General features: G+C 57.0%; 53 protein-coding genes and 1 pseudogene (2 of these 54 only partly in view). 42 read left to right on the top strand and 12 right to left on the bottom strand.

What is annotated here, in order from left to right:
* Positions 1–428, top strand: partial view of a sugar porter family MFS transporter gene (locus ACZ3HG_RS07270; RefSeq protein ID WP_465332484.1) — the 3' portion only. The gene continues 1021 nt to the left of window position 1, outside the view; the window shows 428 of its 1449 coding nt (coding positions 1022–1449); its start codon lies beyond the left edge, outside the window; its stop codon occupies positions 426–428.
* A 48-nt stretch (positions 429–476) separates the two neighbouring features.
* Here ACZ3HG_RS07270 and flk read toward each other — a convergent pair whose 3' ends face one another.
* Both flk and ACZ3HG_RS07260 read right to left on the bottom strand, forming a co-directional pair.
* Positions 477–1535: a flagella biosynthesis regulator Flk gene (gene flk / locus ACZ3HG_RS07265; RefSeq protein ID WP_191933029.1), complete on the bottom strand. Its 1059-nt coding sequence runs from the start codon at positions 1533–1535 to the stop codon at positions 477–479.
* A 126-nt stretch (positions 1536–1661) separates the two neighbouring features.
* Positions 1662–2537 carry a DMT family transporter gene (locus tag ACZ3HG_RS07260; protein ID WP_191933028.1) on the bottom strand — a complete coding sequence of 292 codons (876 nt, stop codon included), beginning with the start codon at positions 2535–2537 and terminating at the stop codon, positions 1662–1664.
* Positions 2538–2636: 99 nt separating this feature from the next.
* On the opposite strand from ACZ3HG_RS07260, the gene ACZ3HG_RS07255 reads away from it, so the two are divergent.
* Complete coding sequence (locus tag ACZ3HG_RS07255; RefSeq protein WP_465332481.1) at positions 2637–3419, top strand: AraC family transcriptional regulator; 783 nt, start codon at positions 2637–2639, stop codon at positions 3417–3419.
* 51 nt (positions 3420–3470) lie between these two features.
* On the opposite strand, the gene ACZ3HG_RS07250 is transcribed toward ACZ3HG_RS07255, so the two are convergent.
* From ACZ3HG_RS07250 to ACZ3HG_RS07240, 3 genes are read right to left on the bottom strand one after another with little or no spacing between them, the layout of a single operon-like run.
* Positions 3471–4982 (bottom strand): tripartite tricarboxylate transporter permease, encoded by a 1512-nt coding sequence (locus tag ACZ3HG_RS07250; RefSeq protein ID WP_465332479.1) that lies wholly within the window; start codon positions 4980–4982, stop codon positions 3471–3473.
* 11 nt (positions 4983–4993) lie between these two features.
* Positions 4994–5425: a tripartite tricarboxylate transporter TctB family protein gene (locus ACZ3HG_RS07245; protein ID WP_191933026.1), complete on the bottom strand. Its 432-nt coding sequence runs from the start codon at positions 5423–5425 to the stop codon at positions 4994–4996.
* An 11-nt stretch (positions 5426–5436) separates the two neighbouring features.
* Positions 5437–6417: a Bug family tripartite tricarboxylate transporter substrate binding protein gene (locus ACZ3HG_RS07240; RefSeq protein ID WP_191933025.1), complete on the bottom strand. Its 981-nt coding sequence runs from the start codon at positions 6415–6417 to the stop codon at positions 5437–5439.
* Positions 6418–6537: 120 nt separating this feature from the next.
* Between ACZ3HG_RS07240 and tctD the strand changes: the two genes are divergently transcribed.
* The 16 genes from tctD (at position 6538) to hisP (ending at position 21958) form a co-directional block, all read left to right on the top strand.
* Positions 6538–7203 carry a transcriptional regulator TctD gene (gene tctD / locus ACZ3HG_RS07235; protein ID WP_191933024.1) on the top strand — a complete coding sequence of 222 codons (666 nt, stop codon included), beginning with the start codon at positions 6538–6540 and terminating at the stop codon, positions 7201–7203.
* Complete coding sequence (locus tag ACZ3HG_RS07230) at positions 7200–8591, top strand: sensor histidine kinase (RefSeq protein WP_191933023.1); 1392 nt, start codon at positions 7200–7202, stop codon at positions 8589–8591. Before tctD ends, ACZ3HG_RS07230 begins: the two co-directional genes overlap by 4 nt.
* Positions 8592–8656: 65 nt before the next feature.
* Complete coding sequence (pdxB, locus tag ACZ3HG_RS07225) at positions 8657–9784, top strand: 4-phosphoerythronate dehydrogenase PdxB (RefSeq protein WP_465332476.1); 1128 nt, start codon at positions 8657–8659, stop codon at positions 9782–9784.
* Between the two features lie 71 nt (positions 9785–9855).
* Complete coding sequence (locus ACZ3HG_RS07220) at positions 9856–10866, top strand: aspartate-semialdehyde dehydrogenase (protein ID WP_062742981.1); 1011 nt, start codon at positions 9856–9858, stop codon at positions 10864–10866.
* The gene (gene truA, locus ACZ3HG_RS07215) at positions 10866–11681 is read left to right on the top strand and encodes a tRNA pseudouridine(38-40) synthase TruA (RefSeq protein WP_191933021.1); all 816 of its coding nucleotides are present in this window, start codon (positions 10866–10868) and stop codon (positions 11679–11681) included. Before ACZ3HG_RS07220 ends, truA begins: the two co-directional genes overlap by 1 nt.
* Before the next feature lie 30 nt (positions 11682–11711).
* Positions 11712–12374, top strand: coding sequence for a DedA family protein (locus tag ACZ3HG_RS07210; protein WP_191933020.1), 663 nt, complete (start codon positions 11712–11714; stop codon positions 12372–12374).
* A 170-nt stretch (positions 12375–12544) separates the two neighbouring features.
* A complete protein-coding gene (gene accD, locus ACZ3HG_RS07205) occupies positions 12545–13462 on the top strand; it encodes an acetyl-CoA carboxylase, carboxyltransferase subunit beta (RefSeq protein WP_191933019.1) in 918 nt (305 codons plus the stop codon).
* A gap of 65 nt (positions 13463–13527) precedes the next feature.
* Positions 13528–14790 carry a bifunctional tetrahydrofolate synthase/dihydrofolate synthase gene (gene folC / locus ACZ3HG_RS07200; RefSeq protein ID WP_191936644.1) on the top strand — a complete coding sequence of 421 codons (1263 nt, stop codon included), beginning with the start codon at positions 13528–13530 and terminating at the stop codon, positions 14788–14790.
* A complete protein-coding gene (gene dedD, locus ACZ3HG_RS07195) occupies positions 14780–15526 on the top strand; it encodes a cell division protein DedD (protein WP_191933017.1) in 747 nt (248 codons plus the stop codon). Before folC ends, dedD begins: the two co-directional genes overlap by 11 nt.
* Positions 15527–15856: 330 nt before the next feature.
* A complete protein-coding gene (gene cvpA, locus ACZ3HG_RS07190; RefSeq protein ID WP_062742975.1) occupies positions 15857–16342 on the top strand; it encodes a colicin V production protein in 486 nt (161 codons plus the stop codon).
* A gap of 36 nt (positions 16343–16378) precedes the next feature.
* Positions 16379–17896, top strand: coding sequence for an amidophosphoribosyltransferase (purF, locus tag ACZ3HG_RS07185; RefSeq protein ID WP_062742974.1), 1518 nt, complete (start codon positions 16379–16381; stop codon positions 17894–17896).
* A 167-nt stretch (positions 17897–18063) separates the two neighbouring features.
* Positions 18064–18633 carry a UbiX family flavin prenyltransferase gene (locus ACZ3HG_RS07180; RefSeq protein WP_062742973.1) on the top strand — a complete coding sequence of 190 codons (570 nt, stop codon included), beginning with the start codon at positions 18064–18066 and terminating at the stop codon, positions 18631–18633.
* Positions 18634–18908: 275 nt separating this feature from the next.
* On the top strand, positions 18909–19691 hold the full coding sequence (gene argT, locus ACZ3HG_RS07175) for a lysine/arginine/ornithine ABC transporter substrate-binding protein ArgT (protein WP_191936642.1): 783 nt from the start codon (positions 18909–18911) through the stop codon (positions 19689–19691).
* A gap of 83 nt (positions 19692–19774) precedes the next feature.
* Complete coding sequence (locus ACZ3HG_RS07170) at positions 19775–20461, top strand: histidine ABC transporter permease HisQ (RefSeq protein WP_191933138.1); 687 nt, start codon at positions 19775–19777, stop codon at positions 20459–20461.
* Positions 20458–21174, top strand: coding sequence for an ABC transporter permease (locus ACZ3HG_RS07165; protein WP_062742970.1), 717 nt, complete (start codon positions 20458–20460; stop codon positions 21172–21174). The genes ACZ3HG_RS07170 and ACZ3HG_RS07165 overlap by 4 nt, the downstream gene beginning before the upstream one ends.
* A gap of 10 nt (positions 21175–21184) precedes the next feature.
* The gene (hisP, locus tag ACZ3HG_RS07160; RefSeq protein WP_191933016.1) at positions 21185–21958 is read left to right on the top strand and encodes a histidine ABC transporter ATP-binding protein HisP; all 774 of its coding nucleotides are present in this window, start codon (positions 21185–21187) and stop codon (positions 21956–21958) included.
* An 87-nt stretch (positions 21959–22045) separates the two neighbouring features.
* Here hisP and ACZ3HG_RS07155 read toward each other — a convergent pair whose 3' ends face one another.
* Complete coding sequence (locus tag ACZ3HG_RS07155) at positions 22046–22942, bottom strand: TIGR01777 family oxidoreductase (protein ID WP_191933015.1); 897 nt, start codon at positions 22940–22942, stop codon at positions 22046–22048.
* 202 nt (positions 22943–23144) lie between these two features.
* Here ACZ3HG_RS07155 and yfcF point away from each other — a divergent pair, with 202 nt between their 5' ends.
* Both yfcF and yfcD read left to right on the top strand, forming a co-directional pair.
* Positions 23145–23792, top strand: coding sequence for a glutathione transferase (yfcF, locus tag ACZ3HG_RS07150; protein ID WP_191933014.1), 648 nt, complete (start codon positions 23145–23147; stop codon positions 23790–23792).
* Positions 23793–23911: 119 nt separating this feature from the next.
* Complete coding sequence (yfcD, locus tag ACZ3HG_RS07145) at positions 23912–24436, top strand: NUDIX hydrolase YfcD (protein WP_465332469.1); 525 nt, start codon at positions 23912–23914, stop codon at positions 24434–24436.
* 77 nt (positions 24437–24513) lie between these two features.
* Here yfcD and ACZ3HG_RS07140 read toward each other — a convergent pair whose 3' ends face one another.
* From ACZ3HG_RS07140 to ackA, 3 genes are all read right to left on the bottom strand, one after another.
* Positions 24514–25776 (bottom strand): 4-aminobutyrate--2-oxoglutarate transaminase, encoded by a 1263-nt coding sequence (locus ACZ3HG_RS07140; protein WP_191933012.1) that lies wholly within the window; start codon positions 25774–25776, stop codon positions 24514–24516.
* 230 nt (positions 25777–26006) lie between these two features.
* Positions 26007–28151, bottom strand: a complete 2145-nt coding sequence (pta, locus tag ACZ3HG_RS07135) for a phosphate acetyltransferase (protein WP_118663694.1) — start codon at positions 28149–28151, stop codon at positions 26007–26009.
* 154 nt (positions 28152–28305) lie between these two features.
* A complete protein-coding gene (gene ackA / locus ACZ3HG_RS07130; protein WP_191933011.1) occupies positions 28306–29508 on the bottom strand; it encodes an acetate kinase in 1203 nt (400 codons plus the stop codon).
* A 354-nt stretch (positions 29509–29862) separates the two neighbouring features.
* Here ackA and yfbV point away from each other — a divergent pair, with 354 nt between their 5' ends.
* From yfbV to ACZ3HG_RS07115, 3 genes are all read left to right on the top strand, one after another.
* Positions 29863–30315, top strand: a complete 453-nt coding sequence (yfbV, locus tag ACZ3HG_RS07125; RefSeq protein ID WP_062742962.1) for a terminus macrodomain insulation protein YfbV — start codon at positions 29863–29865, stop codon at positions 30313–30315.
* Positions 30316–30437: 122 nt separating this feature from the next.
* Positions 30438–30932, top strand: coding sequence for a YfbU family protein (locus ACZ3HG_RS07120; RefSeq protein WP_191933010.1), 495 nt, complete (start codon positions 30438–30440; stop codon positions 30930–30932).
* 13 nt (positions 30933–30945) lie between these two features.
* Positions 30946–31605, top strand: coding sequence for a sugar phosphatase (locus tag ACZ3HG_RS07115; protein WP_191933009.1), 660 nt, complete (start codon positions 30946–30948; stop codon positions 31603–31605).
* Positions 31606–31712: 107 nt separating this feature from the next.
* On the opposite strand, the gene yfbR is transcribed toward ACZ3HG_RS07115, so the two are convergent.
* Together yfbR and ACZ3HG_RS07105 are read right to left on the bottom strand one after the other, a co-directional pair.
* Positions 31713–32309 (bottom strand): 5'-deoxynucleotidase, encoded by a 597-nt coding sequence (yfbR, locus tag ACZ3HG_RS07110; RefSeq protein WP_191933008.1) that lies wholly within the window; start codon positions 32307–32309, stop codon positions 31713–31715.
* Between the two features lie 60 nt (positions 32310–32369).
* Positions 32370–33587 (bottom strand): pyridoxal phosphate-dependent aminotransferase, encoded by a 1218-nt coding sequence (locus tag ACZ3HG_RS07105; protein ID WP_062742958.1) that lies wholly within the window; start codon positions 33585–33587, stop codon positions 32370–32372.
* Positions 33588–34615: 1028 nt separating this feature from the next.
* On the opposite strand from ACZ3HG_RS07105, the gene lrhA reads away from it, so the two are divergent.
* From lrhA to ACZ3HG_RS07030, 15 genes and pseudogenes are all read left to right on the top strand, one after another.
* Positions 34616–35542 (top strand): transcriptional regulator LrhA, encoded by a 927-nt coding sequence (gene lrhA, locus ACZ3HG_RS07100; RefSeq protein WP_191933007.1) that lies wholly within the window; start codon positions 34616–34618, stop codon positions 35540–35542.
* Positions 35543–36210: 668 nt separating this feature from the next.
* Positions 36211–36648, top strand: a complete 438-nt coding sequence (nuoA, locus tag ACZ3HG_RS07095; RefSeq protein WP_004158614.1) for an NADH-quinone oxidoreductase subunit NuoA — start codon at positions 36211–36213, stop codon at positions 36646–36648.
* 17 nt (positions 36649–36665) lie between these two features.
* Complete coding sequence (locus ACZ3HG_RS07090) at positions 36666–37340, top strand: NuoB/complex I 20 kDa subunit family protein (RefSeq protein ID WP_048915449.1); 675 nt, start codon at positions 36666–36668, stop codon at positions 37338–37340.
* A gap of 104 nt (positions 37341–37444) precedes the next feature.
* Positions 37445–39258: pseudogene (gene nuoC, locus ACZ3HG_RS07085) on the top strand (NADH-quinone oxidoreductase subunit C/D).
* A gap of 2 nt (positions 39259–39260) precedes the next feature.
* Complete coding sequence (gene nuoE, locus ACZ3HG_RS07080) at positions 39261–39776, top strand: NADH-quinone oxidoreductase subunit NuoE (RefSeq protein ID WP_062742953.1); 516 nt, start codon at positions 39261–39263, stop codon at positions 39774–39776.
* Positions 39773–41113: an NADH-quinone oxidoreductase subunit NuoF gene (gene nuoF / locus ACZ3HG_RS07075; protein ID WP_191933006.1), complete on the top strand. Its 1341-nt coding sequence runs from the start codon at positions 39773–39775 to the stop codon at positions 41111–41113. The genes nuoE and nuoF overlap by 4 nt, the downstream gene beginning before the upstream one ends.
* Positions 41114–41163: 50 nt before the next feature.
* Positions 41164–43890, top strand: a complete 2727-nt coding sequence (gene nuoG / locus ACZ3HG_RS07070) for an NADH-quinone oxidoreductase subunit NuoG (RefSeq protein ID WP_191933005.1) — start codon at positions 41164–41166, stop codon at positions 43888–43890.
* Positions 43887–44864, top strand: a complete 978-nt coding sequence (nuoH, locus tag ACZ3HG_RS07065) for an NADH-quinone oxidoreductase subunit NuoH (protein WP_062742950.1) — start codon at positions 43887–43889, stop codon at positions 44862–44864. The genes nuoG and nuoH overlap by 4 nt, the downstream gene beginning before the upstream one ends.
* Before the next feature lie 12 nt (positions 44865–44876).
* A complete protein-coding gene (nuoI, locus tag ACZ3HG_RS07060) occupies positions 44877–45419 on the top strand; it encodes an NADH-quinone oxidoreductase subunit NuoI (RefSeq protein ID WP_048915455.1) in 543 nt (180 codons plus the stop codon).
* Positions 45420–45429: 10 nt separating this feature from the next.
* Complete coding sequence (gene nuoJ, locus ACZ3HG_RS07055) at positions 45430–45984, top strand: NADH-quinone oxidoreductase subunit J (protein ID WP_062742949.1); 555 nt, start codon at positions 45430–45432, stop codon at positions 45982–45984.
* Entirely contained in the window at positions 45981–46283 is a 303-nt protein-coding gene (gene nuoK / locus ACZ3HG_RS07050; RefSeq protein WP_048915457.1) for an NADH-quinone oxidoreductase subunit NuoK, read from the top strand. The genes nuoJ and nuoK overlap by 4 nt, the downstream gene beginning before the upstream one ends.
* Positions 46280–48118, top strand: a complete 1839-nt coding sequence (gene nuoL / locus ACZ3HG_RS07045; RefSeq protein ID WP_191936640.1) for an NADH-quinone oxidoreductase subunit L — start codon at positions 46280–46282, stop codon at positions 48116–48118. The genes nuoK and nuoL overlap by 4 nt, the downstream gene beginning before the upstream one ends.
* Before the next feature lie 71 nt (positions 48119–48189).
* On the top strand, positions 48190–49710 hold the full coding sequence (gene nuoM, locus ACZ3HG_RS07040) for an NADH-quinone oxidoreductase subunit M (protein WP_191933003.1): 1521 nt from the start codon (positions 48190–48192) through the stop codon (positions 49708–49710).
* Positions 49711–49716: 6 nt separating this feature from the next.
* Positions 49717–51174: an NADH-quinone oxidoreductase subunit NuoN gene (gene nuoN, locus ACZ3HG_RS07035; protein WP_062742946.1), complete on the top strand. Its 1458-nt coding sequence runs from the start codon at positions 49717–49719 to the stop codon at positions 51172–51174.
* A gap of 77 nt (positions 51175–51251) precedes the next feature.
* Positions 51252–51713, top strand: a complete 462-nt coding sequence (locus ACZ3HG_RS07030) for a GNAT family N-acetyltransferase (RefSeq protein ID WP_191933002.1) — start codon at positions 51252–51254, stop codon at positions 51711–51713.
* A 66-nt stretch (positions 51714–51779) separates the two neighbouring features.
* Here ACZ3HG_RS07030 and ACZ3HG_RS07025 read toward each other — a convergent pair whose 3' ends face one another.
* Positions 51780–53438 (bottom strand): glucan biosynthesis protein D, encoded by a 1659-nt coding sequence (locus tag ACZ3HG_RS07025; RefSeq protein ID WP_191936639.1) that lies wholly within the window; start codon positions 53436–53438, stop codon positions 51780–51782.
* 333 nt (positions 53439–53771) lie between these two features.
* On the opposite strand from ACZ3HG_RS07025, the gene elaB reads away from it, so the two are divergent.
* The 4 genes from elaB to menH form a co-directional block, all read left to right on the top strand.
* Positions 53772–54083, top strand: coding sequence for a stress response protein ElaB (elaB, locus tag ACZ3HG_RS07020; protein ID WP_062742943.1), 312 nt, complete (start codon positions 53772–53774; stop codon positions 54081–54083).
* A 135-nt stretch (positions 54084–54218) separates the two neighbouring features.
* The gene (locus tag ACZ3HG_RS07015; RefSeq protein WP_465332454.1) at positions 54219–55475 is read left to right on the top strand and encodes an isochorismate synthase; all 1257 of its coding nucleotides are present in this window, start codon (positions 54219–54221) and stop codon (positions 55473–55475) included.
* A gap of 85 nt (positions 55476–55560) precedes the next feature.
* Complete coding sequence (gene menD / locus ACZ3HG_RS07010; protein ID WP_191933137.1) at positions 55561–57228, top strand: 2-succinyl-5-enolpyruvyl-6-hydroxy-3-cyclohexene-1-carboxylic-acid synthase; 1668 nt, start codon at positions 55561–55563, stop codon at positions 57226–57228.
* On the top strand, positions 57225–57671 hold the 5' portion of the coding sequence (gene menH / locus ACZ3HG_RS07005; protein WP_191932999.1) for a 2-succinyl-6-hydroxy-2,4-cyclohexadiene-1-carboxylate synthase. Its footprint extends 321 nt past the window's final position; the window shows 447 of its 768 coding nt (coding positions 1–447); its start codon is at positions 57225–57227; the stop codon falls past the right edge of the window. Before menD ends, menH begins: the two co-directional genes overlap by 4 nt.

The raw sequence follows: 57671 nt of genomic DNA, 5'->3' as shown, positions 1-57671 counted from the left end.
GGCTGTTTTTTGTGATTGCTGCTCAGGTGTTGCTGGGGCTGGTGATGACGCTGGTCCCGGTCGGATTAACCCAGAGCTATCTGGCGCTGGGGCTGATCCTGCTGTTTCTGTTCTTTATGCAGATGTGTATCTCGCCGGTGTACTGGCTGCTGATGTCAGAATTGTTCCCCATGCAGCTTCGCGGCGCACTCACCGGCACTGCGGTGTCCATGCAGTGGATCTTCAATGCAGTGGTGGCCTTCGGCTTCCCACCGCTGATGGCTTTTGCCGGCAGTAAGGTCTTCTTTATTTTCGCCATTATTAATATCGGCTCGCTGGCCTTCGTGGCCTTTATGCTGCCAGAAACGCGGGGGAAAAGTCTGGAGGAGATCGAACAGCACATGCGCGACAAATTTGGCGAAAACAAGGTTAGCGAAGCAACGGCGTAAAACAGGCCGGCGCAGAGGATAGCCTCTGCGCCGGCAATAACGTCAGAATTAAAACAGCATCCAGAGGAACAGCACCAGCAGGAGCAGCACGGCAAAGGCGGTAAATACCGGACGGTTGGCCAGCGGCTGCAGAACGGGCGGCAGCGCCCCCCACAGCGGGACGGTGACCGGGCGCGGATTCAGTTCGCTGTCGGCCAGCGGTTGCTCCTGCTGGCGTTCGGCGCGGCGGCTGAACAGCTGGTTAAGCAGGTCCTGAGTCTGGGTGGGAGTCAGCAGGGTCTGCGGCGTGGCGTTAAAACGCTGCTGGCTGTAGTCTTCCAGCATTCGCTGTTCTCCCGCATCCGGCGGCTGTTTCAGCGTGGTTGTCAGCAGATGGAGCGTCGGTGCGGCGTGCTGGCTCAGGGTCTGGCTGGTCTGTAAATACTGGTTCATCAGCGGGAAAAAGCGCGAGGGGATCGGGTCGCCGCCGTGCAGGTTGACCACTTTCAGCAGCGAGGCCCACAGTTTGACCGGTTGTTCTCCGGTGGCTGCCGCCAGGCGTGAAATTTGCTGGTTCAGCGTCTGATGTTCCGCAGGCAGCAGGGAGCGGTCGGTGACGCGGTTCTGCTGCGGCTGGGGGATGGCCATCTGACCATTCTGCAGCATCGTCAGTACCTGACGCATCTGGTCAGGATTCAGGGAGCTGAGTACAGTGTGGCCAAACTGCTGACGAATAAAATCACTCACCGCCTGGCGGTTATTGCCGGTCGGCAGCAGGTCGGTCAGCTGTTGCAGCAGCTGGCGCGTGGCGTGCGTGTTCTGCACCTGTGACAGGCGGGTATTCAGAAACTGTTCCGCAGGCGGAAAATGACGCGCCTGCAGCCCGGCGTCGTTTTTTACCCCCACTTCATGGCGCAGACCTGCCCACAGTTCGGGCGATTTCAGCGAACTGAGCGACATAATTTTGACGATCAGGCGTTCCAGCGTGGTGCGCTGGGCAGGCGTTAGCGGCTGTTCGCCGGCTGCTGCGGTCCCCGCAGGGCTACCCGGGCGTACACTGCCGGGAGGGGCATCGATCGTCGGGCGATCGCCGGGTAACGGCGCACCGGGGCCGCTTATAGGTTGCATGGCGAAGTCCTTCAGTCAAAGTCAACGTCCGGGGGGCGCCGGAGCAGAATAGTTATTCGCTATGATAACAACCCCGCCCGGTGATAGGTAGAGCCGACGGCGCAATCGCGGCCCTTTATGCGATATTTATTGCCGCGAGAGGGGAATACGCAGTCGCTGGGCGAGGATCACCCCTGCCAGCGTGATCCCTCCGCCAATAAAGTGGTAGCTGTGCAGCGATTCATGCAGAAAGGTGACAGCAATAATCGCGGTGAAAATGGGCACCAGGTTCATAAAGATACTGGCGGTGCTGGCCCCCATCCTCATGACGCCCTGGATCCACAGGAAGGGGGCGATCACCGACGCCGGGATGGCAGCAAACAGGACTAATGGAATATTCTGCGCATTCAGTGACACGTCCGGTGCCATCAAAAAGTTAGGTGTCAGCAACAGCACCCCGAAGAAGATCTGCACCCACAGGCTCTGCCAGTTGGGTAGCGGAATGGCCCAGCGCTTAGTCAGTACGCCGTACAGGGCATAAGAAGCCGAAGCGGCAAACATCATCATCTCCCCTTTACCGAGGCCGTGGGACAGCAGCTGCGCCGGATGCCCGGCACTGACCAGCCAGACCAGGCCGCAGAACGAGAGCAGGCTGCCCAGCAGGATGCCGACCGTCGGGGCCAGCCGCATCACCACCACACTTAACAGCACGGTCAGCAACGGGATCAGCGCGTTCAGAATGCCCATAAACAGGGCGCTGACGCTGTGCGCCGCATAGTAGGCCAGGCTCTGGTACAGCACCATGCCGAGCAGGCCCAGCACCAGCAGTTTCCACCATGACCGGGCGATCTGCTGGCGGTGACGCCAGACGCCGGGCAGGGCAAAGGGGGTCAGCACCAGCAGCGCCAGCAGCCAGCGGTAAAAGGAGATCGCCGCCGGATCGATCGCGGCAGCCGACATTTTGCTGACAATGGCGTTAACCGACCAGATCAGCACCGCCAGCAGGGGAAACATAAAACTCATCACTTTTCTCTTTATTAATCCGTTAGCGGAGTAGTGTAAGCTTGTCACATTTAATACAGATAACGATAATAAGACAAAAGTACCATGGAACCGGACAAGATGATCCAGCAACTCACCTATAGCGCCCCGGCGGATGCAGAACAGCTCAGGCTTTTCTTCCGCTACGAGCAGGCCAATGCCCGCACGGAGTACCTTCCTCACCGGCATCGCTGGGGGCAGGTGATCTTTGTCAAATGCAATGTGCTGGAGATGCAGGTGGAAGGGGAGCGTCTGCTGACCCCGCCGAATCTGCCTATCTGGGTGCCGCCGGGCCAGCAGCACGCCAGCTACAACCATAAGCAGGCACACTTTCGCACGCTGAATATTGCGGCAGAAGCCTGTGCCGGATTACCTGACCGCGCCTGTCTGCTGCGCGTCAGCCCGGTGGTTCATGCGATTATTGAAGAGTGTGCCCGGCAGCAGCTGCTGGTGCCGCAGACAGAGCAGGACCAGCGTTTGTGCGAGGTGCTGCTCGACCAGCTACGGACGGCGGAAAGTCAGCAAAGTTATCTGCCCTCCACGCCGGATAAGATGCTGTCGCCGGTGCTGCTGGCGCTGGAACAGAACCCGGGGGATAACACCACGCTGGCGCAGTGGGCAAAACGCGTCTACACCACCGAGCGTACGCTGTCCCGGCGCTGTCAGTCGCAGCTGGGGATGTCGTTTAGCGAGTGGCGGCAGCGCCTGCGGTTTCTGCATGCCATTTCCCTGCTGGAACAGGGAAAAAGCGTGCAGGACGTGGCGCTGGATCTGGGCTACAGTTCGGCTTCAGCGCTGATTGTGATGTTTCAGCAGCAGTCGGGCACCACGCCGGAGCGCTACCGTCACCGCAGCGCGGGATGAGCATAAAAAAGGGCGGCCCTGAAGGGCCGCCCTGTGCGGTTATTCACCCGGTTATAACAGATCGCTACGCGCCTGCAGACGCTGACGTCGCCAGCGTTTCCAGACGGGGGGCACAACCAGAACGCCGACGGCCAGTACCAGCAGCAGCTTACAGATCAGGCTTTCCCAGAGGATCGGCAGATTGCCATTACTGATGGACAGCGCCCGACGGAGGTTCTGCTCCAGCATCCCCCCGAGCACAAATCCCAGGATCAGCGGCGACATGGGGAAATCCATTTTGCGCAGGATATAGCCGAATATCCCCAGTCCCACCATCAGCAGCAGATCGAAGGTGGTGCTGTGGACGGCATAGACGCCCACCGCCGAGATCGCGGCAATGGCCGGGACCAGGAACCACAGCGGGATGGTCAGCATGCGGGCAAAGATATTGATCATCGGGATGTTCATGATCAGCAGCATCACGTTGCCGATCAGCAGTGCGGCAATCAGCCCCCAGACGATATCCGGCTGTTCGGTAAACATGGCCGGTCCGGGAGTGATGTTATACAGCGTCAGCGCACCGACCATGACCGCCGTGGTACCGGACCCCGGAATACCCAGCGTCAGCATCGGAATAAAGGAGCCGCAGGCCGAAGCATTGTTGGCGGCCTCTGGCGCGGCCACTCCGCGAATATCCCCTTTGCCGAAGGTCTCACCACCGGCGATTTTTTTCTCACTCATATAGGCGATGGCGCTGGCAATGGTCGCACCGGCACCCGGCAGTACGCCCACAAAGAAGCCGATCAGCGAGGAGCGCAGGGTGGCCCCTGTACACTGTGCGGCCTCTTTCATATTGAACAGCATCCGGCCGCTGGCGCGCACCACTTTCTGCCCGCCGCTGGTGGATTCCAGCATCAGCAGGATCTCACTGACCGAGAACAGGCCAATGACCACCACCACGAATTGAATGCCGTCGGAGAGATGTACGCTGTCAAAGGTGAAGCGGTAAACCCCGGTGTTGGCATCTACCCCCACCGTGGCCATGCTCAGGCCAATCAGCGCAGAGAGGAAGGATTTCAAAGGGTTCTGGCTCATCATGCTGCCAAGGCAGGCTATGGCGAACACCATCAGCGCAAAGTACTCCGCCGGACCAAAGGCCAGCGACCAGTTGGCGAGGATCGGCGCGAACAGAATGATCCCGACAATGGCAATGGTTGAACCGATAAAAGAGCTGACCGCGGAGATGGACAGCGCCACGCCGGCCCGTCCCTGCTGCGCCATCGGATACCCATCCAGCGCCGTCATGATGGCTCCGGCATCCCCCGGCACGTTGAGCAGGATCGAGGAGATGCGGCCGCCGTACTCGCAACCGATGTAGACCGTAGCCAGCAGGATCAGGGCGGACTCTGCCGGCAGGTGCAGCGCAAAGGCCAGCGGCATCAGAATGGCCACGCCGTTGATCGGGCCCAGCCCGGGCAGCAGGCCGACGATGGTACCGATAAAGCAGCCGATTAAGGCGATCAGCAGGTTTTCCGGCGTCATGGCGACGGCAAATCCCTGCATCAGAAAGGACCAGGTATCCATTTTATTCTCCGTTAGCTCAACCAGGTGCCGAGCGGTAAGGTCACTTCAAGCAGGCGATCGAAGGCGTAGAACAGCGTGATGCCCATCACCACGCCCGATAACGCGGCTGCCCACCAGGTGGCACCGAACAGCAGCCCGATGGCGAAGGTCAGTAACGTCGTTGACAGCGGGAATCCGAGGCTTTCAAACAGCGCCCCATACAGTCCGAGGCTGACCATCAGCAGCAGCAGGCGCTTCAGGGTGCCCCGGGCAGGCCAGTGGATCGCGTCGGGTTTACGCAGGAGAAGACAGAAAGCGCATAGCGCCATCAGCCCGAGAATAATCATCGGGAAAGGACGCGGCCCCACGGGCTCGTAGCTGTATTCGCTCTGGATGCCCCAGGCGATCACCAGGCCGCCGATACACAGCAGCAGCCAGACGCTGGCAAAAATACGATCGCTCATGGTCGCCTCCCTTATTTCGCCAGGCCGAAGGATTTGGCCTTCTCGCGATAGTCAGCCACCTGCTGCTTCACGTAACTGTCCAGCTCTTTACCGAACAGATTGAATTCAAACAGGCCGCGCAAATCGCGCTGATGTTTAAATTCGTCGGTCTGGGACATTTTTCTGAAGGCATCCTCCCACCACTGGTATTCGGCATCGGTCACTTTCGGCCCGAGGTAGAAGCCGCGAATGATTGGCCAGACCACATTCACTCCCTGCTCTTTGGCGGTGGGCACGTCGGCCAGCACGCCCGGCAGGCGTTTATCGGCCATCACCGCCAGCACGCGCAGCTTACCCGCCTGTAAGTGGGGCACCATTTCACTGATATCGCCGGAGACCACCTGGATATGGTTGCCTAACAGTGCGGTGACTGGCTCGCCGCCGCCTTCAAAGGCGACATAGCGCATCTTACGTGGGTCAATACCAGCATCGCGGGCCAGCAGGGCGGTTTTCATCCAGTCCTGGCTGCCGATAGACGCCCCCGCGCCGATTACCACTTTGTTCGGATCGTCCTTCATGGCTTTCAGCAGGTCCCCGAGATTTTTGTACGGTGAATCACTGCGTACCGCCACCATGCCGTAGTCCGTGCCTACCGCCGCCAGCCACTTCACGTCGTCGACGGAATAACGGCCAAATTTCCCCTGGGACAGATTCAGCAGCGAACCACCGGAGAAGGCCACGACCGTGCCGGGTTCGGCTGGCCGCTGCGCCACAATGGCGTTATAGGCCACGGCTCCAACGCCGCCGGGCATGTAGGTGACGCGCATTGGCGTTTTAATCTGCTGGGTGCCCTGCAGCGTAACCTGCAACAGCTTACAGGTCAGATCGAAACCGCCGCCAGGCTTCGCCGGAGCGATGCACTCAGTGCGGGAAGGGGCCTCAGCGGCAAAGACGGTCGGGGTGGTCAGCATCAGCAGGGCGCTGGCTAAAGTGGTGCGGATCATTATTTTCATCACTGCTCCCTTCTTATCATTCAGTTTGTGAGCCCTCCCAAAAAATGGGGTTGTTAAATTGTTAACTTAGTAACCTTTCATTTACCTTTCAGCCAACGGAAAAAGATAACAGGGTGTGATATGCGTCTCTTACTGGTGGAAGATACGGCGGAACTGGCCTGCTGGCTGCAGAAGGCTCTGACCCAGGCGGGCTTTGCTGTGGACTGGATGGCGGATGGCGTCGCCGCCGATCATCTGCTGCAAACCGAGCACTATGAACTGGTGCTGTTAGATATTTCGCTGCCACGGCTGAACGGCCTGGAGCTGCTGGGCCGCCTGCGCAAGCGCGGGCAGACCATGCCCGTCCTGCTGCTGACGGCGCGCAATGAGCTGACGGATCGGGTACGCGGCCTGAATCAGGGGGCAGACGATTATCTGAGTAAGCCGTTTGAACTGGAGGAGCTGGAGGCGCGCATCCGCGCGCTGTTGCGCCGTAGCCAGGGGCAGGTCCGGGAGGCACAGACCTTCGGGGAACTGGTGTTTCACAATGAAGGGTATTTTGAACTGCAACACCGGCCGCTGGCGCTGACGCCGCGTGAAAGCAGCGTGCTGATCACGCTGATGCAGCGACGCGGCAGGCCGGTATCGCGGCAGCAGCTTTACGAGCAGACCTTTACCCTGGCGGATGAGGCCAGCCTGGAGAGTATTGAGCTTTACGTTCACCGCGTGCGGAAAAAGCTGTCGGGCAGTAATGTCTCGATTGTGACGCTGCGCGGGCTGGGATACAGCCTTGAGCATCATGTATGAAACTGGCTTCCCTGCGCGCACATCTGCTGCTCTGGCTGGGTCTGCCTCTGCTGACCCTCTGGGCGCTGTCGGTTTATACTCATTACGCCAGCGCCTTACAGGCGGCCAATCAGGCTTACGACCGTTCGCTGCTGGCATCGGCCCGCACCGTGGCCGAGCGCATCCGCGTGCATCAGGGGCATCTGGAAGTGGACGTGCCCTGGGTGGTGCTCGACAGTTTTGAGCGCAATATGAACGACCAGCTGTACTATCAGGTGATCTCACCTGAGGGCAAAACCCTCTCCGGCTATGACGATCTGCCGCCCTTGCCAAAAAATACCCCACTGTCGCGTAATTATCCGGCACTGGTCCATTTTTACTATGCCGACTACAACGGGCTGCCTATCCGGGTCGCTGCCCTGTGGCAGCCGGTGAATGAAGAGAATGTGCAGGGAATGGCGCAGGTGCTGGTGGCGGAAACGCTGACCTCGCGCCGGGACTTTGCCAGTGGGCTGCTGTATAACGCCATTTTGAGTCAGGGGGCGCTGGTGCTCATCACTCTGCTGCTGGCGAGCTGGGTGCTGCACAAGGTTCTGCGCCCGCTGCGTCGCCTGTCCGGGGTCATGCTGCTCCGTGACCCGGGCGATCTGACCCCCCTCCCGGCGGTGCTGCCCTGGTCGGAAATCCAGCCACTGATGGTGGCAGTCAACCGTTATATTGAGCGACTGAGGGCGATGGTGGCGCGACAGCAGCGTTTCAGCGCCGACGCCTCACATCAGTTAAGAACGCCGCTGACGATCCTGAAAACCCAGGTCAGCGTCGCGCTGAACAGCCAGAACCCCGCCGTCTGGCAGGAGAGTTTGCAGGGGATGCGCCACACCCTGGACGACACGATTATGCTCACCGACCGGTTACTGCAGCTGTCGCGCATTAAAGCCATGCAGCAGAATCAGCCGATGGCCACTCTCGACCTGGCGGAGCTGGTGCGCGAAGCCTGCCTGCTGCGCTATCCGCAGGCGCGCAGCAGGCAGATTGATCTTGGCTACGAAGGGGACGAGCACTGCCAGGTGCGCGGGGATGTGCTGTTACTGACGGAGCTCTGCGCTAACCTGCTGGATAATGCCATCAAATATACCCCGGAAGGCGGCATGATCACCGCCAGCGTTATTCAGGGCGTGCTGCATATTGAGGACAGCGGGCCGGGGATCGCGGAGTCGGAGCGCCAGCAGGTGCTGCAACCCTTTTACCGGCTGGAACACGGCAGCCAGGTGGCGGGAACCGGACTGGGGCTGGCCCTGGTAAAAGATATCGCCCGCTGGCACGGTAGCCAGGCGCGGCTGTCACAGAGTCCCACCCTCGGCGGTCTGCAGGTCGGGATTGCTTTCACCCCGGTTCCTTCCGTGCGCTGAGGATGCCCCTGTTCGTCGCTTTGTGGCAGAATATACCCCCTCACCGAACCAACTGGAAACCGACTGTGAAAATCCTCGTTGATGAAAATATGCCCTACGCCCGTGAACTGTTCAGCCGTACCGGCGACGTGGTGGCCGTGCCGGGGCGTCCGATCCCCCAGGCGGCCCTGGACGATGCCGACGGGCTGATGGTGCGATCGGTCACTAAAGTGAATGCGGAGTTGCTTAACGGCAAGCCGGTGAAATTTGTCGGCACCGCCACGGCAGGGACGGATCATATTGACGAGGCCTGGCTGAACCAGCAGGGTATCGCCTTTTCGGCGGCCCCCGGCTGCAATGCCATTGCCGTTGTCGAGTATGTTTTCTCCTCACTGCTGCTGCTGGCTGAACGAGACGGTTTCCTGTTAACCGACCGTACGGTGGGCATCGTCGGTGTGGGCAACGTCGGTAGCCGCCTGCAGGCGCGGCTTGAGGCACTGGGGATCCGCACGCTGCTGTGCGATCCGCCGCGTGCCGATCGCGGTGACGCGGGGACGTTCCTGCCGCTGGCAGAGCTGGTCGCGGAAGCGGATATTCTCACCTTCCACACCCCGCTGTTTAAGCAGGGCCCTTACCAGACCTGGCATATGGCCGATGAGAAGCTGCTGCGGGCGCTGAAGCCGGGTTCCATTCTGATCAACGCCTGCCGTGGCCCGGTAGTAGATAATGCCGCACTGCTGACGGTACTGGGCCAGCGTGACGATCTCAGCGTGGTGCTGGACGTCTGGGAGCCGGAGCCGGACCTGTCGCTGCCGCTGCTGAAAAAGGTTGATATCGCCACCGCCCATATCGCCGGGTACACCCTGGAAGGAAAAGCACGCGGCACCACGCAGGTGTTTGAGGCCTGGACACAGTTTATTGGTCAGCCACAGCAGGTGGCGCTGGAGACGCTGCTGCCCGCCCCGGAATTCGGCCGTATCACGCTGCGCGGTGAACTGGATCAGGCAACGCTGAAACGTCTGGTGCATCTGGTGTATGATGTGCGCCGCGATGATGCGCCGCTGCGGCATGTGGCGGCAATCCCGGGTGAATTTGACCGGCTGCGCAAGCATTATCAGGAGCGGCGCGAATGGTCTTCGCTGCGGGTTGAATGTGATAACGCCGACACCGTCGCGTTGCTGAACAGGCTGGGCTTTAACGCCACCGGCCTTTAAGTATTTTCCTAATTTTCAGGCGGTTATGCGACCGCCTTCTATTTTTGTGTCATTGTCTGGAGTAAACCAACATGTCTGACGGCTGGAATATCGCAATCTTAGGTGCGACAGGCGCAGTAGGGGGAGCTTTACTGGAATTGCTGGCGGAACGCCAGTTCCCGGTTGGTGAGCTGTATGCGCTGTCAAGTGAGCGCAGCGCGGGCGAAGTCCTGCGCTATGAAGGTAAGTCGGTTCGCGTGACCGATGCCAGCGAATTCGACTGGTCACAGGTTCAACTGGCGTTCTTTGTCGCGGGCCGCGAAGCCTCGGCGCGCTATGCCGATGAGGCCGCGAACTCAGGTTGCCTGGTGATAGACAGCAGCGATCTGTTTGCGCTGGAACCGGATGTGCCGCTGGTGGTACCGGAGGTGAACCCGCAGGTACTGGCAGATTACCGTAACCGCAACATTATCAGCGTGGCCGATGCCCTGACCAGCCAGCTGCTGTGCGCTATTAAACCGCTGATCGACCAGGCGGGCCTGGGGCGTTTGCAGGTCACCAACCTGCTGGCGGCCTCTTCGCACGGTAAAGCGGCGGTGGACTCCCTGGCGGGTGAGAGTGCCCGGCTGCTGAACGGCCTGCCCGCCGAAGAGGGCTACTTTGGCCGTCAGCTGGCCTTCAACGTCCTGCCGCTGCTGGCGGATAAAGAGGGCAGCGTGGCGCAGGAGCGCCTGCTGGTAGAGCAGGTCCGCAAAGTGCTGCAGGACGAAGGGTTGCCGATTGCGGTCAGCACCATTCAGGCCCCGGTGTTCTACGGCAATGCGCAGATTGTTTACATTGAAAACCTGCGCCCGCTCTCTGCTGAAGAAGCGCGTGATGCGCTGGGTCAGGTGGATGATATCAACCTGACGGCAGAAGATGACTTCCCGACGCAGGTGGGGGATGCCTCCGGCAGTTCGCATCTCAGCATCGGCAGCGTGCGCAACGATTACGGCATTCCTGAGCTGTTACAGTTCTGGTCAGTGGCCGACAACGTGCGGTTTGGCGGGGCACTGATGGCGGTCAAAACCGCTGAGAAGCTGGTGCAGGAGTATTTTTACTGATGTCCGACATCGCCGTGCCACAGCCGACCATGAAACTGGCGCTGGGCATTGAATATGACGGGAGCCGTTATTACGGCTGGCAGCGGCAGCAGGAAGTCCGCAGCGTGCAGGAAAAACTGGAAAAGGCGCTGACGAAAGTGGCTAACCATCCGGTAGAAGTGCTCTGTGCCGGGCGGACTGATGCCGGCGTTCACGGTACGGGGCAGGTGGTGCATTTTGAAACCACTTCGCAGCGTAAGGACGCCGCCTGGACGATGGGTGTCAATACCAACCTGCCCGGCGACATCGCCGTGCGCTGGGTGAAAGCGGTGCCGGATGATTTCCACGCCCGCTTCAGCGCTACCGCCCGCCGCTACCGTTATGTGATTTATAACCAGCGGCTGCGTCCGGCGATCCTGGCCGGTGGCGTCACCCATTTTTATCATCCGCTGGACGTGGATAAGATGCAGCGCGCCGCGCAGTGTCTGCTGGGCGAGAACGATTTTACCTCGTTTCGCGCCGTGCAGTGTCAGTCGCGGACGCCGATGCGCAACGTGATGCATGTCAATGTCACCCGCCACGGCGCGTACGTGGTGGTGGACATTAAAGCGAATGCATTTGTGCATCATATGGTGCGCAATATCGTGGGCAGTCTGATGGAAGTGGGCTGCGGGAATCAGCCAGAAGGCTGGATCGCAGAGCTGCTGGCGGCAAAAGACCGCAAGCTGGCGGCGGCAACCGGGCGTGCAGAAGGTCTGTATCTGGTGGCCGTCGACTATCCTGCTCGTTATGAGTTACCTCGTCCACCGATGGGACCGCTGTTCCTCGGGGATTAACCCTGGCCTGGAGTATCAAAGGAAGCCCGTATGGAATTGATTCGTTTTGTTGTCGACTTCATTTTACATATCGACGTCCATCTCGCGGAACTGGTGGCCCAGTATGGTATCTGGGTCTATGCCATTCTGTTTTTGATCCTGTTCTGCGAAACTGGCCTGGTGGTGACCCCCTTCCTGCCGGGCGATTCTCTGCTGTTTGTGGCGGGGGCGCTGGCAGCACTGCCGGGGAACGACCTGAATGTACACACCATGGTGGCTCTGATGGTGGTGGCGGCCATCCTTGGCGATGCGGTGAACTACACGATCGGGCGGCTGTTTGGCGATAAGCTGTTCAGCAACCCTGACTCGAAAATTTTCCGCCGCAGCTATCTGGATAAAACCCATGCGTTTTACGCGCGTCATGGCGGCAAAACGATTATTCTGGCGCGTTTCGTGCCGATTGTGCGTACGTTCGCGCCGTTTGTGGCGGGAATGGGTAAGATGTCCTATCGTCATTTTGCCTTTTACAACGTCACGGGCGGTGTTCTGTGGGTGCTGTTGTTTACCTATGCCGGTTATCTGTTTGGGAATTTTCCGGTGGTACAGGAAAACCTTAAGCTGTTGATTGTCGCGATTATCCTGCTCTCTGTGATGCCAGGGGTAATTGAAGTGGTGCGACATCGCCGGGCGGCACGCCAGCAGAAACAGGAATGAAAAAACGCTCAGGCCAGCCCCCTCCGACCAGATTTTTATCCACAGTGACGGGCGGTTATGGTTTAATGAGCGATAAATTATGGTTTGCGCTACTGCATCAGGCGGCAGCGTAGAAAAGAAAAACTGGCGTCCCCCAGCAGGGGTGCCAGGTTCAAACAGAAAGGTCATCAATGAGCTGGATTGAACGAATTCTCAATAAGAGCACCATCACCCCCTCGCGCAAAGCAAGTATTCCTGAAGGGGTGTGGACGAAATGTGATAGCTGCGGGCAGGTTCTCTACCGCGCCGAGCTGGAACGTAATCTGGAAGTCTGTCCGAAGTGCGACCACCATATGCGTATGCATGGTCGCGATCGTCTGCACAGTGTGCTTGACGAAGGCTCAATGGTTGAGCTGGGCAGCGAACTGGAACCCAAAGATGTGCTCAAGTTCCGGGATTCTAAAAAATACAAAGATCGTCTGGTCGCGGCTCAGAAAGAGACTAACGAAACCGACGCGCTGATCGTGATGAAAGGGACCCTGCACGGGATGCCGGTCGTGGCGGCCGCGTTTGAGTTCTCCTTTATGGGCGGCTCGATGGGTTCCGTGGTGGGCGCACGCTTTGTACGTGCGGTAGAGCAGGCGCTGGAAGATAACTGTCCGATGATCTGTTTCTCCGCTTCTGGCGGTGCCCGTATGCAGGAAGCGCTGATGTCGCTGATGCAGATGGCAAAAACCAGTGCGGCTCTGGCAAAGATGCAGGCCCGCGGCCTGCCGTATATCTCCGTGCTGACTGACCCAACCATGGGCGGCGTGTCCGCCAGCTTTGCCATGCTGGGCGATCTGAACATTGCTGAACCCAAAGCGCTGATCGGTTTTGCCGGTCCGCGCGTCATTGAGCAGACCGTCCGCGAGAAATTGCCGCCGGGCTTCCAGCGCAGTGAGTTCCTGATCGAAAAAGGGGCCATCGATATGATCGTGCGCCGCCCGGTGATGCGCTTCAAGCTGGCCAGCGTGCTGGCGAAAATGATGAATCTGCCTGCCCCGCAGGAAGATGACGTCAAAGAAGACGTAGCCGATGATGCCGCGCCCCAGAGCCACGAGGCCTGACCGATGATGAGAAAGGGGCTCCGCGCCCCTTTTACCAATGAACCGTAACGCTGTGAACGGGACACATGGATAATCTTCCTCAAGCCACGTCGCCTCTTGCCACGTGGCTTTATTATCTTGAGCATTTACACGCTCAGGCTATCGAACTCGGGCTGGATCGTATCCGGCACGTTGCCACTTCTCTCGACCTGCTGAAACCCGCCCCTGTGGTGTTCACCGTAGCCGGAACTAATGGTAAAGGCACAACCTGCCGAACCCTTGAAACCGTGCTGATGGCGGCGGGCTATCGCGTGGGCGTTTACAGTTCGCCGCATCTGGTGCGCTATACCGAACGGGTGCGCATTCAGGGTGAGGAACTGGCGGAGTCCGCGCACACGGCCTCGTTTGCTGCCATCGAAGCCGGGCGCGGGGAGACTTCGCTGACCTATTTCGAATACGGTACGCTGTCGGCGCTGTGGCTGTTCAGGCAGGCGGCACTTGACGTGGTGATCCTCGAAGTGGGCCTGGGGGGGCGTCTGGATGCCACCAACATCGTCGATGCCGATGTCGCGGTGGTGACCAGCATCGCGCTGGATCATACCGACTGGCTCGGGCCGGATCGCGACAGCATTGGCCGGGAGAAAGCCGGGATCTTCCGGGCGGATAAGCCTGCCGTCGTCGGTGAGCCGGATATGCCGCAGACGATTGCAGAGGTTGCGGCGGAGAAGGGCGCACGGCTGCTACAGCGTGACCGCGACTGGTCCTGTAGCATCACCGCTGAGAGCTGGTCTTTCCGTGATGCTCATGGCAGCATTGACCGCCTCCCACTGCCGCAGGTGCCGTTACCCAATGCGGCGACGGCGCTGGCTGCTCTGCGCGCCTCACCGCTGAAGGTCGAGGAGGCGGTGATCCGCCGCTCGCTGCATCAGGCGATGCTGCCCGGGCGCTTCCAGACAGTGGCTGAATCACCGCGCGTGATCCTCGATGTGGCACACAATCCCCATGCGGCAGCCTACCTGGCCGGTCGCCTGGCGGAAGTGCCGCGCAGCGGTAAGGTGCACGCCGTGGTGGGCATGCTGCACGATAAGGATATTGCCGGTACGCTGGCCTGCCTCAGTCCGCAGGTGGACTATTGGTACTGCGCACCGCTGGACGGCCCGCGCGGCGCGACGGCGGCGCAGCTGATGGCGCATCTTCATGGCGCACAGGCGTTTGACTCGGTTGAGCTCGCGTGGCACCAGGCGCGGCAACAGGCGTCAGAACAGGATATTGTGCTGGTGTGTGGGTCCTTCCACACCGTGGCGCAGGTTATGGAAACGATGGAAACGGAGAACGGCAGTGGCCAGTAAGTTTCAAAACCGTTTAGTCGGAACCATCATCATTGTGGCGCTGGGCGTGATTGTGCTGCCCGGCTTGCTCGATGGTAAGAAGAAGCACTATAAAGAGGAGTTCGCTGCCATTCCGCTGGTGCCGAAACCGGAAGATCAGCAGGAAACCGATCTGGTGCCACCGGTGACGCAGTCGTTGCCGGCACAGCCGCCGGAAGGGGCAGGGGCCGCGATCAGCGCGGGCAGCAGTTCTGCGGAAAACGCTTCCCAGGCCGACAGTGGATCCACTGCGCCGCAGTCGCGCAATGAGCCTACGGTGGTGACCCCGCCGCCGGTGAAACCGGTGCAACAGCCACCGAAAGTAGTAGAAAAACCGAAGCCGCAGCCGAAGCCCGTGGAGAAACCGGTCGAGAAGCCGAAGCCGGTGGAGAAACCGAAACCGGTAGAGACCCCAGCGGCGAAAGTGGAAACCCCGGCGGAGACCCGGCCCGCAGCTACCGAGACCGCGCCGACAGGCCAGGCCTGGGTCGTACAGCTCGGCGCGCTGAAGAATGCCGCAAAAGTGAATGAGATTGTTGCGCAGCTGCGCCTGTCGGGCTATCGCGCCTTTACTGTTCCGGCCACGCCGGTGCAGGGGCAGATCACCCGTATCTACGTTGGGCCGGACGCATCGAAAGCGAAGATGCAGGCTGCCGTAGGCGCACTGCAGGGTATTTCGGGACTGGGCGGCGTGGTGAAACCTTACTCCGTTCGTTAAGTGGTTTGGGCCCGCCGTTTTCTCAAGCGCCGGGTGCTTATTGCGGCAGTTCATCCCCCACGCGCCCGGAGCCGACACTGTGCTGTTCCGGGCGTTGTGCGTGAGGAGACTGGCAAATCAAGGTATTGCGTAGGGGGATTTCGCAGGGGCAATCCGCCCCTGTGGAGGGTTTTTTTTAACCTCGTTGTTAATTTAAATCGTACCAGGAAAACCCTACGCAAACGTTTTCTTTTTCTGTTAGAATTCGCCCCGAACTGAGGCAGCATCTCCCTGAAACTGTGCAACAGGGGGATACAGGCTGTGACAGGGGCTTGGTCACTGGAAGCGTTCATGATCTGGATAGATTACGTCATTATTGCGGTTATTGGTTTTTCGGCTCTCGTCAGCCTGATCCGAGGATTTGTCCGGGAAGCTCTTTCTCTCGTCACCTGGGGTTGCGCATTTTTTGTCGCCAGTCATTACTACTCTTTCCTTGCCGTCTGGTTCACCGGATTTGAAGATGAACTGGTTCGAAATGGAATAGCCGTTGCGGTGTTATTCATTGCTACCCTGATTGTCGGGGCCATTGTTAACTATGTAATTGGTTCGCTGGTTGAAAAAACCGGCCTGTCGGGAACCGACAGAGTCCTCGGCGTCTGTTTTGGGGCATTACGCGGCGTGCTGATTGTGGCAGCCATGTTGTTTTTCCTCGACACATTCACCGGCTTTTCCAAAAGCCCGGACTGGCAGCAGTCCCAGCTAATCCCTCAGTTCAGTAGCATCATCAGGTGGTTTTTTGATTACCTGAAAAGCACGTCGAGTTTTTTGCCCCGGTAATCGCACCGGGGTCGCGGCTTATGAGGAAATGTCAATATGTGCGGTATTGTCGGGATCGCCGGTTTTGCACCGGTCAACCAGTCGATTTATGACGCGTTAACGGTGCTTCAGCACCGTGGGCAGGATGCCGCAGGCATCGTTACCATTGATGCATTGAATTGCTTCCGTCTGCGTAAAGCAAACGGCCTGGTCAGCGATGTATTTGAAGCCCGCCACATGCAGCGTATGCAGGGCAACATGGGTATCGGCCACGTGCGTTACCCAACGGCAGGAAGCTCCAGCGCTTCTGAAGCCCAGCCTTTCTATGTGAACTCCCCCTACGGTATTACCCTTGCCCATAACGGCAACCTGACCAACGCCCACGAGCTGCGCAAAGAGCTGTTCGAAACCGGACGCCGGCATGTTAATACCACTTCGGATTCCGAAATCCTGCTGAATATCTTTGCGCAGGAAATCGATCGCTTCCAGCATGACCCGCTGGAAGCAGAAAACATCTTCTCTGCGGTGGCCGCCGTGCATCAGCGCGTGCGCGGGGCATACGCCTGCGTTGCGATGATCATCGGCCACGGCCTGGTGGCCTTCCGCGATCCTAACGGTATTCGCCCGCTGGTCATTGGCAAACGCGCCATGGCCGACGGCCGCATCGAGTATATGGTGGCCTCCGAAAGCGTGGCGCTGGATACACTCGGTTTTGAATTCCTGCGCGATGTGGCACCGGGTGAAGCCGTTTACGTGACTGAAAAGGGCCAGCTCTCTACCCGGCAGTGTGCTGAGAATCCAAAGTGGAACCCGTGCCTGTTCGAGTATGTGTACTTTGCACGTCCGGATTCCTTCCTCGACAAGATTTCGGTGTACAGCGCCCGCGTGCGCATGGGGACTAAGCTCGGTGCCAAGATCGCCCGCGAATGGGAAGATCTGGATATCGACGTGGTGATCCCGATCCCGGAAACCTCCTGCGATATCGCCCTGGAGATGGCACGTATTCTCGACAAGCCATACCGTCAGGGCTTTGTGAAGAACCGCTACGTGGGACGTACCTTTATCATGCCGGGCCAGCACCTGCGTCGCAGCGCGGTCCGCCGCAAGCTTAACGCCAACCGTGCTGAATTCCGGGGTAAAAACGTCCTGCTGGTGGATGACTCCATCGTGCGCGGCACCACCTCTGAGCAGATTATCGAAATGGCGCGGGAAGCCGGGGCGAAAAAGGTTTACCTTGCCTCTGCGGCACCGGAAATTCGCTTCCCGAACGTCTACGGCATTGATATGCCGAGCGCCACTGAGCTGATCGCTCACGGCCGCGAAGTGGAAGAGATCCGCCAGCTGATCGGTGCCGATGCGCTGATCTTCCAGGATTTGAGCGACCTGATTGAAGCGGTGCGTGAAGAGAACCCGGATATTGCCCAGTTTGAATGCTCGGTGTTCGATGGTATCTACGTAACGAAAGACGTCGACCAGCAGTACCTTGAGTATCTGCAGTCATTGCGTAATGACGATGCGAAAGCGATGCAGCGTCAGAACGAGACTGAAAATCTGGAAATGCATAACGAAGGCTAAACCCCGTCATCGGGCAAAGACTGTTGACGCCGGGTGGCGTTTGCTCACCCCGGTGAAGCGTGGTCTGTGCTGCCGGGAAGCCGCCGTTATCTAACTCGAACTGTTCAGGGTATTTAGGCTAAGATGGGCCGGAAGCGATTCCGGCCCATTTTTTTTAAGGATTATCTATGAAGCGACTCATTATTGGCATCTCTGGCGCCAGCGGGGTGATTTACGGCATCCGCACGCTGCAAATCTTGCAGCAGGTGAGCGGGGTAGAGACGCACCTGATAATGAGCCAGGCTGCGCGTCAGACGCTGGCGCTGGAAAGCGACTATTCCCTGCGTCAGGTGCAGGCGCTGGCCGATGTGGTTCATGATGCGCGCGATATTGCGGCCAGCATCTCGTCGGGCTCCTATAAAACCGACGGTATGGCCATTCTTCCCTGTTCGATGAAGACTCTGTCTGGCATTGTTCACAGCTACAGTGATGGCCTGCTGACGCGTGCCGCCGATGTGGTGCTCAAAGAGCGCCGCCGTCTGGTGCTGTGCGTACGTGAAACCCCCCTGCATCTGGGGCATCTGCGCATGATGACCACCGCTGCTGAACTGGGTGCCATTATTATGCCGCCGGTACCGGCTTTTTATCACCGCCCACAAAATGTGATGGATATTGTCGACCAGACGGTGAACCGCGTGCTGGACCAGTTCGATATTGAGCTGGATGAGGATCTCTTCACGCGCTGGCAAGGTGCATAACCTGCGTTATCATGCACTGTTAACGTGCAAATGTTGGTGCTGAATCGCTTTTCGTGCAAGTTGTGCACCAACATGAAACATTGTTCCCCCTGCCTGCTAACAAATCTGCTATAAATTTCCCTGCAAACTGAGTCATCACGGTGTCTGGGGCATCCTGCGATATAAACAGCCCTTTGCCACAAAATGTGGCACGGAACCTGCTAATTGTATTGTGCATCTCACTGTGCAGAAACATCACGAACATAAAAAATAATATTCGAAACTGAGGATAGTTTATGAAAAAGCAGGTCCTGGCTCTCTCCCTGTTAATGTCCATCACAGCTGCAGGCAGCGCGTTTGCTGCCGGTCCAAAAACACTGCGTATCGGTACTGATCCGACTTACGCCCCGTTCGAAATGAAAAATGCGCAGGGTCAGCTGGTCGGTTTTGATATCGATCTGGCGACCGAAATCTGTAAACGTATGGAGACCAAGTGTACGTTTGTGGAAAGCGACTTTGATGCGCTGATCCCGTCGCTGAAAGCGAAGAAGATTGATGCCATCATCTCCTCCCTGTCGATTACTGAAAAACGCCAGCAGGAGATAGCCTTCTCTGAAAAACTGTATGCAGCAAACTCCCGCCTGATTGCACCGAAAGGCTCTAAAATTCAGCCAACCCTCGACTCCCTGAAGGGCAAAACCATTGGTCTGCTGCAGGGCACCACGCAGGAAACCTACGCTAACGATAACTGGCGGCCAAAAGGCGTGACGGTCACTCCTTATGCAAACCAGGACCTGGTGTATCAGGATCTGACCGCAGGCCGTATTGATGCCGCCTTCCAGGATGAAGTGGCTGCCAGCGAAGGCTTCCTCAAGCAGCCCGCCGGTAAAGAGTATGCGTTCGCCGGCCCGGCAGTGAAAGATGAGAAAATCTTCGGTGTGGGCACCGGTATGGGCATGAGCAAGGATAATCCTGAGCTGAAAGCCGCTATCGATAAAGCGTTCGATGAAATGCGCAAAGATGGCACCTACGACAAATTAGCTAAAAAATACTTCGATTTTGACGTGTACGGCGGTTAAGTAAAAACCTGTCTGCAGGCCCCACCGCCAGCGGCGGTGGGGCGGCTGTTCGTAAGATTAAGATAGAAAGACAGGATGTGCTTATGCTGTATGGCTACTCTGAAGTCATTTTTAAAGGCGCGATGGTGACCCTGGAGCTGGCTCTCAGCTCGGTGGTGTTCGCCGTGGTGCTTGGATTGATTGGCGCCGGGGCCAAACTCTCCAACAGCCGTGTGCTGGTCATTATATTTGAAGGATACACCACGCTGATCCGCGGCGTGCCGGACCTGGTTCTGATGCTACTAATCTTCTATGGTCTGCAGATTGCACTGAATCAGGTCACGGATTTCCTCGGCCTGTCGCAGTTCGATATCGATCCGATGGTCGCCGGGATTATTACTCTGGGCTTTATCTACGGAGCCTATTTCACCGAAACCTTTCGCGGAGCCTATATGGCGGTGCCGAAAGGGCAGATCGAAGCCGCCACGGCCTTCGGTTTTACCCGTTCCCAAACCTTTCGTCGCGTGCTGTTCCCTGGCATGATGCGCTTTGCGTTACCGGGTATTGGCAACAACTGGCAGGTGATCCTGAAGGCCACGGCGCTGGTGTCGCTTCTGGGGCTGGAAGACGTGGTAAAAGCTACGCAGCTGGCCGGCAAATCGACCTGGGAACCGTTCTATTTCGCGATTGTTGCGGGCGTTATCTACCTGATCTTTACCACGCTCTCCAACGGAGTGCTGTGGTGGCTGGAACGTCGTTATACGGTGGGTGTGAAAAGGGCTGATCTATGATTGAGATTATTCAGGAGTACTGGAAAGCCCTGCTGTGGACCGACGGTTACCGCTTCTCCGGCGTGGCCATCACGCTCTGGCTGCTGGTGGTATCCGTGGTACTGGGCGGCTGCATGGCGGTGCTGATGTCGATAGCCCGCGTGTCCCCCATCAGAGCCATCCGTTTTCCGGTGTGGCTGTTTACTTATATTTTTCGCGGCACGCCGCTGTATGTTCAGCTGCTGGTGTTCTACTCCGGGATGTACACGCTGGAAGTCGTGAAAGGCACCGAGATGCTGAATGCTTTCTTCCGCAGCGGGCTGAACTGTACGCTGCTGGCGCTGACGCTCAACACCTGTGCTTACACCACGGAAATCTTTGCCGGTGCCATTCGTTCCGTGCCGCACGGCGAGATCGAGGCCGCGCGTGCATATGGCTTTTCCACTTTCAAACTCTATCGTTGCATTATCATGCCTTCCGCGCTGCGCTCCGCATTGCCGGCTTACAGTAATGAAGTGATCCTGATGCTGCACTCTACGGCGCTGGCGTTTACCGCGACGGTGCCTGACCTGCTGAAAGTGGCCCGCGATATTAACTCAGCCACCTATCAGCCATTTATTGCTTTTGGCATAGCGGCTGTGCTGTATCTGATTATTTCCTATGTGTTGATTAGTCTGTTCCGTAAAGCGGAAAAACGCTGGCTGGCGCACGTTAAACCTTCCTCTTCACATTGAGTAAAACACCATGGCTGATAATAAATTAAGCGTCACCGAGCTGCATAAACGTTACGGTGAGCATGAGGTGCTGAAGGGGGTTTCGCTGCAGGCAAATGCCGGAGATGTGATCAGTATTATCGGTTCATCCGGCTCCGGCAAGAGTACCTTCCTGCGCTGTATTAACTTCCTCGAAAAACCGAGCGAAGGCACCATTTCGGTGAACAACCAGAATATCAATCTGGTCCGCGATACCGATGGCCAGCTGAAAGTCTCCAATAAAGAACAGCTGCGGATGCTGCGGACCCGACTGACGATGGTGTTCCAGCACTTCAACCTCTGGAGCCATATGACGGTGCTGGAGAACGTGATGGAAGCCCCGGTGCAGGTGCTGGGCTTAAGCAAGGCCGAAGCCCGTGACCGCGCTATCCGCTATCTCGACAAGGTGGGGATTGACGAGCGTGCCCGCGCCAAGTATCCGGTGCACCTGTCAGGCGGCCAGCAGCAGCGTGTATCTATTGCCCGTGCGCTGGCGATGGAGCCTGAAGTGCTGCTGTTTGATGAACCGACCTCTGCGCTTGACCCGGAGCTGGTGGGTGAGGTGCTGCGCATTATGCAGAAGCTGGCGGAGGAGGGGAAAACCATGGTCGTGGTCACGCACGAGATGGAGTTTGCGCGTCATGTGTCGAGCCATGTGATTTTCCTGCATCAGGGGAAAATTGAGGAGGAGGGGCCGCCTGAAGAGGTGTTCAATCAGCCGAAGAGTACGCGACTGCAGCAGTTTCTGTCAGGCGCGTTGAAATAATATCACTCACCAGGGGCGGACCTTCTGTTGCGGTCCGCCCGTGACCGACCCGCCTGCTTTCGCCTGCGGTGAATAAAGGATCGTCCCTTACGGGATCACATCCGCCAGCGCTTTGTCTAACTCATACCAGCGAAAACGAAACCCCGACGCCTCAAGCCGCTGCGGTACCACATGCTGCCCGCCGAGGACCAGTACCGAGGACTCCCCCATCATCAGGCGGATCGCCGCTGCGGGCGTGCGCATAAACGCCGGACGGTGCATCGCTTTACCCAGCGCGGCGGCAAACTGCTCGTTGCGAACCGCGTAGGGGGCCACAAGGTTAAAGGGGCCGTCCAGTTCAGGATGATCCAGCAACCAGATAATGCCATTTACCGCATCCTCCAGATGTACCCAGGGTAAATACTGTTTACCGTCACCCAGCGGCCCGCCGATGCCGAGCTTAAAGGGCAGCTTCATCTTCTCCAGCGCCCCCCCTTTCTCAGACAGCACCACGCCGGTTCGCAACAGACAGACGCGGGTGCGCTCACTTTGCGCCTGCAGGGCCAGCTGTTCCCAGCGGGCGCAGAGCGCATGGGTAAACTCGGCATGTCCGGGGTCGTCTTCGGTTACGATCGGGTCGCCGCTGTCGCCGTAGAAACCTGTAGCCGAGCCTGAAATCAGCACGGCAGGCGGTGTGCTGCTGGCCAGGATCAGTTCAGCCAGACGCTGGGTGATCTGCCAGCGGCTGTCGCACAGCCGCCGTTTCTGCGGCTCGCTCCAGCGTTTTGCGGCAATAGACTCTCCGGCCAGGTTGATCACGGCATCAATACCGTTCAAATCCTGCTGCTGATCCAGCCCTGACCACAGGCTGACCCTGTCACTCAGGCTGTGCCGGGCGGCGGCGACATCACGTGTCACCACGCTGATCTGGTGGCCTGCCTGGAGCAGTTGGTCGATGAGCGGGCGTCCAATCAGCCCTGTACCGCCGGTAATCAGAATATGCATGCGGTTTATCCTCCAAGATGCCAGTAAGTTACCCTGCATTCAGCATAGGATAAGATGGCAGGATTGCGCGTGACCCCGCGCACGGGCAGGCGCGGATGTCACGTGTTCTGAAAGAGAAAACATAACCCTTCTGGAGATTGCCTTCGGCGGAAAAAATCGGTAAACAGGATGTTCCTATCCGTGAACGTCAGAGGACGTCCTGATGAGCTACCCCCCGATCCTGCTGTGGTCAGATTCCCGATTTTTTAGCCCGTATGTGATGTCGGTGTATGTTGCCCTGCGTGAAAAAGGCCTGCCCTTTACCCTGAAGCCGGTGGATCTGGCGACTCAGGAGCATCACCAGCCGGCGTACAGCCAGGTATCGCTGACGCAGCGCGTGCCAACGCTACAGGTGGACAGCTTCGTGCTGTCGGAGTCTTCGGCCATTACGGAATACCTGGAAGACCGTTTCCCGGCGCCAGACCATGAGCGTCTGTATCCGCGTGATAGCGAAAAAAGGGCCAAAGCGCGTGAGATTCAGGCCTGGCTGCGCAGTGATTTTATGCCAATCCGCCAGCAGCGGCCGACGGAGGTGATGTTTGCCGGTGAGCGTTTTGCACCGCTGGATGCCGCCGGCCAGCAGGCGGCCGCAAAGCTGATCGATGCGGTTGGGCGTTTGCTGCCAGAGGGCCAGCATAACCTGTATGGCGAGTGGTCAATTGCGGATACTGACCTGGCGGTGATGCTGAACCGTCTGGCACTGCACGGCGATCCGCTGCCATCACGTCTGGCAGAGTATGCGCATTTTCAGTGGCAGCGTGCTTCGGTTCAGCTGTGGCTGGCCGAGTCGGCAAAGGTTGCCCGCAGATGAGCACAAATTGATGATTGCGTCGCAACGCGTTACACATTAATTTAGGGCGGATCGCACAATCGTGCGCGAAAACGTTTGATTCAACTGTGCGCCAGGCGCCAGAACAAAAAGGGTTACGGATGGTGGAGCAAGATCAGGGCACGGAGTGGGTGGATATCGTTAGTGAAGATAACGAGGTCATTGCACAGTCCAGCCGTGTGCAGATGCGTGCGCAGTGTTTGCGCCATCGCGCAACCTACATCGTGGTTCACGATGGTATGGGCAAAATTCTGGTGCAGCGTCGTACTGAGACCAAAGACTTTATGCCAGGCATGCTGGATGCCACCGCCGGGGGCGTAGTGCAGGCGGGTGAAGAGATGCTGGGGTCCGCACGGCGCGAAGCGGAAGAGGAGCTGGGCATTGCCGACGTACCGTTTGCCGAACACGGGCAGTTCTATTACGAAGATGAACACTGTCGCGTGTGGGGCGGTTTATTCAGCTGTGTGTCACACGGCCCGTTTGCCATGCAGGAAGATGAAGTGGATGAGATCTTCTGGATGACACCAGAGGAAATCACTGCCCGCTGCGACGAGTTTACCAACGACTCGCTGAAGGCGCTGTCGCTGTGGCTGACGCGTAATAACGAGTCAGGCCGTTACGACTGATCCCCCCCGTGGCGCAGATCCCCTGCGCCACGTTGATCCCTTTCTCACTGCAGCCCTTCCGGTCTGCCTCACCGATATCAGCGCCGCAATAAATCCGAAAGAACGTTGAGGGCGGTTTTAAACTGCGCATCGGGAATGGTCAGTGGATAAAGGAAGCGGATCACATTGCCATAGACGCCGCAGGTCAGCAGGATCAGACCCTGTTCCAGTGCGCGCTGCTGAATATCGCGCGCGATGGCGGGGGAGGGGGCGCCGGTCAGCGGATCGTTAAACTCAGCGGCCACCATTGAACCACGGGCACGGACTTCAGCCAGCGCGGGATGTCCGCTGGCGTTCAGCGTTTCCTCCAGCCAGGCCCCCAGGCGCAGGGCACGATCGCACAGCTGTTCTTCTTCAATCACTTCCAGCACCGCCAGCGAAGCGGCGATCGCCAGAGGGTTGCCGGCATAGGTACCGCCCAGGCCGCCGGGCTCCGGGGCATCCATCAGTTCAGCGCGGCCGGATACCGCCGATATGGGCAGCCCGCCCCCCAGGCTTTTTGCCATGGTCATCAGATCAGGTCTGGCATCCGGGTAGTAGTCGCTGGCAAACAGTTTGCCGCAGCGTGCAAAGCCACTCTGGATCTCGTCCGCAATCATCACAATACCGTGCCGGTCGCACAGCGTACGCAGGGCGCTGACGAACTCCCCGGGCGCAATATTGAAACCGCCTTCCCCCTGAATGGGCTCATAGATAATCGCCGCCACCTGCTGCGGGCTGATATCACATTTAAACAGGTTCTCCAGGCTGGCCATCGCCTCGTCCACGCTAACTCCGTGCAGGGCGTTCGGATAACGGGCATGGAAAACCGACCCCGGGAACGGGCCAAAACCGGTTTTGTAGGGCGTCACCTTGCCGGTCAGGCCCATGGTCATCATCGTCCGGCCGTGGAAAGCCCCGCTGAAGGCAATCACACCCGGACGCCCGGTAGCGGCGCGGGCGATTTTTACCGCGTTTTCCACTGCCTCAGCGCCGCTGGTAAAGAAGGTGGTTTTACAGGGGCCGTTGATCGGCACTCGTGCATTCAGCGCTTCGGCAAGGGCGATGTAGTTCTCGTACGGGATCACCTGGAAGGCGGTGTGGGTGAAGCACGCCAGCTGTTCTCTGACGGCCGCCATCACCTTAGGATGGCGGTGCCCGGTGTTGAGTACGGCAATGCCTGCGGTAAAGTCGATATATTCCCGGCCCTGATGATCCCACAGCGTGGCATTTTCCGCTTTAACCGCGTAGAAATCACACATTACACCGACCCCACGCGGCGTGGCGTTCAGACGGCGCTGCTCTGTTTCACTGTTGCTCATGGTATCACCTCATCCGGTATTTCGCGTTTTCTCAACGTCTCTGTCGCCGCCGTGGGGCGGGTTCCAGACGCATGTTTATTCTGTCCTGCCTGTTTAGCAATACGGCACGCCCGCCCGCGACGTCATCAGGGGGCAGGCATAGCCGACGTAACGGATAGTGTATGTCATAGGCAAAAAAAAGGGCGAACCTGTGAAGGTCCGCCCTGTTGCCTGCGGGTTACCCCGCGCGTTTAGCCTTCGGCCTGTTTCGACTGAATGGCGGTCAGGGCGATGGTGTAAACGATATCGTCTACCAGGGCACCGCGTGACAGGTCATTCACCGGCTTGCGCATCCCCTGCAGCATTGGCCCGATGGAGATCAGGTCAGCAGAGCGCTGTACGGCTTTGTAGGTGGTATTACCGGTGTTCAGGTCCGGGAAGATAAACACGGTGGCGCGACCGGCTACCGGTGAATTAGGGGCCTTAGATTTGGCCACATCGGCCATGATCGCGGCGTCGTACTGCAGCGGACCGTCGATCACCAGGTCAGGACGTTTCTCCTGGGCGATACGGGTCGCTTCACGCACTTTCTCTACGTCGCTACCGGCACCGGAGGTACCGGTGGAGTAAGAGATCATCGCTACGCGAGGTTCGATGCCGAACGCCAGCGCAGAGTCGGCAGACTGGATAGCAATTTCTGCCAGCTGCTCCGGGTTTGGATCCGGGTTAATGGCGCAGTCACCGTATACCAGCACCTGTTCCGGCAGCAGCATAAAGAACACGGAAGAAACCAGTGAACTGTTCGGGGCGGTTTTGATCAGCTGTAACGGTGGACGAATGGTGTTGGCGGTGGTGTGAACAGCACCGGATACCAGACCGTCCACTTCACCGCGCTCCAGCATCATAGTGCCGAGCATCACGTTATCTTCCAGCTGCTCCTGCGCGACCACTTCGGTCATGCCCTTGCTCTTACGCAGCTCAACCAGGCGGGCCACATAGTTTTCACGCGCCACGGCCGGGTCGACAATCTCGATGCCTTTGCCCAGTTCAACGCCCTGTGCGGCGGCAACGCGCTGGATCTCTTCCGGGTTACCCAGCAGGATACAGGTGGCGATACCACGTTCAGCACAGATAGCCGCCGCTTTTACGGTACGCGGCTCGTCGCCTTCCGGCAGGACGATACGTTTGCCCGCTTTGCGTGCCAGCTCGGTCAGCTGATAGCGGAAGGCCGGCGGTGACAGGCGGCGGCTGCGCTCAGATTCAGCGGTCAGCGATTCAATCCAGTCCGCATTGATATGGCTGGCGACATATTCCTGTACGCGCTCAATACGCTGGGTATCGTCGCTTGGCACTTCAAGGTTGAAGCTCTGCAGGCTGAGAGAGGTCTGCCAGGTGTTGGTGTCGACCATAAAGACCGGCAGGCCAGTCTGGAAGGCACGCTCACACAGCTTCTGGATCGGCGCATCAATGGCGTAGCCACCGGTCAGCAGAATGGCACCAATTTCAATGCCGTTCATGGCCGCCAGGCAGGCGGCGACCAGCACGTCCGGGCGGTCAGCCGAGGTGACCAGCAGGGAGCCCGGACGGAAATGTTCCAGCATGTGTGGCAGGCTGCGGGCGCAGAAGGTCACGGATTTCACGCGGCGGGTCGCGATATCGCCTTCGTTGATCACGCGTGCATTCAGGTGACGACACATATCGATGGCGCGGGTGGCGATCAGCTCGAAGCTCCACGGCACACAGCCCAGCACGGGCAGCGGGCTGTTAGCGAACAGCTGCTTAGGATCGATATTGGCGACGCTGGCTTTGTTGGAGTCATCGAAAATTTCTGACAGGTCCGGGCGGGTGCGCCCCTGATCGTCAACCGGAGCATTCAGTTTGTTAATAATGACGCCGGTAATGCTTTTATTCTTACTGCCGCCAAAGCTGCTTTGCGTCAGTTCAATACGCTCTTTCAGCTGGGCCGCTGAGTCGTTACCCAGCGCCATCACGAAGACGATTTCCGCATTCAGTGTCTTGGCGATTTCATAGTTCAGCGCATTGGCGAACTGATGTTTACGCGTGGGCACCAGACCTTCTACCAGCACCACTTCGGCATCTTTGGTATTTTCATGGTAGCGGGCGATGATCTCTTCCATCAGCACGTCCTGCTGGTTGGAACCGAGCAGCGACTCCACGCGGCTCATCGGCAGCGGTTCAGCGGCCGGGATGCTGGAGTTTTTACGAATGATTGTGGTGGTCTGGTCAGGGCTGTCGCCGCCGGCACGTGGCTGGGCGATGGGTTTGAAAACGCTGAGACGCACGCCTTTACGTTCCATTGCACGGATAACACCCAAGCTGACGCTGGTCAGGCCGACGCTGGTGCCAGTAGGGATAAGCATGATAGTTCGGGACACGTTGTACCTCCGATAGCGTTATATTCCACGCTACAGGTGCGTTTGCCGCCTTCCTGTACCACAAGCAGGCCCCGAGGGGACGCGAAATAGTGAGCTAAATAAAATGGTCTCTGAAACAACCCCGCCAGCCTGAGCTGACGGAGCGTAACGGTTTTTATGCGGTCAGGCGGCTGGCGTCCTGCGCGATAACCAATTCTTCGTTGGTCGGAATAACGATCGCCGGGCGGGTGCCTTCTTTGTTAATGAAGCCTGATTTGCCGAAGCGTGCGGCCAGGTTGCGCTCGTGATCAACCTCGAAGCCCAGCAGTGCCAGTTTGGCCAGGGACAGTTCGCGCACCATCGCGGCATTCTCACCGATACCACCGGTGAAGATCACGGCGTCAAGGCGGCCATCCATCAGCGCGGTGTAAGAGCCGATGTATTTCGCCAGGCGGTGGCAGAATACGTCCATGGCACGCTTCGCGTCAGCTTTGGTGGCGTAGTTATCTTCAACGTAACGGCAGTCGCTGGTCACTTCGGTCAGACCCAGCAGGCCAGACTCTTTGGTCAGCAGTTTGTTGATGGCATCGACGCTCATACCCAGAGTATCGTGCAGGAAGAAGATGATCGCCGGGTCGATATCGCCGCTGCGGGTGCCCATGACAAGGCCTTCCAGCGGGGTCAGACCCATGGAGGTGTCCACGCACTCGCCGTTACGGATTGCGGAGACCGATCCGCCATTGCCCAGGTGGCAGGTGATGATGTTCAGTTCTGACACCGGCTTATTCAGGGCTTTCGCTGCTTCCTGAGTAACATAGAAGTGGCTGGTGCCGTGCGCGCCGTAGCGACGAACGCCGTGCTCTTTATACAGTTTGTACGGCAGGGCGTAGAGATAAGATTCTTCCGGCATTGTCTGATGGAAAGCCGTATCGAAAACAGCGACATTTTTATCTGACAGGTGTGGGAAGTTTTTCAGCGCTTCATCGATACCGATCAGGTGCGCCGGGTTATGCAGCGGTGCAAAAGAGGACGCATCTTTGATACCCTGGATAACTGACTCGTCAATCACCACTGACTGCGTTAACTTTTCGCCGCCGTGTACGATACGATGACCGATTGCAACGATTTGTGCCGACAGTTCTGGTTTTTGTGCCAGAATAGTTTTAACCATGAAGTTCAGTGCTTCACTGTGCGCTGCGCCAGCACCCAGAGCCGCTTCCTGTTTAGCGCCGTCCAGTTTCCACTTGATGCGGGCTTCCGGCAGGTGGAAGCATTCAGCTAAACCTGACAGGTACTCATCGCCGTTTGCCGGGTCGATAATGGCAAATTTCAGGGAAGAGCTACCGCAGTTCAGAACCAGTACTAACTTACTCGACATGGAAAGTCCTATTTATTAAAAGTGGCGAAATAAAAGTCAAACAGACTATCAGCGTAGCGCATGAAAGCTGGTACATTAATGATGAACGTCAGGCTTCCGATAAGTTTTGTCCGAAAGCAAAAAAAAATTGAAATGCTATAAGATTTTTTTAAATGTCGTCTGCTTCATCATGGCTTGTCTGATTGTTGACCAGGATTGCTCGCAGTCCAGGGTGTTTACCCAACATGACGGGTATAAAACGCGCACAGGATAAACCAGTGTCACTCGTAAAGACAAAATATTTTGAATCATGTTAGGTAAAGTTGGTGAGTTACAGTTTTATTTTAATATTTATCTCTGAAGTTGAGGTCAGACATGGCAAATGACTCCGGCAGTGTCGGTTGGTTCAAGCTGTTCCAGCACGGGCAGCATTATATGAAAACGTGGCCTGTCGATAAACGCCTTGCGCCCATGTTTCCTGAAAACAGAGTAACGCGCGCCACGCGTTTTGCTATCCGTATTATGCCCCCGGTGGCGATTTTTACCCTCACCTGGCAAATTGCACTCGGCGGCCAGCTGGGCCCGGCGGTGACCACCGCACTGTTTGCCTGCAGCCTGCCGATGCAGGGGCTGTGGTGGCTGGGCAGGCGTTCAGTGACCCCGCTGCCGCCCTCTCTCCTCGGCTGGTTCCATGACGTCCGCGGTAAGCTGCAGGAAGCAGGGCAGGCGATTGCCCCCGTTGAGGGCAAACCCACCTATCAGTCGCTGGCTGACGTGCTGAAACGCGCTTTCAAACAGCTGGATAAAACCTTCCTCGACGATCTTTGATTTTGTCACGGGTTTCCTCTTCTCAAACCAGAGGAAACCCGCTTTACGTCAAAGAAGCCTCTCCCTGCGCTGTGCGATCCTTTTGTGACTTTCAGACTGCCCCCGTGGCCGAGGAGCCCCAAATGGATATGTCCCATGCCCAGCGTTTAATTCTTTCTAATCAGTATCAGCTCATGGCCATGCTTGACCCGGAGAACGCGGCGCGCCATCGCCGCTATCAGACTATTGTCGAGCGCGGTTACGGGCTTCAGCTGCGTGAGCTGGATAACGAATTCAGCCAGCTACCGGAAGCAGAGTGTCGTACGCTGGTGGCCATGATGGAGATGTATCATGCGCTCCATGTGTCCTGGACTAATCTGAAAGAGCCACAAACCGTGGAGGCGCGGCGCCTGGTTTTCCTCGGCTTTGATGCGGCGACAGAAGGGCGCTACCTTGGCTACGTGCGCTTCCTGGTGAATGTTGAAGGACGCTATGGACACTTTTCAGCCGGCAGCCACGATTTTAATGCTCAGGTTCCGATGTGGGAAAAGTATCAACGGATGCTGGCTGTGTGGCACAATTGTCCCCGACAGTACCATCTGAGTGCGAACGAGATCGCGCAAGTTATCAACGCCTGAGAAGGAAGATGCAGTGAAGTGTAAAGGTTTTCTGTTTGATCTGGATGGCACGTTAGTCGACTCCCTTGCGGTGGTCGAACGTGCCTGGAAAAACTGGGGTCAGCGCCACGGGATTGCCCCTGACGAGGTGCTGAGCTTTATCCACGGTAAGCAGGCTATTACCTCACTGCGCCATTTTATGGCAGGTGCCTCCGCTGAGGCCATCCAGCAGGAGTTCACTGCGCTGGAAAAACTGGAAGCAGAAGATACCGACGGCATCATCGCTCTGCCGGGGGCATTAGCCTTGCTGGCTCGCCTGGATGAACTGGAGATCCCGTGGGCCATTGTCACCTCCGGCTCCGTACCGGTCGCCAGCGCCCGCCATGCGGCAGCAGGATTACCCGCACCCGCCGCGTTTGTCACGGCAGAGCGCGTGGAGCGTGGCAAGCCGGAGCCGGATGCCTATCTGCTGGGGGCCCAGTTACTCGATCTGGAGCCGGAAGAGTGTGTGGTGGTGGAAGACGCCGCAGCGGGCATTCTTTCCGGTCTTGCCGCTGGCTGCCATGTCATTGCCGCCAATGTGCCGGCCGATGCGCCGCGTCTGGAAGATGTCGATATGGTGCTCACCTCGCTGGATGAGCTGATTATCCATAAGAATGCCGACGGCAGCGTGGATGTTCACCGCAGACATTAAGTTATCTCAGCCCCGCCTCTGCGGGGTTTTTTTGCTGGCTGACTTTTGCCGCAATGTCACGGGGCGATTGCCGTTGCCCGGACAGCAGGCAATCGCCCGATTTAAAATTACAGCGACTCCTGGCTAATCTCATCCAGCGACAGGCTGAAGCTCGGTACAAACACCTCCACGAAATAGTCCATTTCCGGGCTGTGGCGCTGGGCCAGGGTTTTTTCCAGCCGGGCCTTCGCCAGCAGAAACTCATTGTTCCCCGCTGACAGCTCTTCCAGACATTTCAGGTAGGCACAGAGCGCATCAGCCTGCTTGACGATGGCCGTTTCGGCCTCGCTATGCTGGTGTTCATCGATCAGCGGAGCATAAGCCGACCGCAGTTCTTCCGGCAGCATCTCAATCAGCTTTTGCTGGGCAATTTTCTCAATTTTCTTGTACTCATGGGCAATCTGCGCGTTGTAATACTTCACCGGGGTCGGCAGATCGCCGGTCAGCACTTCGCTGGCGTCATGATAAATCGCCATCATCGCGATGCGTTCGGCATTGAGGTTGCCGTTAAATTTTTTATTTTTAATCAAGGCCAGCGCGTGCGCGACCATGGCGACCTGCAGGCTGTGCTCTGAGACGTTTTCCGTGCGCACGTTGCGCATCAGTGGCCAACGATTGATCAGTTTCAGACGGGAGAGGTGAGCAAAGAAGTGGCTCTGGTTCATGGTCTTTTTCCCTTACTTCACAATGCGAAGAGCGGCCTGAGCCACTCTTCGGGGAGAAGATTACAGCTGGCGGTATCCGCCGAGGAAACGGCCAAATTTATTGATAGCCATCTCCAGCTCATCCACGCGGGGCAGAGTGACGATACGCACGTGGTCCGGCCACGGCCAGTTAAAGGCCGTACCCTGTACCAGCAGTACTTTTTCCTGCAGCAGGAAATCGAGAACCATTTTCTGATCGTCGTGGATGTTGAATTTTTTCGCGTCGATTTTCGGGAACATATACAGAGCCCCCTGTGGCTTCACACAGCTGACCCCCGGGATCTCGTTAATCAGCTCCCACGCACGGTTACGTTGTTCATACAGGCGGCCGCCGGGCTGAATAAACTCACTGATGCTCTGATAACCCCCCAGCGCCGTCTGAATAGCATGCTGGGCCGGGACATTCGCGCACAGACGCATTGAGGCCAGCATCTCCAGTCCTTCGATATAGCCCTTAGCATGTTTCTTCGGCCCGTTCAGTACCATCCAGCCCTGACGGAAACCCGCCACGCGGTAGGTTTTAGACAACCCGTTAAAGGTGATGGTCAGCAGGTCGGGAGCCAGGGCGGCAATAGAGTGGTGCTGGGCAACATCGTAAAGGATCTTGTCGTAGATCTCATCGGCAAAAATAATCAGGTTGTGCTGGCGAGCCAGTTCAACCACTTCCATCAGCAATTCTTTGCTGTAGACGGCACCGGTCGGGTTATTCGGGTTGATGATCACGATACCGCGCGTACGCGGGGTGATTTTGCTGCGAATATCGTCGAGGTCCGGGAACCAGCCTGCGGACTCATCACACAGGTAGTGCACGGCTTTACCGCCGGACAGTGAGACGGCGGCGGTCCACAGTGGATAATCCGGGGCCGGTACCAGCATTTCGTCGCCGCTGTTCAGCAGCGCCTGCATGGACTGTACGATCAGCTCTGAGACACCGTTACCAATGTAAATGTCTTCTACCGTGATATCACGCATGCCGCGCGCCTGGTAGTGCTGCATGATCGCTTTGCGGGCGGAATAGAGCCCTTTCGAATCACAGTAACCCTGCGCACCTGGCAGATTGCGGATCACATCAACGAGGATTTCATCCGGGGCTTCAAAACCGAAGGGGGCAGGGTTGCCGATATTCAGTTTAAGAACTTTATTGCCTTCTTCTTCGAGGCGTTTTGCTTCTTTGAGCACCGGGCCGCGAATGTCGTAACACACGTTATCCAGTTTGCTGGATTTATCAATTGGGGTCATCTCTGTCGCCTTGACTGGCAGAAGCGGTTTCCTGCCGTGGAAAACTAAACATTGCACAATGTACTCCTCTCCCGGTTTGTTTTGAAGGGCAGCAGTGGGCTTTGGAGCGTTAAAGGAGGAATTTTCTTTCAGATGGCAGAGGCTGACGTGAACAGCCCTGTATCTGCTATTTCATGCTGCATATTGAGCCTATTCCGATGCTAATGACTGGAAAGGCGTTTTACTCTGTGCGTAATACAGTTCCATTTTCATTGTTTACCCGCGTAATGATTAAATTATTTAGTAAAGAAAGATGGACTGATGATGGTTGAAACAGTCAAGTAAACCTAATTTAGCTGTCTGTTTTTTAATCAGCGCGGTGTTTGTCTGAAGATTAACCATCGCCGGCGAACAGGGAGGGGGGCCAGACCGGAAGAGAGGGACTGAAGAGGATAAAGATAAATTTTGTAGCATCAGGCCGCGTATAAGCGGCCGTTGTCGATAAAATCTTACTTTAGTGATAAGAATAATCGGATTTGGGCTTAAAAAGTAAACGACAGTATGTCAGGATAACGTTCAGGAGACTTTGCACCGTGCGTGCAGGCCTCCCGGGGAATAAAAAAATCCTTTTTATTACCCTAAACAATAAGTAATGCTTAACATTTTTCGCTGTCGTAACAGCGTGCTGGTAACTTAATTTTCAATGGTTGTTTTAGACTAACGACACCGCAACTCGTCCTTTTTTGAGTTTTGTCGGCGTTAATTAACTATAACGACGCGGCTTCCTGCAACTTATGGGTTAGTGCAGCGTGCATTAGTGATGTATCAGACGTGAGAACCTTTTTCTCTGTTTCCCGCCGCACAAGCTGAAAGGAATAACCAGAGTAGAAACTACTCCATCGTCTGCCGATAAAAGTAATGCATCAGGTAATTAATTTATTACTGAACACTGTAACCATTACGCAATTGTTATCGTTTTATCCCTTTGATAAAACAGGTAATAACACCAGGGTAGCTGTTTGTAAAAAACTTATAAAGTGAAGAAAAACATGACTAGTGCAAATCGTCCAGTACTCAATCTTGACCTCGATCTGCTGAGAACCTTCGTTGCTGTTGCCGATCTGAACACCTTTGCCGCCGCTGCGGCTGCCGTGTGCAGAACGCAGTCAGCGGTGAGTCAGCAGATGCAGCGTCTGGAGCAATTGGTAGGCAAAGAGCTATTTGCCAGGCATGGACGCAACAAGTTATTGACGGAACATGGTATTCAGCTGCTGGGTTACGCCAGAAAAATACTGCGCTTCAACGATGAAGCCTGTACTTCTCTGATGTACAGCAACATTCAGGGGGTTCTGACCATCGGCGCATCCGATGATACCTCCGATACTATTTTGCCGTTCCTGCTCAACCGCGTGACCTCGGTCTATCCCAAGCTGGCTATTGATGTCCGTGTGAAGCGCAACCCGTTCATGATGGAAATGCTCAACCAGGGCGAAGTCGATCTGGTCGTCACCACCTCCAGTCCGATGAACTTCACCTGGCAGGTATTACGCACGTCGCCCACTCTCTGGTACTGTGCGGCTGACTACATCTTCCAGCGTGGTGAAGCGATTCCTCTGGTGCTGCTGGATGAGCCAAGCCCTTATCGTGATATGGCTATTGACCATCTCAACGAGGCCGGCATTCCGTGGCGTATCTCATACGTCGCCTCAACGCTGGCTGCGGTGCGTGCTGCCGTTAAAGCCGGTCTGGGCGTCACCGCCCGTCCGGTTGAAATGATGAGCCCGGAGCTGCGTGTTATGGGGGCGGCAGAAGGTCTGCCTATGCTGCCGGATACGGAATATCTGCTGTGCCGTAACCCGGACAGCGATAATGAACTGGCCCTGGCGATCTTTAACGCGATGGAATCACGTAACGATCCCTACAACCTGACCGTCGCAGCTCAGGATGGCGCAGCCTTTGCCGATGAAGAAGAGTAACCAGTAAACGCAAACGATTATTTTTATCATTAAAAATGATTTTTTTTAGTTTTACTGTATAAAACAGGTCTTTCAGTGTGATAATGAACTGAGAGGCCTTTTTTTTGCCCTGATTGTCGTGAGATCCCCCGCTTTTTAGCGCAAGTTACCCCTCTCGCTGTCAAAAAGTGTTCAATGCCGTCCCCAACAGGTTTCGGATGCCCATAATAACTATCTGGTCCGATCAGTCAGTGCGTTCAGCTGGCTGAAAACTGCCCGTTTTCCTGCCAAAAAACACCAAAGTGTGTCCTGGATCAAAAAAATAACCCCATTAAGGGGCAGGAAAACCCGTCCATTCCTGCCAAAATAGTCCATGTTAAATACACGATCCAATCAGGGTTTTAACCGCTACACTTTGATCACATGATGTCACTGACTCGATTTAGCCCACTTTTTGAGCATCATGTGTTAAAAAAATGTTGGGTGTGTAAATTAATGTGCGGATAGTTTTGTCAAAGTTGACAAAAGGTCAGTTAAAGGAGTAAAAAACCACATAAAATTACTGCCTAATCATAAAAGTCAGTAAAATTTATCCGGTTTTTCATTCTTCCCTTGAATCGATGTGGTGTGTTAACTGCCAAATATGAGAGCAGGACGCAAAACGCCACTTTTGGTGAGTAAGCAAGAGTATGTCAACAACCACAGAAGTCGTCGCCCATCATTGGGCATTTGCTGTTTTCCTGATCGTCTCGATTGGTCTCTGCTGCCTGATGTTGGCCGGGGCATGGTTTTTGGGCGGAAAAGCTCGTGGAAGGCATACAAATACCCCTTTCGAATCCGGTATAGCCTCCGTTGGCACGGCAAAACTGCGCCTGTCTGCCAAGTTTTATCTGGTTGCCATGTTCTTCGTCATCTTCGACGTTGAAGCCCTCTATCTTTATGCATGGTCGACGGCGATTCGCGAAAGCGGATGGGTCGGCTTTGTCGAAGCCGCCATTTTCATTTTGGTTCTGCTTGCTGGTCTGTTTTATCTGGTTCGCATTGGCGCACTGGATTGGGCACCTGCCCGTCGTCAGTTTGACGTCAAACCTACCACCATCTCGCACGCCAACCGTCACAAGCAGTAACAGCGAGGCAAAAACACATGGACTATACGCTCACCCGCATAGACCCGAACGGTGAGAATGACCGTTACCCACTGCAAAAACAGGAGATCGTCACCGATCCCCTGGAAAAGCACGTTCATCAAAACGTCTACATGGGCAAGTTAGAACATGCCCTGCACGATATGGTGAACTGGGGTCGTAAGAATTCCCTCTGGCCGTTCAACTTCGGTCTTTCTTGTTGCTACGTCGAGATGACAACCTCGTTTACTGCGGTACACGACGTGGCGCGATTTGGTTCTGAAGTTATCCGTGCATCACCACGTCAGGCAGACTTTATGGTGGTAGCAGGGACCTGTTTTACCAAGATGGCCCCGGTAGTGCAGCGCCTCTATGACCAGATGCTGGAACCTAAATGGGTGATTTCTATGGGAGCCTGTGCGAACTCCGGCGGCATGTACGATATCTACTCTGTGGTGCAGGGTGTGGACAAATTCCTGCCGGTTGATGTGTATATTCCCGGCTGTCCACCTCGCCCGGAAGCCTACATGCAGGCGCTGCTGCTGCTGCAGGAGTCGATCGGCAAAGAACGTCGCCCGCTGTCGTGGGTCGTCAGCGATCAGGGTGTCTATCGCGCGAATATGCAGTCTGAGCGCGACAGGAAAAACGCCGAGCGTATTGCAGTGACCAATCTGCGTACCCCTGACGAAATTTAAGACAGCAGTTTATGGATGTGGTCATTAAAAGCGCAATAAAAACACAACGTCATCTGCGCTGACCCACCTGACGCCAACACTGAGTGCCTGTCAGACAGGCCAGCATGGTGAACAACTTATGACAGATTTAACCACGCAAGATCTCGCCCAGCCGTTATGGCAAACCCGAGATCACCAGGATGACCCGGTGATCGGCGAGCTGCGTAATCGTTTTGGGCCTGATGCCTTTACAGTACAAGCGACCCGTACCGGCGTGCCGGTAGTCTGGGTGAAACGTGAGCAGTTGCTTGAGATCATTGAGTTCCTGCGCAAGCTGCCTAAACCCTATGTGATGCTGTATGACCTGCATGGCATGGATGAGCGCCTGCGTACCCACCGTGCCGGTTTACCGGCGGCGGATTTTTCCGTTTTCTATCACTTCATCTCCATTGAACGCAACCGCGACATCATGCTCAAGGTGGCGTTGTCTGAAAACGATTTGAATGTGCCCACCATCACCAAAATTTTCCCGAATGCCAACTGGTATGAGCGTGAAACCTGGGAGATGTTTGGTATCAATGTTGAAGGTCACCCGCACCTGACGCGCATCATGATGCCGCAGAGCTGGGAAGGGCATCCGCTGCGCAAAGATTATCCGGCGCGTGCGACCGAGTTCGATCCGTTCGAACTGACCAAGCAGAAAGAAGATTTGGAGATGGAATCTCTGACCTTCAAGCCTGAAGACTGGGGCATGAAGCGTTCGACCAATAATGAGGACTTCATGTTCCTCAACCTGGGCCCGAACCACCCCTCCGCGCACGGGGCCTTCCGTATTATCCTGCAGCTGGACGGTGAAGAGATCGTCGACTGCGTGCCGGATATCGGTTATCACCATCGCGGTGCCGAAAAAATGGGCGAACGTCAGTCCTGGCACAGCTACATTCCGTATACCGACCGTATTGAATATCTCGGCGGCTGCGTGAATGAAATGCCTTACGTACTGGCGGTAGAAAAGCTGGCCGGTATCAAAGTCCCTGAACGCGTAGAAGTCATTCGCGTGATGCTATCAGAGCTGTTCCGTATAAACAGCCACCTGTTGTACATCTCTACGTTTATCCAGGACGTCGGTGCAATGTCTCCGGTGTTCTTTGCTTTTACAGACCGCCAGAAAATTTATGACGTGGTAGAAGCCATTACTGGCTTCCGTATGCACCCGGCCTGGTTCCGCATCGGCGGCGTGGCGCATGACCTGCCAAAAGGCTGGGAGCGCCTGCTGCGTGAGTTCCTGGACTGGATGCCTAAGCGTCTGAAAGCCTATGAACAGACCGCGCTGAAAAACTCCGTGCTGATTGCCCGTTCCAAAGGTGTTTCTGCCTATAACATGGAAGAAGCACTGGCGTGGGGGACCACGGGGGCTGGCCTGCGTGGCACCGGTCTGGACTTTGACGTGCGTAAATGGCGTCCGTATTCCGGTTATGAAAACTTCGATTTCGAAGTGCCAATCGGCGATGGCGTGAGCTGTGCTTACACCCGTGTCATGCTGAAGATGGAAGAGATGCGCCAGAGTATGCGCATCCTGGAACAGTGCCTGAAGAACATGCCGGCAGGCCCGTTCAAAGCTGACCATCCGCTGACCACGCCGCCGCCGAAAGAGCGCACGCTGCAGCATATCGAAACCTTGATCACTCACTTCCTGCAGGTGTCGTGGGGCCCGGTAATGCCGGCCAACGAATCCTTCCAGATGATTGAAGCGACCAAAGGGATCAACAGTTACTACCTGACCAGCGATGGCAGCACGATGAGCTACCGCACCCGCGTGCGCACGCCGAGTTTCCCGCACCTGCAGCAGATCCCATCGGTGATCAACGGCAGCCTGGTATCCGATCTGATCGTATACCTCGGTAGTATCGATTTTGTTATGTCAGACGTGGACCGCTAATTATGCACGATCAGAGAATTGCGATCGAAACGATCGACGAAACCGGAGCTTTTGTGCTGAGTGCGGCAGAGCGCGATGCCATCGAGCATGAAAAGCACCACTACGAAGATGCCCGTGCGGCATCTATTGAAGCGCTGAAAATCGTTCAGAAACACCGGGGCTGGGTGCCAGACGGTGCCATCCATGCCATCGCTGAGGTGCTGGGCATCCCGGCCAGCGATGTCGAAGGGGTGGCCACGTTTTACAGCCAGATCTTCCGTACGCCGGTGGGTCGCCATGTGATCCGCTACTGCGACAGCGTGGTATGCCACATCACCGGCTTCCAGGGCATTCAGTCGGCGCTGGAAAGCAACCTGAATATTAAACCGGGTCAGACCACGGCTGACGGTCGCTTTACGCTGCTGCCAACCTGCTGCCTCGGTAACTGCGACAAAGGGCCGGTGATGATGGTGGATGAAGATACCCACGTTCATCTCACGCCGGAAGGTATCGCCAACTTACTGGAGCAGTATCAATGAGACAGATCGTGCGTACTGCCGAAATGCATCCGCTGACCTGGCGGATGCGTGAAGACAAGCAGCCGGTATTCCTCGAAGAGTACCGCAGTAAGAATGGCTATGCCGGTGCTGAAAAGGCGCTGAAATCCCTGTCGCCGGAAGACATTGTTAGCCAGGTGAAAGACTCCGGTCTGAAAGGGCGTGGCGGCGCGGGCTTCTCTACCGGTCTGAAGTGGAGCCTGATGCCAAAAGACGAATCCATGAACATCCGTTATCTGTTATGTAACGCCGATGAAATGGAACCGGGCACCTATAAAGACCGCCTGCTGATGGAGCAGATGCCCCATCAGCTGGTGGAAGGCATGTTGATTGCCGCCTTCGCGCTAAAAACCTATCGCGGCTATATCTTCCTGCGCGGTGAGTACATCGAAGCTGCCGTTAACCTGCGCCGTGCCATTGCTGAAGCGACCGAAGCGGGGCTGCTTGGCAAGAACATTCTCGGTACGGGGTTCGATTTTGAACTTATCGTGCATACCGGCGCCGGTCGTTATATTTGCGGTGAAGAAACAGCCCTGATTAACTCGCTGGAAGGACGCCGTGCTAACCCTCGCTCCAAGCCACCGTTCCCGGCAACTGCGGGTGCCTGGGGCAAGCCAACCTGCGTGAACAACGTCGAGACGCTTTCCAACGTTCCGGCGATCATCGCTAACGGCGTTGACTGGTACAAAGGCATCTCCACCAGCGAAGATACCGGCACCAAAATGATGGGCTTTTCCGGCCGCGTGAAGAATCCGGGCGTCTGGGAGCTGCCATTTGGTACTACCGCACGTGAAATCCTTGAAGAGTATGCCGGTGGCATGCGCGATGGGCTGAAGTTTAAAGCCTGGCAGCCGGGCGGGGCAGGGACAGACTTCCTGACCGAGGCACACCTCGACCTGCCGATGGAGTTTGCCAGCATTGGTAAAGCCGGCAGCCGTCTGGGTACCGCGCTGGCGATGGCCGTTGACCACGAGATCAATATGGTGTCACTGGTGCGTAACCTGGAAGAGTTCTTCGCCCGTGAGTCCTGCGGCTGGTGTACGCCCTGCCGTGACGGCCTGCCATGGAGCGTAAAAATTCTGCGCGCGCTGGAAAATAAGCAGGGCCAGCCGGGGGATATCGAAACCCTGCTGCAGCTCTGCCGCCAGCTTGGCCCGGGTAAGACCTTCTGTGCGCATGCGCCTGGTGCAGTAGAGCCACTGCAAAGTGCCATTAAATACTTCCGTGAAGAGTTTGAAGCGGGTATGGCACCTCAGGTATTCAGCAACGCACACGCGATTAGCGGCATCCAGCCAAACCTGTTAAAGGCGCGCTGGTAAGCAAAGTTTAACGCCCGTGTTCGCACGGGCCTTACGGAAGCATGTTCACTATGGCTACAATTCATGTAGACGGTAAAGAATATGATGTTGATGGCGCAGACAACCTGTTACAGGCTTGTCTCTCCCTCGGCTTAGATATTCCTTATTTCTGCTGGCACCCGGCGCTCGGTAGCGTCGGTGCCTGCCGCCAGTGCGCGGTGAAGCAATTTCAGAATGCCGAAGACACCCGTGGTCGCCTGGTTATGTCCTGCATGACACCGGCGTCTGACGGTACCTTCATCTCTATTGATGACGGTGAAGCAAAAGAGTTCCGCGAAAGTGTGGTGGAGTGGTTAATGACCAACCACCCGCACGATTGCCCGGTCTGTGAAGAGGGGGGTAACTGTCACCTGCAGGATATGACAGTGATGACCGGCCACAGCTTCCGCCGGTATCGCTTCACCAAACGTACGCACCGCAATCAGGATCTCGGCCCGTTCATTTCCCATGAAATGAACCGCTGTATTGCCTGCTATCGCTGTGTGCGTTATTACAAAGATTATGCAGACGGGACCGACCTCGGTGTTTACGGAGCCCATGACAACGTCTACTTCGGTCGTCCTGAAGATGGCGTGCTGGAAAGTGAGTTCTCCGGTAATCTGGTCGAAATATGTCCAACCGGCGTATTTACCGATAAAACACACTCCGAGCGTTATAACCGCAAGTGGGATATGCAGTTTGCACCCAGCATCTGCCAGCAGTGCAGCATCGGCTGTAATACCAGCCCGGGTGAGCGCTATGGTGAACTGCGCCGTATTGAAAACCGCTATAACGGCACGGTAAACCACTACTTCCTGTGCGATCGCGGCCGCTTCGGCTATGGCTACGTGAACCTGAAAGATCGTCCGCGTCAGCCTATGCAGCGTCGCGGCGATGACTGGATCTCACTGAATGCCGATCAGGCTATGCAGGGCGCGGCGGATGTGCTGCGCCAGGCGAAGAAAGTGATCGGCATCGGTTCCCCACGTGCCAGCGTAGAGAGCAACTTTGCCCTGCGTGAGCTGGTGGGGGCTGACAACTTCTCTACCGGTATCCCGGCAGGGGAGCAGGGGCGTCTGGATCTGATGCTGAAAGTGCTGCGCGACGGTGGCATCCATACGCCGGCGCTGCGTGAGATTGAAAGCTACGATGCCGTGCTGGTGCTGGGCGAAGATCTGACCCAGACCGGCGCGCGCGTGGCGCTGTCCGTGCGTCAGGCGGTCAAAGGAAAATCCCGTGAAATGGCGGCTGCGCAAAAAGTGGCTGACTGGCAGATTGCGGCGATCCTCAACATCGGGCAGAACGCTAAACATCCGCTGTTCGTGACTAACGTCGACCAGACGCGTCTGGATGACATCGCCGCCTGGAGCTATCGTGCCCCGGTGGAAGATCAGGCGCGCCTTGGTTTCGCTATCGCCCACGAACTGGATGCCAGCGCACCAGCCGTTGCTGACCTTGATAAATCACTGGCCGGCAAAATTGACGTTATTGTGCAGGCCTTAGCCGGGGCGAAAAAACCACTGATCATCTCCGGGACTAACTCCGGTAGCGAAGCGATGATTCAGGCGGCCGCCAACGTGGCGAAAGCGCTGAAAGGGCGCGGTGCTGATGTAGGCATCACCCTGCTGGCCACGGCGGCAAACAGCGTTGGACTTGGCATGATCGGCGGTAAATCCCTTGATACCGTCTTGTCCGAGCTGGAAAGCGGTGCGGCTGATGCGGTGATCATCCTTGAAAACGACCTGTATCGTCACCTGCCTAAAGCGAAAGTGGATGCGGCACTGGCCAACACGCCAAGCGTCATCGTACTGGATCATCAGCGTACGGCGACCACCGAGAAAGCCGGTCTGATCCTCTCCAGTGCAAGCTTTGCAGAAAGCGACGGTACGGTGGTGAATCAGGAAGGCCGCGCACAGCGCTTCTTCCAGGTGTATGACCCGGCTTATTACGATGAAAAAGTGCAGATGCTGGAAAGCTGGCGCTGGCTGCATTCGCTGCAGAGCACCATCAACAGCCGCGAAGTCGACTGGAGCCAGCTCGATCATGTGATCGATGCCTGCATCGTTGCGCTGCCACAGCTGGCCGGAATTAAAGAGGCGGCTCCGGATGCCAGCTTCCGTATTCGGGGTCAGAAACTGGCGCGTTCACCACACCGTTCCAGCGGACGTACCGCGATGCGCGCCAATATCAGCGTGCATGAGCCGCGCCAGCCGCAGGACAAAGACAGTATGTTTGCCTTCTCTATGGAAGGGAACAACCAGCCGGGTGCTGCCCGTTCGCAGATCCCATTTGCCTGGGCGCCTGGCTGGAACTCACCGCAGGCATGGAATAAATTCCAGGTCGAAGTGGGGGGTAAATTGCGTAATGGCGATCCGGGTGTGCGTCTGATCGAAGCGGGTGTGCCTCAGCTGGGCTGGTTCGAAAATGTGCCTGCTGCTTTCGCTGGCAGCCATGATGCCTGGCGCGTAGCGCCATACTTCCACCTGTTCGGCAGCGATGAAATGACCCAGCGCGCACCGGTTATCCAGCAGCGTATGCCTGAGGCTTATGTGATGGTGAACCCGGAAGATGCCGCGAAGCTTGGCGTAAATGCCGGTACGGCGGTTGAATTTACCTGCCAGGGCGAGACACTGCGCCTGCCGGTCCGCTTCTCCAGCACGTTGCAGGCGGGGCAGGTCGGTCTGCCGCTCGGTTTACCGGGTATTCCACCGTTCCTGGCGGGTAGCGACATCGACAATCTGCGGGAGGCAGTACAATGAGCTGGCTGACACCGGAAGTTATCGACGTGCTGATTGCCGTCGTCAAAGCACTGATCATCCTGTTTGTGGTGGTGGGCTGCGGCGCCTTTATGAGCTTTGGTGAGCGTCGCCTGCTCGGTCTGTTCCAGAACCGCTACGGGCCTAACCGCGTCGGCTGGGGTGGATCACTGCAGCTGGTGGCGGATATGATCAAAATGTTCTTTAAAGAGGACTGGATCCCGCCGTTTACCGATCGTGTGATCTTTACCCTTGCGCCAATGATTGCCTTTACCTCGCTGCTGCTGGCGATGGCGATTGTGCCTGTGACGCCAACATGGATGGGCGCAGACCTGAACATTGGTCTGCTGTTCTTCCTGATGATGGCAGGCCTGGCGGTCTATGCCGTGCTGTTTGCAGGCTGGTCGAGTAATAACAAATACTCACTGCTGGGGGCGATGCGTGCATCGGCTCAGACTCTGAGCTACGAAGTGTTCCTCGGCCTGTCGCTGATGGGCGTAGTGGCACAGGCTGGCTCATTCAACATGGTCGACATTGTGAACAGCCAGCAGCATCTGTGGAACGTCATCCCGCAGTTCCTCGGCTTCCTCACTTTCTGCATCGCCGGTGTGGCAGTGTGTCACCGCCATCCATTTGACCAGCCAGAAGCGGAGCAGGAACTGGCTGACGGTTACCACATTGAATATGCCGGGATGAAGTTCGGCCTGTTCTTCGTCGGTGAATACGTCGGTATCGTTACCGTTTCATCACTGATCGTTACGCTGTTCTTCGGCGGCTGGAACGGTCCGTGGCTGCCACCGATTTTCTGGTTCGCGATTAAAACGGCATTCTTCATGATGATGTTTATTCTGATTCGTGCTGCGTTACCGCGTCCGCGCTATGACCAGGTGATGTCGTTCGGCTGGAAAGTCTGTCTGCCGTTGACGCTGTTGAATCTGCTGGCAACTGCCGCAGTCATTCTGTACACGGCGCAGTAAGGGGTTAAGAAGATGACATTAAAAGACCTTGTTGTTGGTTTCGGGACAACCGTACGCAGTATCTGGCTGATAGGGATGAACGCCTTCGCCAAACGCGAAACCATGATGTATCCGGAAGAACCGGTTTATCTGCCACCCCGTTATCGTGGTCGTATTGTACTGACGCGTGACCCCGACGGTCAGGAGCGCTGCGTTGCCTGCAACCTGTGCGCCGTGGCCTGTCCGGTTGGCTGTATCTCGCTGCAAAAAGCAGAGATGGCCGACGGGCGCTGGTACCCGGAGTTTTTCCGTATTAACTTCTCGCGCTGCATCTTCTGTGGCCTGTGTGAAGAGGCCTGCCCGACCACTGCGATTCAGCTTACCCCAGATTTCGAACTGGGTGAGTTTAAGCGTCAGGATCTGGTGTATGAAAAAGAGCACCTGCTGATTTCCGGCCCGGGTAAATACCCGGAATATAATTTTTACCGGATGGCGGGTATGGCGATCGATGGCAAAGACAAAGGCGACGCAGAAAACGAAGCCAAACCCATCGACGTCAAGGGCTTGTTACCTTAAGGAGCCAGGCATGGAATTTGCATTTTACGTTTGTGGTCTGGTATCTGTGCTGGCGACGTTACGCGTCATCACGCATACCAACCCGGTACATGCGCTGCTGTACCTGATTATTTCTTTGCTGGCGGTTGCCGGGGTGTTCTTCTCGCTCGGTGCCTACTTTGCCGGTGCGCTGGAAATCATCGTTTATGCCGGTGCCATTATGGTGCTGTTTGTTTTCGTGGTGATGATGCTGAACCTTGGCGGCCAGGAAGTTGAGCAGGAGCGTCAGTGGCTGAAGCCGTCTATGTGGATGGGCCCGGCCGTACTTTCGCTGGTGTTACTGGTGGTGCTGGTTTACGCCATCAGCGGCATCAACGACCAGGGCATTGACGGTAAGATGATCGATGCGAAAGCCGTCGGTATCAGCCTGTTTGGTCCTTACGTTCTCGCCGTTGAGCTGGCGTCGATGCTGCTTCTGGCAGGCCTGGTGGTGGCGTTCCACATCGGCCGCGAACAGCGTCCCGGTGAGGTTCTGAGCAACCGCCCGTCTGATGCGGCGAAAAGTAACAAGGAGGAGCGGGTATGATCCCTCTGCAGCATGGACTTATTCTGGCGGCCATTCTGTTTGTCCTCGGACTGACGGGCGTGGTAATCCGCCGCAATCTGCTGTTTATGTTGATTGGTCTCGAAATCATGATTAACGCTGCTGCACTGGCGTTTGTGGTGGCGGGGAGCTACTGGGGACAGGCCGACGGTCAGGTAATGTATATCCTGGCAATCAGCCTGGCCGCGGCTGAAGCCAGCATTGGCCTGGCGCTGCTGTTGCAGCTCCATCGCCGCAGCCAGACCCTCAACATTGATAAAGTGAGCGAGATGCGCGGATGAACCTTCTCTATTTAACAATCCTGTTTCCGCTGATTGGCTTCCTGTTACTGGCCTTCTCCCGTGGCCGCTGGTCAGAGAACCTGTCAGCGACCGTGGGTATGGGGTCTGTCGGTCTTGCGGCGCTGGTCGCGGCCTATGCGGGCGTCGACTTCTTCAATAACGGCCAGCAGGTATTCAACCAGGCATTGTGGACCTGGATGCAGGTCGGAAACTTCAAGATTGACGTTAACCTGACGCTGGACGGCCTGTCGCTGACCATGCTGTCGGTCGTGACCGGCGTTGGCTTCCTGATCCACATGTTTGCCTCCTGGTACATGCGTGGGGAAGAGGGCTACTCGCGGTTCTTCGCCTATACCAACCTGTTTATCGCCAGCATGGTCGTTCTGGTGCTGGCCGATAACCTGATGCTGATGTATCTCGGCTGGGAAGGCGTTGGCCTCTGCTCTTATCTGCTGATTGGCTTCTACTACACCAACCCGAAAAACGGCGCGGCGGCGATGAAAGCCTTTATCATTACCCGCGTGGGGGATGTGTTCCTGGCGTTCGCGTTGTTCATTCTTTACAACGAGCTGGGCACGCTGAACTTCCGCGAAATGATGGAGCTGGCACCGGCGCACTTTGCGGCGGACAACCATATGCTGCAGTGGGCGACCCTGATGCTGTTAGGTGGTGCGGTCGGTAAATCGGCACAGCTGCCGCTCCAGACCTGGCTGGCTGATGCGATGGCCGGTCCGACGCCTGTTTCCGCGTTGATCCATGCCGCGACGATGGTGACCGCCGGGGTTTACCTGATTGCCCGTACTCACGGCCTGTTCCTGATGACGCCTGAAGTGCTGCATCTGGTCGGGATTATTGGTGCGATTACCCTGGTGCTGGCCGGTTTTGCCGCGCTGGTGCAGACCGATATCAAACGCGTGCTGGCTTACTCTACGATGAGTCAGATTGGTTACATGTTCCTGGCGCTGGGGGTTCAGGCCTGGGATGCAGCGATTTTCCATCTGATGACCCATGCGTTCTTTAAAGCGCTGCTGTTCCTCTCTTCCGGTTCGGTGATCCTTGCCTGCCATCACGAGCAGAACATCTTCAAGATGGGCGGCCTGCGTAAAAGTATTCCGCTGGTGTACGTCTGCTTCCTGGTTGGCGGGGCCGCACTGTCTGCGCTGCCGCTGATCACCGCAGGCTTCTTCAGTAAGGATGAGATTCTGGCGGGTGCGCTGGCTAACGGTCATCTTAATCTGATGATTGCGGGTCTGGCCGGGGCGTTCATGACCTCGCTCTACACCTTCCGTATGATCTTTATTGCTTTCCACGGGGAAGAAAAAATTCACGCTCATGCGGGCAAAGGTATCACTCACCATCTGCCGCTGATTGTGCTGTTAATTCTCTCTACCTTTATTGGCGCGATGATTGTTCCACCGCTGAGAGGCGTTCTGCCAGAAACCAGCGAGCTGGCACACAGCAGCGTCCTGACCCTGGAGATTGCTTCCGGTGTCGTGGCTATTGTGGGCATCCTGCTGGCGGCCGCATTGTGGCTGGGTAAACGCACGCTGGTTACCGCGATAGCGAACAGTGCCGTGGGGCGTTTCTTTACCACTTGGTGGTTTGCCGCCTGGGGCTTCGACTGGCTGTATGACAAAGTCTTTGTTAAGCCTTATCTCGGTGTGGCCTGGCTGCTGTCGCGCGATCCGCTGAACGCCCTGATGAATATTCCGGCTTTACTGGCGCGTGGCGCGAATAAAGGTCTGGTCGTCAGTGAAAACGGCTACCTGCGCTGGTATCTCGCTTCCATGAGCATCGGTGCCGTTGTGGTGCTGGCGCTGCTGCTGGTGATCTAAAGGTTAGTGAGTGGGGTGGGGCAGAGCCACACCCTATAAAGAATAAAAATCGCAATAAAGGGAAAACCGCCATGTTATTACCTTGGCTAATATTCATCCCGTTTGTCGGTGGATTACTGTGCTGGCAGCTGGAGCGCTTCGGGCCTAAGCTGCCACGCTGGATTGCATTGATCGCAATGGGGCTGACCTTTGTACTCTCGCTGCAACTGTGGCTGCAGGGAGATTACTCACTGACTCAGGCTGCAGGTATTCCGCAGTGGCAATCTGAGTTCTCCGTGCCGTGGATCCCACGTTTCGGCATTGAGTTCCATCTTGCACTGGATGGGCTTTCACTGTTGATGGTTGTGCTGACCGGCCTGCTGGGCCTGATGGCTATCCTCTGTTCGTGGAACGAAATCGAGAAGTGGCAGGGCTTCTTCCACCTTAACCTGCTGTGGATCCTCGGTGGCGTCATCGGCGTGTTCCTGGCAATGGACATGTTCCTGTTCTTCTTCTTCTGGGAGATGATGCTGGTGCCGATGTACTTCCTGATCGCGCTCTGGGGCCATAAAGCCTCCGACGGGAAGACGCGTATTTCTGCGGCGACCAAATTCTTCATCTATACCCAGGCGAGTGGTCTGGTGATGCTGATTGCCATTCTGGCGCTGGTGTTTGTGCATTACAACGCGACGGGAATATGGACGTTTAGCTACGAAGAGCTGCTGAAAACACCGATGACGCACGGCGTGGAATATCTGCTGATGCTGGGCTTCTTTATCGCTTTCGCGGTAAAAATGCCGGTGGTTCCGCTGCACGGCTGGCTGCCAGATGCCCACAGTCAGGCACCGACGGCAGGTTCCGTTGACCTGGCCGGTATCCTGCTGAAAACGGCAGCTTATGGTCTGCTGCGTTTTGCTCTGCCGCTGTTCCCGAATGCGTCTGCCGAATTTGCACCGATTGCCATGTGGCTGGGGATTATCGGTATCTTCTACGGGGCCTGGATGGCGTTCTCGCAGTACGATATTAAGCGTCTGATTGCTTACACCTCGATTTCCCATATGGGCTTCGTGCTGATTGCTATCTACACCGGCAGCCAGCTGGCGTTCCAGGGGGCAGTGATTCAGATGATTGCTCACGGCCTGTCGGCATCTGCACTGTTTATTCTCTGCGGTCAGCTGTATGAGCGCCTTCACACCCGCGACATGCGTCAGATGGGTGGCCTGTGGTCGCGTATCAAATGGCTGCCGGGTTTGTCGCTGTTCTTTGCCGTGGCTAACCTGGGGATGCCAGGTACCGGTAACTTTGTCGGTGAATTCATGATCCTGACGGGTAGCTTCCAGACGGTACCGGTGATCATTGTTATCGCTACCTTTGGTCTGGTGTTTGCCTCGGTGTACTCGCTGATTATGATGCAACGCGCTTACTACGGTGCGCCTAAGTCAGAAACACCGCTGCGCGGCATGTCTGCGCGTGAGTTCCTGATGATTATGGTGCTGGTGGTACTGCTGGTGTTGCTGGGTGTTTATCCGCAGCCGATTCTGGATACCTCGCACGCTGCGATGAGCAACATTCAGCAGTGGTTTACTGCTTCAATTTCAACTACAAGGCCGTAATTCGCCATGACAATAACTCCTCAACAATTGATCGCGCTTCTGCCGCTGCTGATCGTCGGATTGACGGTGGTAGTTGTGATGCTGTCCATTGCGTGGCGACGCAACCACTTCGTTAATGCGACGCTGGCCGTGGTCGGTCTGAACCTGGCGCTGTTTTCTCTGTACTTTGTCGGCCAGGCAGGGCCAATGGACGTTACCCCGCTGATGCGGGTGGACGGCTATTCAATGCTGTATACCGGGCTGGTGATCCTGGCCAGCCTGGCCACCTGCACCTTCGCCTACCCGTGGCTGGCAACCTATCCGGATAATCGCGAAGAGTTCTATCTGCTGGTGCTGATTGCTGCCCTGGGCGGTGTGGTCCTGGCCAGTGCGAACCATCTTGCCTCGCTGTTTATCGGTATCGAGCTGATTTCGCTGCCACTGTTTGGTCTGGTGGGTTACGCCTTCCAGCAAAAACGATCGCTGGAAGCGGCCATCAAATACACTATTCTGTCGGCAGCAGCCTCTTCATTCCTGCTGTTCGGTATGGCGCTGGTGTATGCTGATTCCGGTAGCCTGAGCTTTGCCTCACTGGGTAAAAGCCTGAACGACGGCGTTATCAATGAACCGCTGCTGCTGGCCGGTCTGGGCATGATGATCGTCGGCTTTGGCTTTAAACTGTCGCTGGTACCATTCCACCTGTGGACGCCGGATGTTTACCAGGGCGCTCCGGCTCCGGTATCGACCTTCCTGGCGACTGCCAGCAAGATCGCCATCTTTGGCGTGTTGATGCGTCTGTTTATGTATGCGCCGATGGCCGACAACGAGGGTGTACGCATCGTTCTCAGTCTGATTGCGGTCGCTTCGATGCTGTTCGGTAACCTGATGGCTATCTCGCAGAGCAACATTAAGCGCCTGCTGGGTTACTCCTCGATCGCTCACCTGGGTTACCTGCTGGTGGCACTGATCGCCGTGCAGACTCATCAGCTGTCGATGGAAACCGTGGGCGTTTACCTGGCCGGTTATCTGTTCAGCAGCCTGGGTGCTTTCGGTGTGGTCAGCCTGATGTCCAGCCCGTACCGTGGCCCGGATGCGGATTCCATGTACTCTTACCGTGGTCTGTTCTGGCACCGTCCGATCCTCGCGTCCGTCATGACCGTGATGATGCTGTCGCTGGCGGGTATCCCGATGACGCTGGGCTTTATCGGTAAGTTCTATGTGATTGCTGTGGGCGTCAGTGCGCAGCTGTGGTGGCTGACCGGTGCGGTGGTACTGGGCAGTGCCATTGGTCTGTACTACTACCTGCGTATGACCGTCAGCCTGTATCTGTCTCCGCCTGAGTTATCTCAGCGTGACGCGCCGGCCAACTGGGCATTTACCGCCGGTGGGGTGGTGGTGCTGATCTCTGCGATTCTGGTGTTGATACTGGGTATCTTCCCGCAGCCGCTGATTTCGCTGGTGAAACTGGCGCAGCCACTGATGTAATTTCATGCAATACAGATAATAATAATCGGGCCCACAGTGGCCCGATTTTTTTTTGCTTCATCGGAGGAGCTAAGTTAATGGATATCATCTGGCAAGACCTGCACCACAGCGAACTTGATGCCGCCCAGCTCTACCGGCTGCTGGCATTACGTAACGCGGTATTTATCGTTGAGCAGCAGTGCCCTTATCTCGATATAGATGGTGCGGATTTGCTCGGGAACAACCGCCATCTGCTGGGGATGCTGGAGAATAAACTGGTGGCGTATCTTCGCATTCTGGGCCCGGTCAGCGCCGGTAAGCCGGTGAAGATTGGTCGGGTGATTGTGTCCGGTGATGCGCGTGGGCTGAATCTGGGCAGCCGGCTGATGGTGCAGGCGCTAAACAGCTGCGAACAGCACTGGCCCGGGCAGCCGATTTTTCTTTCAGCACAGGCGCATTTGCAGGAGTTTTATGGTCGTCAGGGATTTGTTGCGGTCAGTGAAGCGTATCTCGAGGACGGTATTCCACATATTGATATGCAGCGTACGCAGGGCATGTAATTCTGCGTACGCCACAGGAAGGAGGGCGATTTTTCGGTCGCCCCACATCATTTGCTTTACGCGCTCTTAGCCAGCAGTCATGACCCGGTCATCAACATACTTACGCTTGTCTGGCGGCGGTGGGACATACTGATACAGCCAGGTTTCGCTTAATGTCTCATCTTTGGTACGCAGGAACAGGCGCATATTCACCGGATCGGTGGCATCGCTGTCAGGGTACCAGTCGAAGAGAATACGATAACCGTTGATCGGTTCAACGTAGAGGATTTCAACCTGTTTCAGCGTGCCGGAGGAGATATTAATCACCGGCTCAATACCTTTCGGCGCAGCGGCTTTCAGATCGCCACCCACAAAATCGACGGCAAAACGACGAGCCCAGACGTTCGGATAGTGTTCACCCGGAGCCCAGCCTTCCGGGAAGCCGCCCATACCGGTGCGGGTGGCATTTACGCGTGCCAGCCCGCTGCGTACCGGCGGCAGGCCGCTCCAGTAAAGCTTGTAGGAGAAGCTGTGCTCGCTCCCGGCTTTAATGGCGTCGGCTGGCTGCCAGAAGCAGACGATATTATCCAGTGTCTCCCCGGTGGTCGGGATCTCCATCAGGTTAATCGCCCCTTTGCCCCATTTGCCCACCGGCTCCACCCACAGGCTTGGACGCTTGTTGTACCAGCCAATCACATCCTGGTAGCTGTCAAAGTCATGGTTCAGCTGCAACATGCCGAAACCGCGCGGATTTTCATCCTGATAGGCATTGAACGTTAGACGCTGCGGGTTGTTGAGCGGGCGACAGATCCATTCACCTGAACCGGTCCACATCGCCAGGCGATCGGAGTCGTGGATCTGCGGGTGGATGGTGTCACACATGCGGCGTTCGTTATTGCCGCAGCTGAACATGGTGGTCATCGGGGAGATACCCAGCTGCTGGATATCCTTGCGCGCATAAATGTGGTTTTCCACTTCCATCACCACGCGTTTGTCTTCGCAGTGAATAGTGAATTTAAACGCGCCGGTGCAGCTTGGCCCATCCAGCAGGGTATAGACCACAAAGGTGGTGTCATCGGCTTTTGGCGTTTCGAACCAGAAGGCGGTAAAGTCCGGGAACTCTTCCTTGCCGTTGCTGAAGGTGTCGATTGCCACCCCACGGGCGGACAGGCCGTACTGAAAGGTCTCATCCACTGCGCGGAAATAGCTGGCCCCGAGGAAGGAAACGATATCCCGTTTTGCCAGCTCCGGTTTTTTAAACGCGCGGAAACCGGCGAAGCCGAGGTCGGTTTTACCTTCCAGTTGCTTAGTGTCAACGTGTGCGTTGTTGTAATTGAACAGCTCAGGTCGGAAGTGGATTTCCCGCGCTTCCCGGCTGGCACCATCAACCGAGAACATGCGGATACGGCGTTTAAAGCCCATCCCTACATGGAAGAACTGAACATCAAGCTGGCGATTGTCGATGCCGTTCCACAGCGAGTGGTTAGCATCATACTGGATTTCGTTATAGGCCTGCGGAGTCAGCGTTGCCAGCGTTTCGGGCAACGGTGCCGGAGCGCCACCATAGGCCTGTTTTGCCATATCGGCGGCCATTTTTTTAAGCACATCAAAATCAAATCGCTTGGCGGAACCATCGGCAATCCCGTCTTCAGCCCAGGCAGCCTGGGAGAATAACGTGGATAAACCCGACATCCCACTGAGGGTTGCGAATGCCATTGACGCTTTCATAAACATTCTTCGATTCATGCCGGAAATAATTTCCTCAGGTGAACGGAGTTTGTAGTGACTGTCGTGCGTTTGCACGCATTCGCTCAGCCGGCTTGCGTCCGGCTACAGGGAGTTACGACAGCCTGCCAGGGTAATGATTCAGTTCACGCAAAATTTATCAGATAAATCTAAATACCGCAGTGGTTTCGCATGTGAATTAACGTAAATATCGGAATTTACAGCACTGTCCGCACACCACACGCAACAGGCCGTTCGCCATTCTCAGTTAATTCCTGGTAGTTTTCGTCAAACAAAGCGGTGGAAACTGTCTATAGTTATCTGACGACGTTAATTCGCCCAAGGAGAATGGAAATGACTACTACGACTGAACCACATGAAACTCGCCTCGATGACGATCTGGCGCTGCTCACTGAAACACTGGAAGAAGTGCTGAAGTCGTCGGGCGATCCGGCCGATCAGAAATATGTAGAGCTGAAAGCCAAAGCGGAAAAATCGCTGCATCAGGTGAAGTCCCGCATCAGCAACGCGTCGGATACCTACTACGTCCGCGCCCGTCAGGCGGTAACGCGTGCAGATGATTACGTACACGACAAACCCTGGCAGGGTATTGGCGTCGGTGCGACCGTGGGCCTGGTGATCGGCCTGCTGCTGGCACGTCGTTAACAGATACGCTTGCTAACAGACGCCTCCAGGCGTCTGTTTCATTGACCTCTCCGCTGTTCCCCTTGTCCGGATCAATATTTCCCGTTTTCTCTGCCGCTACGATAGACCTCTCTTTGTTTTATCGCTGAGGTCAGCATGCAACTTGCCCGGGCTATAGACCAGCTCATTCACCAGCTCCTGCAGGTCAGGGTCTCTGCACCCGGTCAGCAGCAGCTCTGCGTTCCATTGTCTCCTGATACTGATGCCCTGAACTGGCTGGATGCCCAGACCTGCTGGCCGCAATTTTACTGGCAGGCGCGCAGCGGCGAAGCATTGATGGCCGCCTGCGGGGCGCTGGAGCAGTTTGACTCCATCCTGTCTGCGACGCGGCGTCTTGCGTCACTCCCGGCGAACTGGCGGCTGCCGGGAGCAAACCGCTTTGACGGCAGCAGCTTTTTCTTCCTGCCCGCGCTGCTCTGGCAGCAGGATGCTACCGGCCAGCGGTTAATGCTCAATCTGGTCAGTGACCGTTCCCTGCAGCAGGAAGCCCGGCGGATGGCATGCTGGCTCAGGGCCCTGCGTCCGGCCAGGCCTGCGCCGCCGTTACCTTATGCTGTTACGGTACGTCAGCTGCCGGATAAACCCGGCTGGCTGCGGCGGGTCAACCTGGCCCTGGCGGCGATTACGGCAGGAGAGCTGGATAAAGTCGTGCTGGCGCGTGCCAGCGATGTCACCCTGTCCGGCCCGCTGTCACCTGCTGCGCTGCTGGCCGCCAGCCGGCGTATCAACCCCCGCTGCTATCACTTTATGCTGGCGACCGGCGCAGGACAGGCGCTGGTCGGGTCGAGTCCTGAGCGGCTGTATGCGCGGCATGGGAAGCAGCTGGAGAGTGAAGCGCTGGCCGGAACCGCCGGGCTGGAACAGGCGGGTCTGCTGGAGGACAGAAAAAATCAGTGGGAAAACGGCCTGGTGGTCGACGATATTCGCCAGCGCCTGGCGGGTGCTGTCACCGGGCTGGAGGTGATGCCGACAGAGCTGCTTCCCCTCCGGCACCTGCAGCATTTGCGGCGACGTATTCGCGCCCGCCTGTTGCAGCCTGATGATGCCGACTGTGTGGAACGCCTGCAGCCGACGGCGGCGGTGGCAGGGCTGCCGCGCGCAGATGCCCTGGCTTTTATCCGCCAGCAGGAGCCTTTCAGACGCGACTGGTACAGTGGGTCGATCGGCTATCTGTCGCAGTCACAGAGCGAATTCTCCGTGGTACTACGCTGTGCCCGGGTCGCGGGTGAGCAGGTGCGTCTCTACGCCGGGGCCGGTATCGTCAGCGGCTCAGTGCCGGAGCAGGAATGGCAGGAGGTCGAGAGTAAAGCCGCGACCCTCGGCGCGTTGCTGAGGGTGGGAAAGCGGGGGTAAAGCTGGCCCAAATCAAAAAGACGACGAAAGCGCCTGATTATAATAGCGCGAGGATTTTTGATCGGGAGTGGCTATGCAGCAAGACCTGTCGCACGCAACGTTCAATCGCCGCTGGGCTACCGTACTGCTGGAAGCGCTGACGCGCCACGGTGTTCGTCACATCTGCATTGCCCCGGGCTCCCGATCGGCTCCGCTGGCGCTGGCAGCCGCGGCCCGTGAAAACGTGTTATGTCATACGCACTTTGACGAACGAGGCCTGGGTTTTCTGGCCCTGGGGCTGGCAAAAGCCACCGGACAGCCTGTCGCGATGATCGTCACTTCCGGTACGGCCGTGGCGAATCTTCATCCGGCGCTGGTGGAAGCGCATCTCACCGGTGAAAAGCTGGTGGCAATCAGTGCCGATCGCCCTCCTGAACTGATCCACTGCGGTGCAAATCAGGCGATTGACCAGATCGGCATCTTTGCACCTCACGTTAGCGCATCCCTCAATCTTCCCCGTCCGACGCCTTCCATTCCGGCACGCTGGCTGGTATCGGCGGTGGACACCCTGCTGGCACAGCAGCAACACGGCGGCGTGCATATTAACTGCCCGTTTGCAGAACCCCTGTATGGCCCCGACAGCGACGACTTCCATGCGTGGCAGGATGAACTCGGGAGCTGGTGGCAGAGCCGGGAGCCCTGGCTGCATTACCCTCAGCAACACCGTGTTCCCGTAGAAAATGACTGGCCACAGTGGCGGAATAAACGCGGGGTGGTGATTGCCGGACGCGTCAGCGCACAGGAGGGCAGTCTGCTGGCCGCGTGGGCCAGTGAGCTGGGCTGGCCACTGCTGGGTGACGTGGTGTCGCAGACCGGGCAGCCTCTGCCCTGTGCTGCCCTGTGGCTGGCGCATCCGGCGGCACGGCAGGCGCTGACGGCGGCAGAGATCGTGGTGCAGTTTGGCGGCAGCCTGACCGGCAAAAATCTGCTGGACTACCAGAACAGCTGCCGCCCGGATACTTACTGGCTGGTCGACCCGCTGCCGGGTCAGCGCCATCCTGGCAGCGTGCGCGGCCGGCGAATTCAGGCAGAGATGACCGACTGGCTGCAGCGCCATCCTGCCGCCGCGCATCGTCCCTGGTGCCCGGAACTGGCCCGGCTGGCCGGACGTACCCTGCAGTACCTGGCCCAGCATCTGCAGTCGTTTGGCGAGGCGCAACTGGCCCACCGCCTGAGCGGGCTGCTGCCAGAAAACGGGGCGCTGTTCATCGGCAATAGCCTTTCGGTACGCCTGGTCGATGCTTTTGCACAGCTTCCTGCGGGTTATCCGGTCTACTGTAATCGCGGTGCCAGCGGCATTGACGGGCTGCTGGCGACGGCCGCGGGCGTCCAGCGGGGCACGGCACAGCCGCTGCTGATCCTGCTGGGCGATCTGTCCGCGCTGTACGACCTCAACAGCCTGGCGCTGCTGCAACAGGCTTCTGCCCCGGTCGTGGTGATGGTCATTAATAACCAGGGCGGCCAGATCTTTTCCATGCTGCCCACGCCTTCCGCCGAACGGGAACGCTTTTTCACCCAGCCACCCAGGGTCGACTTCCGCCATGCAGCGGCGCTGTTTGGCTTGCAGTTTGCCCGCCCCACCCATTGGGAGGCGCTCCGGGAGTCGGTCGCGCAGGGCTTTCAGGGGGGCGTGACGCTGATCGAAGTTGTGACCCACGGGGACGAAGGTGCCCAAACCCTGGCGCGCTGTGCCAGTGAGGTAATCCACTTATGATGCTTCATGCACACTGGCAGGGGCACCACCACAGTACGCGTCCGGTGCTGGTCTGGCTGCACGGCTTTCTTGGCAGTGCGGCGGACTGGCAGCCGGTACAGCGTTATTTCAGCCACTGGCCGCTGCTGAGTGTTGACCTGCCCGGCCACGGCGGATCCCAGGCGCAGACCGTCACCGATTTCGACGATCTGTCACAGCGGCTTAACGCCACGCTGCACTTCCATCAGGTCGACCGCTACTGGCTGATAGGCTACTCGCTGGGCGGGCGACTGGCGTTGTATCACGCCTGTCGTCATGCCGGAAGCGGTCTGGCGGGACTGTTGGTCGAGGCGGGGCATTTTGGCCTCAGTAACCCCGTCGAACGCCGCCACCGCCGCGATCACGATTTCAGCTGGGCAGCGCGGTTCCGCCAGCAGCCGCTCGGTCAGGTACTGGATTTGTGG

The organism is Erwinia sp. PME.40.26/001, from assembly GCF_055556675.1.
This window is presented reverse-complemented; position numbering and strand designations above follow the sequence as displayed.

Excerpts from the sequence above, each read along its gene's own strand:
- accD (WP_191933019.1), top strand. The coding sequence starts at position 12,545 with ATGAGCTGGATTGAACGAATTCTCAATAAGAGCACCATCACCCCCTCG.
- ACZ3HG_RS07180 (WP_062742973.1), top strand. The coding sequence starts at position 18,064 with ATGAAGCGACTCATTATTGGCATCTCTGGCGCCAGCGGGGTGATTTAC.
- ACZ3HG_RS07170 (WP_191933138.1), top strand. The coding sequence starts at position 19,775 with ATGCTGTATGGCTACTCTGAAGTCATTTTTAAAGGCGCGATGGTGACC.
- ackA (WP_191933011.1), bottom strand. The coding sequence starts at position 29,508 with ATGTCGAGTAAGTTAGTACTGGTTCTGAACTGCGGTAGCTCTTCCCTG.
- ACZ3HG_RS07090 (WP_048915449.1), top strand. The coding sequence starts at position 36,666 with ATGGACTATACGCTCACCCGCATAGACCCGAACGGTGAGAATGACCGT.
- hisP (WP_191933016.1), top strand. The coding sequence starts at position 21,185 with ATGGCTGATAATAAATTAAGCGTCACCGAGCTGCATAAACGTTACGGT.
- ACZ3HG_RS07105 (WP_062742958.1), bottom strand. The coding sequence starts at position 33,587 with ATGACCCCAATTGATAAATCCAGCAAACTGGATAACGTGTGTTACGAC.
- ACZ3HG_RS07140 (WP_191933012.1), bottom strand. The coding sequence starts at position 25,776 with ATGAGCAACAGTGAAACAGAGCAGCGCCGTCTGAACGCCACGCCGCGT.
- lrhA (WP_191933007.1), top strand. The coding sequence starts at position 34,616 with ATGACTAGTGCAAATCGTCCAGTACTCAATCTTGACCTCGATCTGCTG.
- nuoG (WP_191933005.1), top strand. The coding sequence starts at position 41,164 with ATGGCTACAATTCATGTAGACGGTAAAGAATATGATGTTGATGGCGCA.
- nuoH (WP_062742950.1), top strand. The coding sequence starts at position 43,887 with ATGAGCTGGCTGACACCGGAAGTTATCGACGTGCTGATTGCCGTCGTC.
- ACZ3HG_RS07210 (WP_191933020.1), top strand. The coding sequence starts at position 11,712 with ATGGAATTGATTCGTTTTGTTGTCGACTTCATTTTACATATCGACGTC.
- ACZ3HG_RS07245 (WP_191933026.1), bottom strand. The coding sequence starts at position 5,425 with ATGAGCGATCGTATTTTTGCCAGCGTCTGGCTGCTGCTGTGTATCGGC.
- argT (WP_191936642.1), top strand. The coding sequence starts at position 18,909 with ATGAAAAAGCAGGTCCTGGCTCTCTCCCTGTTAATGTCCATCACAGCT.
- nuoE (WP_062742953.1), top strand. The coding sequence starts at position 39,261 with ATGCACGATCAGAGAATTGCGATCGAAACGATCGACGAAACCGGAGCT.
- truA (WP_191933021.1), top strand. The coding sequence starts at position 10,866 with ATGTCCGACATCGCCGTGCCACAGCCGACCATGAAACTGGCGCTGGGC.
- flk (WP_191933029.1), bottom strand. The coding sequence starts at position 1,535 with ATGCAACCTATAAGCGGCCCCGGTGCGCCGTTACCCGGCGATCGCCCG.
- nuoJ (WP_062742949.1), top strand. The coding sequence starts at position 45,430 with ATGGAATTTGCATTTTACGTTTGTGGTCTGGTATCTGTGCTGGCGACG.
- yfbV (WP_062742962.1), top strand. The coding sequence starts at position 29,863 with ATGGCAAATGACTCCGGCAGTGTCGGTTGGTTCAAGCTGTTCCAGCAC.
- yfcD (WP_465332469.1), top strand. The coding sequence starts at position 23,912 with ATGGTGGAGCAAGATCAGGGCACGGAGTGGGTGGATATCGTTAGTGAA.
- elaB (WP_062742943.1), top strand. The coding sequence starts at position 53,772 with ATGACTACTACGACTGAACCACATGAAACTCGCCTCGATGACGATCTG.
- ACZ3HG_RS07250 (WP_465332479.1), bottom strand. The coding sequence starts at position 4,982 with ATGGATACCTGGTCCTTTCTGATGCAGGGATTTGCCGTCGCCATGACG.
- nuoK (WP_048915457.1), top strand. The coding sequence starts at position 45,981 with ATGATCCCTCTGCAGCATGGACTTATTCTGGCGGCCATTCTGTTTGTC.
- ACZ3HG_RS07260 (WP_191933028.1), bottom strand. The coding sequence starts at position 2,537 with ATGAGTTTTATGTTTCCCCTGCTGGCGGTGCTGATCTGGTCGGTTAAC.
- ACZ3HG_RS07120 (WP_191933010.1), top strand. The coding sequence starts at position 30,438 with ATGGATATGTCCCATGCCCAGCGTTTAATTCTTTCTAATCAGTATCAG.
- ACZ3HG_RS07240 (WP_191933025.1), bottom strand. The coding sequence starts at position 6,417 with ATGAAAATAATGATCCGCACCACTTTAGCCAGCGCCCTGCTGATGCTG.
- ACZ3HG_RS07255 (WP_465332481.1), top strand. The coding sequence starts at position 2,637 with ATGATCCAGCAACTCACCTATAGCGCCCCGGCGGATGCAGAACAGCTC.
- nuoL (WP_191936640.1), top strand. The coding sequence starts at position 46,280 with ATGAACCTTCTCTATTTAACAATCCTGTTTCCGCTGATTGGCTTCCTG.
- ACZ3HG_RS07030 (WP_191933002.1), top strand. The coding sequence starts at position 51,252 with ATGGATATCATCTGGCAAGACCTGCACCACAGCGAACTTGATGCCGCC.
- nuoA (WP_004158614.1), top strand. The coding sequence starts at position 36,211 with ATGTCAACAACCACAGAAGTCGTCGCCCATCATTGGGCATTTGCTGTT.
- folC (WP_191936644.1), top strand. The coding sequence starts at position 13,528 with ATGGATAATCTTCCTCAAGCCACGTCGCCTCTTGCCACGTGGCTTTAT.
- nuoM (WP_191933003.1), top strand. The coding sequence starts at position 48,190 with ATGTTATTACCTTGGCTAATATTCATCCCGTTTGTCGGTGGATTACTG.
- ACZ3HG_RS07155 (WP_191933015.1), bottom strand. The coding sequence starts at position 22,942 with ATGCATATTCTGATTACCGGCGGTACAGGGCTGATTGGACGCCCGCTC.
- tctD (WP_191933024.1), top strand. The coding sequence starts at position 6,538 with ATGCGTCTCTTACTGGTGGAAGATACGGCGGAACTGGCCTGCTGGCTG.
- nuoI (WP_048915455.1), top strand. The coding sequence starts at position 44,877 with ATGACATTAAAAGACCTTGTTGTTGGTTTCGGGACAACCGTACGCAGT.
- ACZ3HG_RS07230 (WP_191933023.1), top strand. The coding sequence starts at position 7,200 with ATGAAACTGGCTTCCCTGCGCGCACATCTGCTGCTCTGGCTGGGTCTG.
- nuoF (WP_191933006.1), top strand. The coding sequence starts at position 39,773 with ATGAGACAGATCGTGCGTACTGCCGAAATGCATCCGCTGACCTGGCGG.
- yfcF (WP_191933014.1), top strand. The coding sequence starts at position 23,145 with ATGAGCTACCCCCCGATCCTGCTGTGGTCAGATTCCCGATTTTTTAGC.
- ACZ3HG_RS07165 (WP_062742970.1), top strand. The coding sequence starts at position 20,458 with ATGATTGAGATTATTCAGGAGTACTGGAAAGCCCTGCTGTGGACCGAC.
- ACZ3HG_RS07015 (WP_465332454.1), top strand. The coding sequence starts at position 54,219 with ATGCAACTTGCCCGGGCTATAGACCAGCTCATTCACCAGCTCCTGCAG.
- ACZ3HG_RS07220 (WP_062742981.1), top strand. The coding sequence starts at position 9,856 with ATGTCTGACGGCTGGAATATCGCAATCTTAGGTGCGACAGGCGCAGTA.
- nuoN (WP_062742946.1), top strand. The coding sequence starts at position 49,717 with ATGACAATAACTCCTCAACAATTGATCGCGCTTCTGCCGCTGCTGATC.
- cvpA (WP_062742975.1), top strand. The coding sequence starts at position 15,857 with ATGATCTGGATAGATTACGTCATTATTGCGGTTATTGGTTTTTCGGCT.
- purF (WP_062742974.1), top strand. The coding sequence starts at position 16,379 with ATGTGCGGTATTGTCGGGATCGCCGGTTTTGCACCGGTCAACCAGTCG.
- ACZ3HG_RS07025 (WP_191936639.1), bottom strand. The coding sequence starts at position 53,438 with ATGAATCGAAGAATGTTTATGAAAGCGTCAATGGCATTCGCAACCCTC.
- yfbR (WP_191933008.1), bottom strand. The coding sequence starts at position 32,309 with ATGAACCAGAGCCACTTCTTTGCTCACCTCTCCCGTCTGAAACTGATC.